We start from the raw sequence: 57,671 nt of genomic DNA, 5'->3' as shown, positions 1-57,671 counted from the left end.
TAACATGAACTCAAAAACTAATAAGTAAACATTATGATTAACTGTACAGTCTTAAACATCACTCAGATTATTGTAATCCTAATTCTGCTGACTGTTCTGCTCATACAGAATTGTGGAAAAAAAAGACGCAACAAACTTCTTAAAGGGATTGACATGACCATTCTTGAAATTTCAATTCCGGGATGTGAAAGTTTCTGTTTTTACATCCACCCGGATAGAGAAACTGCCGCAAAATGCGAAATCGGATGCGAATATCCTTTGAATATAATGATGACTGATACTACAGATAGTCTATCGATATTCTGCAATGATAGAGTCTATATTCTGAACACGGAATCTGAAAACTGCAGCATACGGATCACAGACAAGCAGATAATGCCTTCTGGAGATCCCATGCTCCTAGGCGTACTCATAGATCAAACCAATATTAACCAATAAAAGAAATCCATGAAAAAAACAGTAATTAATCGAAATGGAATTGCCTACTTTCTGATGTTACTCATGGTGGTCCTTGCAGCTTGTGAGAACGATAGCAGAACAGATTCTGGTGACATCATTAAAGTCGGAGACAGATGCCCCCGATTTCAAGTCACTGATTTCAACCTGGTAGCACATGATATGCCTGACAAGGAAAAGCCGTCGTTGATATTTTTTTTCAGCACAGATTGCAGCGATTGCCAGAAACAATTTCCCGTTATCCAAAAATTGTTTGACAAATATGGCAATGACGTACATTTTATCGGTATATCGAGATGTGAGTCATCCGCTGTAATCGAATCTTATATAAGGAAACACAAATACACATTCCCTATTGCGCACAACGGTCAAAATATTGTATATGGGATGTTCGCCAGACAGTATATTCCCCGAGTTTATATTGTCAAGAACAATATAGTTAACTATACGACCAATGACATAGATCCCCTGACTTTTGGAACCGGGGATTGCCTGCTAGAAGCCCTTACCAAATAAATTATTGCATTATATGGAGAAAGCGATAGCTATATTGATTGGCAACGAAAACGGAGAACTCTCACTAAGAGACTTTCTAGCGAAAGTACCCGAAACAATCAGAATGAGGATCAAACCGTCTTTACTACGTGACAAGGGGGTCTCCCCTATCGGCTCGCACGCCATTATACCGGTAAGGTTACTGTCCACCCATAAAGGACTGACATCTAACACGACTGTGATTACAGTTGAGAAATTCACCGGTATCGACAGTGAAGGTAAAGCTTTGTTGGGAGGAATAGCCGACACAAGGGAAAAAGCAATCGAACTGCTCTCTGCACGGTTCGGGCAGCCGGACAATGCCACGGCATACAGCTACTATGTATCACAGGGGTTCGGCTACCGCCAGATAGAGGAGCAGAAAATAAAAGAAAAAAAATATGCTTCGGAACAAGAACGGATGGAGAAGAACTTCTATGTTTCACTGATTCTGCCCAAGGACGGCCCTGGCTATGTGGAACACTGGATTACTTGTAAAAGAAGAGCGAATAATATGATCATGAGGGGACAGATTAACGGTACAGTCTACTCGATCAAGAACGGACTTAAGAAACTGAGAGAGCATAACCGGAAATTTAAGGGCGAAGAATCGTCTGCTAATAGCAACATTGAATAACTTATAAAAATCATGATGGACATTCTAACTATCATCGCAAACATTTTGATCTTCTTATCAGGACTGATTACATTTGCATGCTTTGGCTGTTTTTTCAAACTGATAAACAAGGTTAAGACCGATCCTGTAAAACTGCCAGTCAAAGTCTATTATATAATGGCTATCATCCTGTATATCACGGCTGTTTTGGCAATATGGGCAGCACATACACTAAAAGAGGAATCGATCAGCCCTTTCTCAACTCTCATAGCGTTGATTATATGCACTGTCACCGCTTTTAACTTGTTGGACATTATGGGAAAGAACCAACTGCTCAGCTGGAAATGGTTCGCATTGCTATTGTTGGACTTCGCTGTCATGGCAATGCTTTCCTATATGCAGTTGAAAGCATAATAAATTTAAGCCACAAGAATCATGGTTCTGCTAATTCTGGCCATATTGTTTGCCATAGCGTCTGCCATCGGTTACATACGTGACCGGAACGACGAAGCACGCGAAAAGAGGTGGACAAGCACACTGCATCCTCTTTTTGCAGCCATATCCTTCTCCTTTCTCGCGCTGTTCGCACTATGGTGCATCTTCTTCAATGAGGATGCGGTGAAAAGAGACCACTACTCACTGAAACAGGACACCTGGGACAAGCCGGACTATGTACGGATTGAGGGTATACCCTCTGTTTCTGAGGACAAGCAGGAGAATCCGAAACTACCGAACGCATACCGGAAACGGACAACCTGCCATCCGCTATCCCTTTACAAGATACCCGGCGACAGCATTGTCTGGCTGAAACTGCGGAAACAGGGAAGAAAAGGGCTACGGAAAGCATACCGCTTCGCAATGGCCACAAAAATGGATACGCTGGTGGTTGAAGCGTATTCCAACCAGGTGAGATTCATTAAGGACAAGCGGCCATACATCCAGATGACGCGGATATGGAGAATCAACGAGAGCCTGTTGTCTAACCGCAAACCGGAACTGGACAGTGTGTCCTATCTGATATCATTGCCACTGGACATCTGCTGGCTGGAATTTGACGAGAAAGAATAAAGTAAGAAACGATTAAAACAGAATAAAGATGAAAGTAGTAATTGCTGAGAAGTTATCATAACTCGTGATAATTTCTCGGCAAGAAGATTGACGAGCGGAACATGATCAAACTCATGACAGACGGCAAGACCAAGACAATAAATGGACTGAAATCCAAATCAGGCAAAAAGTTCGACTGTGCGCTCAAGCTCTCACCGGAATTCAAGGTGGTTCTGGACTTGCCAGACCAGGGGCCGTCGGAGACATTCAGTACTCCCTGTCCAAAATGCAAAGGAGAGAATACCCTGCATGTCAATGACGTTAAACTGTGGTGTTCAACTTGCGACTTTGTGGTATGGAAGGAGAAGAGCAAGTACGTGCTGACAAACGATGAATTGCAGGCTCTCTGCCAAAATGGAAAGACTGCCGAGATTTCCGACTTCGTATCAAAGAAAGGGACAACATACAAAGCGTTTGTCGTATTGGATAAGGACTGTAAAGCGGTCATGGAATTATCCAAAAGAGAACTGGCACCTCTCCCTTATGCCTGTCCCAAATGTCATTCACAGGGTACGGTCAATATTGACGGCGGTTTCATCGCCAGTGTTGCCGAGGGATGCGGTTGGAAGGTATGGAAAGAACCGTTCCAGCATGCCCTGACCGATGAAGAACTGGAACAGCTTTTCACTAATGGGAAGACTGAGGTGATAAAAGGATTGAAGGGAAAGAAGAATACATTCGACAGTGCGTTGACATGGAGTGAAGATTTTAGTATAACTTTCGTAAGATCGGAATCTTCGTCCACACCCGTCGCTAAGGCATGTCCCAAATGCGGGCAGGAAGAAACCCTTAACCGCTCCGGAAGAAAAATAGAATGCCCGTGCGGGTTCAGCCTGTGGACCGAGATAAACGGACACCCACTGACAGATGACGAGATAAACTGCCTGCTTGACAAGAAACAGACACGCCTGATTAGCGGATTCAAGAAGAAAAGCGGTGGAACATTCTCGGCCTATCTCAAATTGAGTCCGGCCTGTGACAAAGTGGAATATGTGTTTGAGAACAAGAAGTGATTGGAAATGAATTTGTTTGAATATATATAACTAATGCGAATCAGCAGTTGGCTTTCTGATTCAAAAATTAAAAATTAACAAATGTAAGTAGAGCAATAGCCAACTTTCCAAAGGTATGTACCAACAGCCCTTTGGTAGCTCTTACTTTAGATGCTCTTTGAATTTCTGTTTTTTCATTCAGCCAGTTGAAAAAGGATTCGATAGGTTGTCTGACTTTAGAAACGGCTTGCGAGAAAAGGTCTCTTGCAGCTTTCTCCCTCTGTTTGAGAACTTCCGGTTCCCCTTTAATCTCTTTATGCGGAGTAAGCACTTTAACCGGATTGTTCTCATTAAAGAAAGAGAAATCGCTGTAAATCTTGTCTGCAAGCACCGTCTTTCCGGATAGGTATGGCACGCATTCGCTTTTGAATACGGTCAGGTCGTTGTCCGAAGCCGGTGTCAGAGTTATCATTTCCGGAAAAGGTAAGGTTCCCTCCCTACGCTGTCCTACCATATGCAGTTTCATGCCATAGTAGTACATGTTCTTAGTGGAGCAATACCCTTTTGATGTTATCTCCGTAGCTACTTTCCCCTCTCGGTTTTTCCCTTTACAGGTCACTATCGGCATAGAATCGACAATGGATATAATGGAGTCGCAATCCTTGGGCTTGAATGATTGTATCATGGTTTCCACCAGCACCTTAAATGTTTCTGAAAGCATATTTAGGCGTACGCAAAACGTTTGATAAGACGGCAATTTTGGAAACCATGATGACAGATACTCCTTAGCGAAGGTATGTATCTCCTTGATGTTGAAGTATCTCTGGCAGTACCCGCAGAACAGATAGATGGTAAGAACCTCCTCATCCGTAAACTCAGGATTGGAATTGTTACTGAATCTCTGGCAGTGGAAACGCAGAGAAGACTTATGGACATCACAGATATACATATACAAACCTATTAGTATTAACTTTTTCTCCTTGGGAATCATAATTAGAAAAATGAGTGGTTTTATTCTTCTAATTTACTGATTTTCAAGGAGATTACAAAATAAAATAATGAGATAATTAACTGAATTACAAACTTTTAAATCAAGAATCTGAAGATGTTTTCAACTGCTGATTCGCATTATATACAAAAAACGAGTAGCTCCTAATTTATCATTACCAACTTTTCCATAAGATGCACGTAACTTTAAATTAGTAATGAAATCATTGTCCTTCAGAAATGCTTCGTTGCTGGCCACCCATCCAGCAGAAAAAGCAGGAAAGAAACCAAATCGTTTTCCCTTGGCAAACTGCTCGGATCCATTATACCCAACATTAACTTCAGCCAAATAACGTGAATCATAACTGTATGTAGCACGAGCTGATATTCCTAACATATTGTAAGGGAGATCTGCTGCATATTGTTGCCAATTATCACGTTGAATTAACGCCATACCTGTTACATCATGTAAACCAAATTGCCTAGCATAATTCAACGAATACTGCATATTTAAATAGTAATTGGTTTGTTGGCTTTTAGTAAGAGAAATTGCATCATTCGTATTCATACGGACTTTTGATACATAAGACTTTTCCTCAGAAGTTCTTGCAACAGTTACTCCATATGTATCATATTCACGAAAACCTTGCAAGGTAGTCATAGCTTTTGTGTCAAAAGAGATCATCAATTTTGTACTTAACCCTTTTGTTATAAAGTCCAGTCCCCAATCTGCAATAATAGAAGAATTTAAATTTGTTCTAGTTGCTTGCTGATAGCCTCTTCTACTTAATTCTCCATATGTATTTCGGTCTATACCTGCTTGATTTATAACTTGACCGGCAGGAACATTCGTCCCATCTGCCAATGTTTGTCCTGCAACCGTTAATGGACCTGGATCTGTTGGAGGTGTTGCCCAAATATAAGCTCGCATATTCGTAACCAACTCATCAACACTATTGTTAAACAACTTTGCTGTTTGAGGAGTATTCACCTTTTCCAAATAAGACGCAATATTCAATGAAAGCTTAAAATTAGACGCAACCTTATAATCCAAGTTCGTCCGGAAATTATATCTATTTGATTTATAACTTGGATCATATCCTAAATCCTTTTCAGACTCCGTTCGAAACTGTCCCCCTTGCCCCATATAGGCAACATTCATAAAGTAACTTAACTTCTTAGTTCCTCCACTTAAGTTCACATTCACACGTGTCTGAGGAGCCCACTTCTTGAAAAATTCATTATAAACATCCCTGTCAGGATAATAAACACGATCTTTTCCCGATCTATACATCTCAATCATATAATCGGTAAAAGGAAGATCACTTTCTGCATATCCATCATTTCTGAAGGCTTGATTTCTTAATTCAGCGAACTCCCAAGAATGAATACGATCGGCTTCAGCAGTAAATCGTTGTAAACTATAATCAGCAGAAATACTTAACTCTGATTTACCTTCTTCTCCACGTCGAGTCGTAATCATTATTACACCATTGGCACCACGTACACCAAAAACGGCTGTTGCTGAAGCGTCCTTCAAAATAGAAACAGATGCAATCTCGTTAGGATCCATTGTTGATATATTATCACGCGGTACACCATCTATTAATATTAAAGGATTCGACCCATTTACCGTACCAGCTCCACGCAAATATAAAGTAAACGCAGCAAGAAAAAGCAAGGTTGATGATAATACAGCAAAAATGCAGTCTATTAAGCAGTTAGGTGTTTAACTCATAATACTGCATAAGCTGAAAAAGGAGGTCCGCTAAAAGCTGCGAAAGACTTCAGTTCCCATATCGTTACTGATATAACAGGAACAAGAAACGGCACAACGGGTTCTATTTCAGTAATTTGCACAGTTTTTCATACCTGAGGACAACTCGCTTGATATTAACTTTGTAACGATCAAAAAAGTATGAAAACGAGTATGAGCAGATCGACCTTCAAAATCCTCTTCTACGTGAAGAAGGGCAGCGAGAGAGCCAACGGCTATCTCCCCCTGATGTGCCGTCTTACGGTGGACGGCGAAATCAAGCAGTTCAGCTGCAAGCTGGACGTGCCCCCGAAACTTTGGGACGTGAAAACGGCACGTGCCACGGGCAAGAGCGCCGAGGCGCAGAAAATCAATGCGGCGGTTGACCGGATACGTGTGGACTTGAACCGCCGTTACCAGGAACTGATGCAGTCCGACGGTTATGTCACCGCCGCCAGGCTGAGGGACGCCTGCCTCGGGCTGGGCGTGAAACGCGAGACGCTGCTGAAGCTCTTCGAGCAGCACAACGGGGAGTTCATCAAGAAAGTGGGACACAGCCGCGTGCAGGGAACATACAACCGCTACCGTACCATATACAGGCACCTTTGCGAGTTCGTCCCGAAAGTATACCGCCGTGACGACATTCCCCTGAAGGAACTCAACCTGACGTTCATCAACAACTTCGAGTATTTCCTGCGTACGGAGAAGAAATGCCGCACCAATACCGTATGGGGTTACATGATCGGGCTCAAGCACGTCATCTCCATCGCCCGCAACAGCGGTGCGCTTCCCTTCAACCCCTTCGCTGGGTACATCAACTCCCCCGAGAGCGTTGACCGGGGCTACCTGACGGAGCGTGAGATACAGACGCTGATGGAGGCCCCGGTGAAAAGCGGGACCTGCGAACTGGTACGCGACCTCTTCATCTTCTCTGTGTTCACCGGACTGGCATACGCGGACGTGAAGGCGCTGACGACCGACCGGCTCCAGACCTTCTTCGACGGCAACCTCTGGATCATCACCCGCCGTCGCAAGACAAACACCGAGTCCAACATCCGCCTGCTGGACGTGCCCAAGCGCATCATAGAGAAGTACAAGGGGCTGTCCAAGGACGACCATGTATTTCCGGTACCGAGCAACGGCAGATGCAACACCATATTGAAGGAACTTGGCAGGCAGTGCGGTTTCAAGATACGGCTGACCTATCATGTGGCCCGGCATACGAACGCCACCACCGTGCTGCTCTCGCACGGTGTACCCATCGAGACCGTAAGCCGTCTTTTGGGGCATACGGATTTGAAAACCACCCAGATATATGCCCGGATAACCAACCAGAAGATCAGCAGCGACATGGAAATCCTGTCCCATAAGCTGGAAAAGATGGAGAAGGAGATATGCGATGCCATCTGAGGAAATGGTATTTACGAAACGGACGATTTTTCCCCTTCCTCATCAAAGTTCGTCCGTCCCTGCGGGACTCCGCATTTTCCCTTCGGTTTCCGGCAGAAAATTTCCGTACGGCGAAATTTTCTGCCGGAAAAACGCTCCGAAAGCGCAGGGACGGACGTAAGAGGGATTCAGAAGGCGAAAACTGCGACCGACGTAGTGCATGTGCGACAAGGAAAAGAACTGTCCGGGAGCCCCCTTTTCATGCCGTACCCCGGCATGAGACCGCTTTCCTCTCCGGCTGTGGTGAAGGCTCTCCTGCTCCCTCTGCATTGCATATGCGGGTTGTTTTGCCCATATCCACGTCCGCCGGTATTGCCTGCCCTTTCCTTAGGAGAAACGGCTTACCGCAACAGGCGGCGTGACACAAACTTTTCCGGATATGGAGGAACATTCCGGAAAAAAGAGTGGAAGACGGGCTATTATTTGGCTGTATAACAACAAAGTTGTATTTTTGCAAAAAATAATATCATGGCTATAACTATCAAGAACATTCCGGTTTTGGAGGGCGCTACGGCGGAAGATTTCGTACGCAGTGCAGACAAGAACGCCGCAAAGGTAACACCCCGGTTATCAGTGGAGGCAAAGAAACGGTTGAGAAAAGTATTGGAGAAATCCCGTTCATTCCGGTTCAATTAACAGCAATGGACGGTATTTCTTTATATGATGATTGTGTCATGCTTGCCTATAACAAGGAAGTACGGAGGAATTGCCTTCCTTTCACTTGTGGCGAGAATGACCTTGATGATTTTTTTCTCAATGATGCCGATCTGTATGCGGATGAACTCCTTGGGAAAACATATTGTTGGGTGACGACTGAAATCCCGCATCGTATTGTGGCCTTGTTTACCTTGTCCAATGACAGTATCAAGACCAGACTAATATCCCCCAATGATAAAAACAGGCTGCAACGCAATATTGTAAATCCTAAACGTGGACGCAGCTATCCGGCCGTGCTGATAGGAAGACTGGGGGTCAACCTGGAATATCAGGGTACATCAAGCCACGTAGGACGGCAACTGATGGCTTTCATAAAAGACTGGTTCCGTCATGAAGACAACAAGACAGGATGCCGTTTTATCGTGGTGGATGCATACAATGAGGAAAAGATTCTCAGGTATTATGAAAGAAACGGTTTCGTTCCACTCTATAAAACAGACGTGATAGAAAAGCAATATTATGATATTCCGCAAGATGAACCTTTGAAAACCCGTTTGCTGTATTTTGATTTGAAAAAGGACTGACATAATAATATATCAGTAAAATCCTTTAGGGTGACAACGGGTTCCAAAGACAGGCTGTCGCTACGATTACCTGCCATATGGTACCGGCCGTTTTCTTGATGGCGGGCGGTGGATTTCATGGGCAGCCAATCCGGAATGACAAGTAATGCCGCACCTGTGGCATAATAGAGCATTATTTTGAAGGCGGAGGCTTTGTCCGGTTCTTCTTTTTCCAAGGTTTTCCGTCGGATGTCTTCAAGTTTTCCACACTTGTTTTAGAATAGTCCGCATTATCAGCAGATTGCGAGTTTCAGTCTGCCGTTCCGATTCTCTTTATCGCATCGTAGCATGTCGTTGATATATTCCAAATACTTATCCATGAATAGGCGACTTATAATTTTGTCTCAGGCAAATATCGAGACACACTCCCGAATGAGGTCTTCCATGATTTTAAAAGACTCCGTATTTCGGAAGGAACAACGTACACATACAATTTCTCCGGAACGGCCGACCTTCCTGTCACCTCCCTGTAATCCTCCCAAAAATCAACACTGCCGTATAAACCGCATGAAAGCCCGGGCACGCTTCCTGTTTCCAATCCCATATCCGCACCTTCCGCAATATCACGTATTGCCGTTCTCATTCCACATCCTTGAATATTTCTCCAAACATACCGAAGACAGAAAAGCTGCATGGAATTTTAAATTCTCATAGGACAGACAATAGATAGAAGGAAGTAATCCGTCATCCTCATTTCTTGCGGCAAAAATAGTTGTTTTTCAGGCCGGTCCCGCAAGGCGGCCCTTCGGGCTGGTTGCTCGTGAAAAAATCTTCCTCACGCTTCGCGTGAGCGTATTTTTTCACGGCAAGCCTTGCCGGAGACCGCCGAAAAACAAACTGGATGAAGCACAAGAAATAAGAATGCCTACCCGTGTAGGCCATGTATAACTCAAAAAAATATAAGGCTATGGCAGACAAGAGCGCAGAAAAGGAAAGACTGTTCAACGAGTGGTTCACAAAATCCTATGACAGGTTGAGAGGGACGTTACGCCGGTACGGAATGCTGGACGAGGACAATTTCCATGACACCTACCTTTTCGTAAGAAGGCAGGTGCTGGTTCCCGGAAAGGACATAACGGACTATGACGCGTATTTCATCGGATGCTACAAAAAGGCGGCCCTGGTAAAGATTAAAAGGGAGAACCGGTATGCACACCCTGAAGATGATTTCTTCCTCCGATGTGGCGAGGAGGCAAAATTCCTTTCCGAGGACGACCTGAACGGGTGCGAGAGGCTGGTTAAGGACATACTGCGTTTCGTAAGGCAGAAGTTCTCCTACGAGGAGTACCGGATGTTCATGCTCCGGTTCTATGAGGCGCAATTCTCGTTCAAGGCACTGGCGGAATGCATGGGTATCTCGGCATCGGCCATATCGCAGAAAGTATGCAGGATAGTGGACGCGGTACGTACCCACAGCGGTTTCGCATGGAGAAGCCAGATGCTGGCGGTGGAAAGCTTCATGTATTGAAAAAAACGAAAACAGTTCAACCGATAAAAGAAAGACAATTATGGCACTGATAGTATACAACAGGGAAAACTCCCGTCCGCAGGAAGTCACATACAAGGGAAAGCGGACCATCAACCTTGACAGCAGGGGAACCGTCTATCTGTCAAAGACGATGTCAATCGAATTGGGAATCCTCGGCGGCGGACGGGTGAACTTCGCCCACGACGACGAGACGGATGACTGGTACATCTGCCGGGCCGACGACAGCGAGGGGTTCATCGTCTGGAAGGACAAAAGATGCGCAAGGTTCTCGGCGGGGTTTATCGTGCAGAGGCTCATGCGGCAGGCGAAGGTGGAGAGGAAGAGCGTGCAGTTCATGATGGCGAGGATGCCGGTAGAGATTGGCGGGGTGGCCTATTACAAGATACTGCTCTCGAATCCGATACTCAGATAAAGGCATGGACCGGAGGAGTCCGGCTGTATATGACATGACGGAAACAGGCGCATCTGACGGGACAGGAGCCCGGGGGATGTGCCTGTTTTTATGCGCCGCCATGTTTACGCACGGACATGCGGTTGTCACCGGCCGGCATAAGGTCACTCCGACAAGACCGGGAAGCGACATTGCCGGAGGATAATGATACCGGTACGGGATATGCCGCCATTACGGGAACGGACCGTTCCACCGGTACACGAACGCCCCGCCCCAATTTCAGAATAACATAATGACATAATAAAACAAGGGTCTTTTTTTATAACGGAATCCCCGTATCTTATTGCCATACCGGAAAAATGTTTCCATGTCCCGCCATGTTATGCCAATGCTGTCACCGGATCATAATTCGTAAAGGAAAACACTCTGTGTATAAATACTTTATGAGCAAATCAAAGTCGTTCATCCGGTGGAAAGAAAACGAAGGGGCGGTCGGTTGTCATACCGGTCGCCCCTTCGTTCACGATCCCGTACGGAACTTTCCTAAAGTTCCTCCGGCCTGGTTCTCGCCTCCCGGTAGCAACTGTCAAGCAGCTTCTCGATATCGGAAGAACGGTACAGTATCTTGCCGCCCAGCCGGGTGAAGGCAAGCAGGCCGCTGTCACGGTACTGTTGCAGGCTGCGGCGGCTCACTTTCAGCTTTTCAGCCAGTTCGCGGTCCGTATAGAAGTTCTCGCCCGCCATCGCCGGTGACCTGCCGGCAAAGAGACGCTCCATGGAAACGGAGAGACGTTCGACGGTGGAGAAGAACTCTCTTATATGCTCGCTGCTCTCACGGGTGAGCAGACGGTTATCGGTGTTCATCATAAATCTCATCTGTTTGTTGGTTTGACATTTACTTTTTCAGTTTCTCATATATCGGCCCCACCCCATGACATGGAGGGTGTGGGGGCATCCCTCCGACATGAACCGGCACTCTTTCGTACCGATACGGATATGGCATCCCTCCCCGTCCCCGTCTATCCTGTAGAGCGAGAAGCTTCCCCGCCCGTACTCCGCGTCAAGGCTGTAGGCCAGCAGGCGGTAGTCCCCGCTGGAATCCCTGAAGATGTAGAAATCGGGACTGCCGTCCAGACTTTCCCAGCCGCCTGCCAGACTGTCGGGAGAAAGTATCATCCTTTCGTTTCCCATGGCTTCTCAAATTGATTTTCCCATGCTTTCAGCCCGCTTGCGGCGCTCTTCCACTATTCGGACGATACTTTCCACATCCCCAGGCTTGTAATAAGTCTTGTGGCAGATCTGTGTATATGCCAGCGTGCCGTTGTCACGCAGGGTCTGCAGGGTTCTCGGGCTGACCTTCAGCAGCAGGCACACCTCCTGGTTGTCCAGCCATTTCTTCTCCTCCATGTCGCCGTACAGCCGGCAGAGGTTGTCCAGCCGGTCCGCGAACGTCCGGAAGGCTGAGAGCATCGCCTCGAAGGTCCTTGCCTCAATGTTCACTATTTCCATAATCAATGTAATTTCAGGTTTGACATCTGTTTCATTCTCTTTTCGGATCCGGATTCCGTGCCGCAATTTAGTGAATCCCGGCGTAACATCCTGAATTTCAAGACAGGATGACTACCTTTGACACCATATGCGTACTTGTTTCATCCGCAAAGTAAATGATTGTTCCCGGATATGGTTCCGGCCCTTCATCAGATGTCATTATATGTCATCAGATGTCATTGGAATCTGATTTTAACATTCATTTGCTTTCAGTAAGCAAGCGTTCAGATGTAATAGGCAAATTTAAAAACAGCATTTTTGGTAAAGTTGATTAATCACTTTTCAGTAAGCTAAGAAGTACTACGTTCAGATCCGTTCCCGGGGAATTTGGGAATTTCCGGTGCGTATATTTGTGAAGTCATCACCGTCAGACCGATCCAACAATATGAATAACACGGCAAACCCCGCCAATCGGACCCGTCCGTTTCACAGCACTTGTTATTATCGTTTTATTTGCTTCCGACAACCGGGCAAACGGGTAGACCGTGCCCACAGTATCAACCATCTAAAATCCATGTACAATGAAAAGTGAACCGACTGAAAAACCAAGAGGAAAGAAAACGGCGGCATCCGAAACCGCAGACAGAAAGAACGGTCGTAGTCCTAGCCCCGGCCACGACGGGTGGTGGGAAAGACTCATGATGGAACCCGGTCCGGGGGAATCCACCGGTACGGATGCGGAACCGGTGATTCCATCCGGGACTGATGCGGAGGAGGTGTCCGGGGAGGCGGGAAGAAAGGACACCCCGCCGGAACCGGAAGACCCCGTGAGAAGAAGGACGAGCGGCAGGCAGCGCAGGGCCTCGCTGGAGGAGTACCGGGAAACATACCTCACCGTCCCGAAGATCAGGAACCGCAAGACGGTGTTCGTCAGTGAGGATGTGAGGGACGAACTGGACGCCGTCGTCCGCAGGCTCGGCGGGCGTGGCATGAGCGTTTCCGGACTGCTGGAGAACCTTGCCAGGGAGCATCTTGCCGCCTACCGTGGGGACATCGAGCAGTGGAGAAAAATCTGACAGCCTGTAACCGGGCGTGGAGTGTACCCGATGTATGCACCGTCCCCTGTGTACCCGCTTCAATGTGGAAAATGCGGGGGGATTTTTCTGTGGGGGGAGCAAGGTTATGTTTCCGGATTCCCGAAAACCCTTGCTCCCCAGCGCCCGGCGGTTGCAGGGAGGGTAAATCCACTCCCGCCGGTCGCAGATTTTGGAATGAAAGAAGTACGGACGAAAAAGAAAAAACATATGACAAAGGATATGAATGAGATGAAGAAAAAACGCGGCCGTCCGGCACTGGGCAGGACGCGGAAGCTGACCAAGGGAGTGACAGTGAAGTTCTCCCCCGTCAGCTACGAGGCTCTCAGATTCAGGGCAGGGAAGTCCGGCCGGAGTCTGGCGGTTTATATCAGGGAGGCGGCACTGGCGGCCACCGTTACGGCAAGGCATACGCCTGAAGAGAATGCGCTGCTGCGCAGCCTGGCGGGAATGGCGAACAATCTGAACCAGCTGACAAAGCTCTCGCACCAGACAGGCTTTTACAGGACAAGGCTGCTGATAGACGGGCTGCTGGGAAAGCTGAAGCGGATCATGGACGATTACAGACCGAAAGGAGGATAGCCTCATGATAGGAAAGATCAAAAAAGGCCGCTCGTTCGGCGGCTGCATACGTTACGTGACACAGAAGGACGACGCAAAAATCATCGCCTCGGAAGGCGTGCTGCTGGGAACGGCGGAGGAGATGGCACACAGCTTCCGGTGGCAATGCCTGCTGAATCCGGACGTGGCGAAGCCGGTAGGGCACATCGCGCTCAGCTTCAAGCCGGAGGACGCGCCGAGGCTGACCGACGCGTTCATGGCAAGTCTGGCGGAGGAATACCTGAAGCTGATGGGGATACGGAACACGCAGTTCATCGTGGTGAGGCATCACGGGACGGACAACCCGCACTGCCACATCGTCTTCAACCGGGTGGACTTCGACGGGAAGGTGATTTCCGACAGCAACGATTTTAGGCGCAACGAGAGGGTGACGAAAATGCTCAAGGACAAGTATTCACTCACCTATTCCGAAGGCAAACAGTCCGTTAAAACGGAAAAGCTGCACGCTTCTGAAAGGGTGAAATACGAGATATATCGTGCGGTTAAGGAAGCTTTGAGGAGTGCAAATACATGGAAAGAATTTCAAAATAAGCTCTTAAAAATGGGCGTGGAAATGGAATTCAAGTATAAGGGAAACACTAATGAAGTGCAGGGCATCCGCTTTATCAAGGATAACCAGTCATTCAAGGGGAGTGAGATTGACCGCAGTTTCAGCTGGTCAAGGCTGGATGCGGCATTGGACCATAACCATGTCACGTCCCTGGAAAATGACGTTTCCCAAAAGCAACCGTACCATGAACAAAGTCATGGTTCTATTATTGATAACCTGGTCGAAGTCACCGGTACGGGCGGCGTGTTCATGCCGTCGGTGGCACCGACGGAGGACGAGAAAGAGGCGGAACGCCTGCGGAGAAAGAAGAAGCGCAGGAAAGGAAGGAGTTTGTGAACCATATGTATAACGAAAAAACTTTGAAAGATGAAACAGGAAAATTATTTGGAAGGCATCTATGGATGCCTTGAAAGGATCGAGAAGAAAGTGGAGGCACTGCCCGTGGAAGGCACAAGCCCCATAGTTGAAAACCGGACCATTTCCCCGGAAGGGATTGCGGAACTGAAAATCCGTCTGGAACGCCAGCAATCCGCAGTGGAGAAAATCGGCTCAGAAATTGCAACGGTACATAGCCATATTGTCCGTTTGTCGGAAGGTAGGCCGTTGTCTGCCGAAACGTTTGCCGGGGAAATGGAAAGGACAAGGGACTGCCTGCGACAGGACAGCCAGGCCATATGGGAGGCAATGAAACGGCTGGACGAGAAAATGGTCCGGCAGAGAAAGGAACCGGAGCGCAGACTGGTGACCTACCGTCTGGAAAGCGCATCCAAGGCAGTGGTAACGACAGCTTCAGCACTGTTTTTGGCACTGATCATTTCCGTCTGGACCAACTGCAACCAGTTCCGCAAGAATCGGCTTTTGAAGGATGCCGATTTGAAATACCGAGCCATCAGGATCTGTCTGCCGGGGGATGATCCAGACATCGCCTTCCTTGAGAAGCATTTTACCATCGAGCGAGACGAGGAAAAGATCCGGCGTGTGGAAAAGCTGGTGACCGCTTTTGAGGACTCGGTCAGGAATCGCATCCGTAATCATGAAATGGCGGCCTACAAGGACAGTCTGGCGCACCGGCTGTTCAGGGAGGCACAGGAAATCAGAAAGCAACTGGACAATCCAAATTTAAAATGACTGTACAATGGCAACAATCAGAACCAAATTCAGACCCTCTTCCGTGGAAGGCAGGGAAGGGACGCTTTATTTCCAGATTATTCATGGAAGGGTGGCACGTCAGATCAACACCGGTTACAAGATTTTCCCGTCGGAATGGGACGAACATGCATCGGAAATCATACTGTCGGTATCCGATGATGCCAGAAGAAGCCTTCTGCTTGCGTTAAAGGAGCGGATGAAAAAAGACGTTCGCCGTCTGGAAAGTATCATCGCCGGACTGGAACGGTCCGGTGGTACCTATCCTGCCGACAGGGTTGTGGAATTTTTTCACAACCCGCCTCCTGCTGACAGCTATAATTTCATGGCCTTCGGAAAGAGGCTAGTAGAGGAACTGGAGCGTGTCGGCAAGAAGCGCACCGCTGAAAGGTATACCACCGTACTGAACAGCTTCACGCGCTTTTGGGGTAGGGACGGCGACATCCCGCTGGAGGATATCGGTTCTACCCTCATGCTGGAATACGAGGCATGGCTGAAGGATAAGGGAATATGTCCGAACAGCACCTCCTATTATATGCGGAACCTGCGTGCCGTCTACAACCGTGCGGTGGACAAGGAACTGACGATACAGCGCAGCCCTTTCAAACATGTCTACACCGGGATAGACAAGACCGTAAAACGTGCTGTTCCGTTGAAAGTGATCCGCATGATACGCGATCTGGACCTTCGCATTTCTCCGGGCATGGAATACGCCAGGGACATGTTCATGCTGAGCTTTTATACCCGTGGCATGTCGTTCGTTGACATTGCCTACCTGAAAAAAGCTGATCTGAAGAGCGGTGTGCTAACCTACCGCAGGCAGAAAACCGGACGGCGTCTGTCCATTAAATGGGAGAAACCCATGCAGGAGATACTGGACAGGTATGGCCATAATGACAGCCCCTACCTTTTTCCGGTCATCAAAGATACGGCTAAGGATGCCGTGCGGCAGTACAGGAGCACAGCGCATTTCATCAACGGGAAACTCAAAGAACTTGGGAAACGGCTCGGGCTCGGCATGCCGCTCACGATGTATGTAGCGCGCCATGCCTGGGCGAGTATTGCCAGAAGCAAAAATGTCCCGCTGGCAACCATCAGCGAGGCGATGGGACATGATTCGGAGAACACGACCAAAATCTACCTCGCCTCACTGGACACCTCACAGGTAGACAAAGCAAATGACATCATACTTAAATCTTTATAACGGGAACAAATGCGACACGCAGAATACTGAATAAAAGGCTATACCAATCCTGCTTCTCTTTTTAAGAGAAATATTAGACATTGCAAAGATAGGTAAAATATAGGAAAATATCCACCTGTATGATAAAAAACAGTTTTCTTCGAAAGAAAATGTTTCAAATTCCGGTTTAATTGTCAAACAAATCCTTGTCAGGTTCCATATATAGCATCTGATTATCAGAACTATCCCTTTCCGGTATTTCTCTTAAAAAGAAAAGTACCAGAAAAGATCCATGAACTGTCAATATAGCGGCAGGATACCGTTGGAGATATTCTTATTGACAATTTAAAACCGGATGTTTTTAAAAAAGGATTTTTGAAGGCGTTTTGTAATACAATAAAAATTGTTGAGCATATGGCTCGTTTTCTTGGCAAGAGAAATATTACAATGCGCAAAATTACGTAAAATATTGAAAAAACAATAGAAAACGGGTGATAAAATTAACCAAAACATTCATACAGAGTGTATTTGCTTAACATATGTTGGATAAGTACCATAATGCCGTTCCGTATTTCTATCTGTTCGTCAACCAGTTACGTAAAATATGATCCCCGGATATTTCTCTTGCCAAGAGAAGTAGTGACGGAAGCCCCGGAAATGAGGTCTGTACACTTTGTCAAAAGTATGGAACTAACAATGGATATTATGAGAAAAGGGAACGTAATCCATTGTAATACATGCCAATATGTAGGTTGGCATGAACTAGGGTTATATCCACACCTATAAAATGTTTCGGAATATGAGTACGAGTCTTTTTACAGCGGAGGAAAAAAGGCAGGTCCGATGGTTCGTCATGCGCGCCTACAAGAATGAGAAAATGGCAGAGGACAGGCTGAAAGACAAGGAATATGGTTTGGAATATTTTATCCCGAAACATTATGCCGTAAGAACTTATCATGGAGTGAAGTCAAAAAAGTTGGTGCCGGTTATACCGAGTCTGCTTTTCGTCCACGCCAGCCATTCGCAGATCACTGAATTCAAGAAACGATACAATTTCTTGCAATTCGCCATGTGGGAAAAGAGCACGGGGGCGGAATATATTACCGTACCGGATGACCAGATGGACAGCTTCATCAAGATAGCTTCTCATTATGAGGAGGACACTGTTTATTATAGGCCCGAAGAGATAGACTTGAAAAGAGGAATGCGTGTATGTATCCACGGTGGCAAGTTCGATAACGTGAAGGGCATGTTTGTGCGGGTGCAGGGCAAGAGAAACCGTAGGGTGGTTGTCCTATTGGAGGGTGTCATGGCCGTTTCCGCTGAGGTGCACCCCGATCTGATTGAAGTTCTTTCCTAAAACCGCTGGCTTTTACGGGACTTCGCAAAAATTACGATAAAAATTAATTGAAATTACAAATTAGAAATAATATAAACTGTACAGATATAAATATGAAGAATCGATTTTTGATTTATCTCTTTGCGATAGTGTTGTTTACATCCTGTCACACTTCGAAGGAGATTCTTTACTTTCAAGACATTGCTGTGAATCAGCCTGAAGCGATTGTGGGTGCAAGAGACATCACCGTGCAGCCCAAGGACCAAATTTCCATCATGGTATCCAGTAAAGACCCGCAGTTGGCAGCGTTGTTCAACCTGACACGTGTCCAGTATCGGGCAGGAACTACCGATTTACGTAGTAGCAACAATAATGGTGAAATATCCGGTTACACGCTCGATGACAAGGGAAACATAGACTTTCCGGTCATTGGTACGCTTCATATTGCCGGTATGACCAAAAGCCAGATTGCCGCCCTTATCAAGAAACGGCTGATGGAAGAGGACTTGGTGAAAGATCCGGTAGTGACCGTAGAGTTCATGAATCTCTATTTCTCCGTGTTAGGTGAGGTAAAAACCCCCGGCAAGTACAACATAACCAAAGACCAGATCACTTTGCTTGAAGCCATCAGCATGGCGGGCGACTTGACCATTACCGGTAAACGTGATGCTATCTTTGTCATCCGCGAGGAAAACGGTGAGCGTGTCACCCACTGGGTAGATCTTCGTAGTAAGGACATTTTTAAATCTCCGGTCTACTATTTGAAGCAAAACGATGTGATTTATGTGCAGCCCAATAAGATGCGTGCCGGTCAGAGCACCATCAACGAGAATAACGTGAAGTCCGTATCGCTATGGATCAGCGTCGCTTCATTCCTCACTTCGTTGGGTGTGCTAATATTCAAGTAACCATCAGAAAAGGAATCACTTTATATTTTTATAATATGACAGAAAAGAAAACAACCGCCAGCAAGCCTGCTGACGACTTCATACGCATACAAGACCTGTGGGGGATTTTCATGCCCCGGTGGCACTGGTTTGCCCTCTCCCTGTTCGTAACCCTGGCGACAGCCGCCTTGTACCTGCTGGGCACCCCGAACATTTACACCCGTACCGCTGCCATTTTGGTGAAAGATGATTCCAAGGGAGGAACATCCACCAATGCGGTCAGTGAATTTTCTGACTTGGGTATCTTCAAGTCGAATACCAATATCAACAATGAGTTGCTCACCCTGAAATCGCCCACGCTGATGACCGAGGTGGTACAGCGGTTGGGATTAAACGAGACCTATACTGTCCGCAAAGGACTGAAAGATGTGGAATTATACAAAAGTTCGCCTTTAGCAGTCACCTATCGCCACTTGGATGAAACTCCTGTCGGTTTTACAATAGATATTTCATCCAAAGAAACGTTTGTCATATCCGACATGGAAGTAAACGGGAAAGCGTTTGGGGAAGAGTTCTCCGGAAAGATGGGCGATTCCATCCGTACTGAAATAGGCACACTTGTCATCAATTTCACAAAATATTGGAACGATTCATTCGTGGGCACTTCCATACGTTATAGAAAAGGTAATGTGTGTGCCGTCACCGATTATTATACAGCCGCTTTGCATGCGGAATTGGGAAACGAGGATGCCACCATTATCAATCTGAGTATCAACGATGCCTCCATTCAGAAGGCTGAAGACATTCTGAACACCCTGATTGAAATGTACAACGAGAAATGGATTCAGGACAAGAACCAGATCGCCGTCAGTACTTCGCAGTTCATCGGTGACCGTCTGAGCGTGATCGAAAACGAGCTGGGCAATGTAGATGAGAACATCGCCGGTTACAAGAGTGAGCACCTGCTGCCGGATGTGCAGGCGGCATCCAGCCTCTACCTGTCCCAATCCGCCGAGAACAAGAAGGAGTTGCTGGCACTCAACAGCCAGCTTTCCACCGCACAGTATATCCGGAAAGAGTTGAACAACAAGAAACTCAGCCAGCTGTTACCCACCAACTCCGGTATCGCTAATGTCAATATCGAGAGCCAGATCGGTGAATATAACACGATCGTGCTCGAACGTAACCGCCTGATCGCCAACAGTAGCGAGAAGAACCCTTTGGCAAAAGACATGGCTAACTCACTGCAAAGCATGCAGCGTACCATCATTCAGTCGGTGGACAACCTGATTGTTTCGCTCAATACCCAAATACGCAACATCCGCCAACAGGAAGCCACGACCACCAGCCAACTGGCTTCCAACCCGAACCAGGCGAAATATCTGCTTTCTGTGGAACGCCAGCAGAAGGTGAAGGAGGAACTGTATCTTTATCTGCTCCAGAAACGTGAGGAGAACGAGCTTTCACAGGCTTTCACCGCCTACAATACACGTGTGATTACCGCTCCGAGAGGCAGCATGCTTCCCACAGCCCCCCGAAAGATGAATATCCTTTTGGTGGCATTCGCCATCGGTCTGCTTGTTCCGGCGGTGATTATTTTCATGAAGGAAAATATGAATACCAAGGTGCGCGGGCGAAAGGATCTGGAAAACCTAAGCATTCCGTTCATCGGTGAGATCCCCCAATATCTCAGTGCTAAGAAGAAATTGGGATTCGATAAACACACACAGTCTGTCATGAAAGCCATCGTGGTGAAGGAAGGCAACCGTAACATTATCAATGAAGCGTTCCGCGTGTTACGTTCCAATATTGACTTTATGGCAGGCAAGGACAGCGGTCAGAACGTGTTCATGCTTACCTCGTTTAATCCTGGCAGCGGCAAGTCGTTCCTTGCCATGAACATTGCCATGAGCTTTGCCATCAAGAAAAAGAGAATATTGGTGATAGACGGTGACCTGCGTCACGGCTCCACCTCCTCCTACGTGGATTCCCCGAAGACTGGTTTAAGTGATTATCTGGGCAACCGTGTCAGTGACTGGAAGGAGATTATCGTGAAGGATGAAAAATACGACAACCTGCATATCATTCCTATCGGTACTGTTCCCCCAAACCCGACGGAACTGTTGGAGGACGGCAAGCTGGCCACTTTGATAGAGGTGCTTCGCAGCGAGTATGACTATATCTTTATTGACTGTCCGCCTATCGATATCGTGGCCGATGCGCAGATCATCGAGAAACTGGCTGACCGCACCGTCTTTGTAGTCCGCAGCGGTTTATTGGACCGTAGCATGCTGCCCGAACTAGAAAATATTTATCAGGAGAAACGTTTCAAGAACCTCAGCGTGATACTGAACGGTACAGAAAGTGCCGGAGGCCGCTATGGCTATAGATATGGCTATCGCAACGGCTACTCCTCCTACTATGGAAATAAAGGAAAAATGGGGGGGGGGGTAAATGGGTGGTCATCAAGTGATTGATTTTGCATGTTATCGTTCTCATAAGAACTTTTAATTTTCACACTCAACTATCATGTGGCCCTTTCGTAAGACAATAACCTTCGCCCGGAGCGGTATCCTGAAAGGAATGACCGACTGTCACAGCCATCTCCTTCCGGGAGTGGATGACGGGGTGGGAACATTGGATGAATCACTCCGAATTCTAGATATGATGGAAAAGCAGGGAGTCAGAAAGCTGTGGCTCACGCCGCACATTATGGAGGACATCCCTAATGAAACTGTGACCTTGCAGGAAAAGTTCCAAGAATTGAAACGGAGTTATAACGGCACACTGGAACTTGCCTTGGCTGCGGAATACATGATGGACAATCTCTTTGAGGAGCGGTTGGAAAAAGATGACCTGCTGCCCCTAGAGGAGGGGAAACGTTACCTGTTGGTGGAAACCTCCTATTTCAATCCACCAATGGAACTGCTCTCTGTCCTGCAACGCATCCAAAAGAAAGGTTATTACCCGTTGCTGGCACATTCGGAACGGTATGAATATATGCAGAAGAAGGATTATCAGGCCTTGAAGGACGAGCATGTCTCCTTCCAGCTCAATTTGCCCTCGTTGGCCGGAATGTACGGAAAACATGTGCAGGAAAAGGCCGAAGCCCTGCTGAAAGCCGGAATGTACGACCGTACCGGTTGTGACATCCATGCCATAGGCTGTTACAAGACATTGGTCGCTTCGGCAGTAAAATCGGAAGTCATTGGAATCTTACAGAAACAAAGTGATCAATGATTGCAAATTTTGCATTGACGAGACTTGTAATCCGAAAGGATGACCGCTGGAACAGGAACGTACTGCGCATCTTGAAACAAGGTGAACAATATCAGTTCAATGGCTATGGTGATGAGTGCGGGTCGCTTGAAAGGGATTTCTTTGCTGCGGGGGTGACAATAAGTGCCATTGTCGGCAAGAATGGAAGTGGCAAAAGTTCTTTGTTGGACTTGACATACCGTATGTTCAATAATTTGGGTTACTGCCTGAAACGTAGTTTGAAACATAAACCCACAGAACCGCACCTGGGTTTTGTTCCCGACCTGTATGCCGACCTTGATTTTGTGGTGACAGACCCCAAAACGGATGTAAAGACGTATTGCTGCATCCATAACTATGGAGATACAGTGGCGTTTGAATACGGAAAGGAAAAGTTCAAGTTCCCTCCTATACGTGGCAAAGCGGATAACGAGGACGAGTTTGCCGGTTATGAGCCGCTTGAAAGCCTTACCCGGAAAGAACTGGGCAAACTGTCCCACTGTTTGTTCTATACTATTGTCATTAATTATTCCATGCAAGCGTTCCTACCGGATGAATACACGTCAGACGGCACGCTCTGGTTACAGGATAATGAACCGATATTAGCCATGAAAAGCACTTGGATAGACGAGATGTTTCATAAGAACGACGGCTATATGACTCCCATCGTGCTGAATCCCTATCGCAACCACGGGACTATAGATATGGGAAATATTGATGAGCTGATAGATACTTACGCCCTTTCTCTTCTGATATTCTATAAGAACCGCAAAAGACAAAAGGAGTTTATGCCGGGATATACTACCGGAAGGATTGAGTTCAGCCGCAATGATGGTAAACTGATAGACAAATGCAGGCAATTCACGGGGGCAGCCGACCGGCAACAGTTCATGAACTTGTTTTGTGATGCGGTAAAAGATCCTATGCACTATGCCTCCCAAATTGTCCGTGCCTATGGATTTGATACAGACCGGGCAAATGGAATGACGGCTGAATTGTACCTCTACCTGGTCTATAAGACATTCGCCATTGCTGCAAAATATGCCGATTATGAGGTATACAGTGAGATAGGTCGTGTGAGAAATTGTGTCAAGCCGATTGGTGATGCCGATTTTGAGAAGGTCTGTAGCAGTATCAGGGATTTAGTCAAATTAATTTTGTCCGATCCGTCACACATAACATTCAAAATCAGACAGACGTGTTATCTGCTCTGTTGTCTGGAACTGGTGAACAGAAATTCTCATTTGGGAAAAATGCTACAGTGTGAACGCTTTACCATAGATGATTATGTATTGCTTACCTCGGTGATATGGAAACAAGTATCTCAGGAAAGGCAGTCGGTTATGATGAATGGAAAAGCGCAATATCTGGAAAGGATTATCCAGACTTTGCCTCCGCCCCTGTTTAACGCAAACATTGTCCTGAAAAATAAAAACGGTGTGGAAGTGGATTTCCATCATCTGAGTTCCGGAGAGAGGCAGTTCATGCATACACTGTGCACAATGGTTTATCACATCAACAATATCCGCACCATCAAATCAACGACCCGCTTACGTTACCGTAAAATAAACATCGTGCTGGATGAGGCCGAACTCTGTTTTCACCCGGAAATGCAGCGGCGATTTGTTGATGCTTTGATAAAATACTTGTCCGTCACGGGACTGACCTGGTACTGTGCTTTCCATATACTGATTGTCACCCATTCGCCCTTCATCCTGAGTGACATTCCACAATGCAATATCCTGTATTTGGAAGAAGGAAGACAGATAAACGGAGAAAATGCCATCACGGTGAATCCTTTCGGGGCGAACGTGAATGACGTACTGGCTCAAAGTTTCTTTTTGGACAGGGGATTTGTGGGTGAATTCGCTAAAAAGAAAATAGAGGGCATCGTGAGCTATCTGAAGTCAGACAAACTCGTGAAAGACGGTTGGAATATGGATAAGGCGGAACGGTTTATCCATCGGATAATCGGCGAACCCATCATAAGAAAAATGCTGGAGGATATGCTGCATGAGAAAAATATACGTCGATGATAAGGTACGGGCGGCAGCAGATGATTATGCCGCCAATGTGTTCAAGAATCGAAGAGCGGATTTCCAGCAGCCGTTGGACCTGCTGAAAAAATTTCGGGATAATATACTGTCTACGCAAGATACAACCCAAGGCAAAGTTTTGCTGGCATACGTTGACCGTATCCTTGCCGTACATTCTGATCTGCTCCACGCTGAACCGAAACAGATGAACATGCTCATCCATGAGTTCAACACCATACTTCAGGTGAAAGGAAAAACGGAGAAGGACAAGAATGCGCAGACGGAGTCGCTGATGAAAACCAGGATTCAGTACCAAAAGAGCCCCAAAAAGAGCGAAACACATCTTTTTTACGAATGGATAGTTGAGGCTATGCGCTATGATGATGTGTCTTCCCAAATCATCCCCTATCTGAACAGGATCAACATCCGCACGTGTGTGTATTGCAATGCCCAATATGCGGTAACTGCAAGGAAGGTAGGGAAACGGAGTATCCGTTATGAAGCGTTTTTTGAGCTGGATCATTTCTATCCAAAATCGATTTATCCTTTCCTGTGTACGAATTTCTATAACTTGCAGCCAAGTTGCAGTTCATGCAACAAGCATAAGGAACAAAATCCGAGTTTGTTCAATCTATACACCAACGATATCAATGAAACATTGAATCCGTTTCAATTCAGCATACCACATGACAAAGTCGTACTTGAATATTTGAAGAGCAATACAGCGGAAGCCCTGGAGATCTGCTTTGACGCGCCCGGAAACAATCTTTTGAGAGAAAATCATGAAAAGTGTTTCCACATTACTCCACTGTATTCCGCATTCAAGGATGTGGCGGAAGAAATTATCTGGAAACGCAAGGCATGGGATAAGAGCTATATGAAGATGATGGAAAATCAATACGATGGGATGACCATAACTCCTTCCCTTCAGAAACGTATCATTTTTGGTTTTCTGGAGAATGAAACGGACATTCATCTACGTCCGTTGACTAAATTGCAACAAGACTTGTACAATCAACAGGATTTGGTGTAATCTTTAATCTTAGAATAAAAGACACTGATATTTTTATATCCAATGTTGTTATGCATGGTTTCACTATGGCTCATGCCATAACAGCTATGGCTTTGGTCCAGACAGTGGTCGGATACGAAGCTGCATTAACAACATTGACGATAATCACGATTGTTCCTCTATCAAAGATTCTGTTGTCCTTCGTGTGAGGAGTGGAACTTCTTCGTCATGCCCCACAAGTATGTCTTAGGTGAAATAGAATAGATGCGATTAGGAAACCTCTTGATTATTAGTCAAATGTATAGTGCTTTGTGCTTACGATAAATTATAAACAATATACTTTTATGAATGTTCATCTTATAAGGGAAAACGAAAATCAAAATGATGGTTCTTATATCCACTTGTATCGGAATAAACAGATCGGTGCATGGTGTGCATACGGTTATTCCGCATACGGTTTACGTCTTTTTGATAAACAACAAGGCTACATGAATTTTCGTAGTTACTCAGACTGTCTTCAGATGCCGTGTACGGTTACATCCGGAGAATCCCTTGTTTCATTGTTGCAAGGTTCTGTTGAGGTAAGTTCACAAACTGAGACCTATATAAAGTTAAAAATGGCAGATACAATAAATTTTAATGCTTATCAGAAGTGGTTGCATAAGCTGAAAAAGGACGACCCGAATGATGATGCAATAATTGTCACCACACATGTCAGCCAATATGTGCCACGGGACAGTTTCATTCCCGATGGAATGTCTGCATTTGCGCGCAATGTAAAGCGTATCGGTGATTTTATCCTGTCATTGATTGCATTGATCATTTTTTCTCCGTTATTCCTGTTTTGCTATATTGCCATTCGCAGGGAAGATGGAGGAAGTGTCATTTTCAAGCAAGAACGTATCGGTAGATTCGGGCGCCCGTTCTACATATACAAATTCCGCTCCATGCGTCTGGATGCCGAGAAGTTCGGACCGCAGCTTAGTCATACCGGGGGTGAAAATGATTCCCGATTGACTAAGACCGGTCGTTTCATCCGGGCGCACCATTTGGATGAATTACCCCAACTCTACAATGTTCTGCGTGGCGATATGGCATTCATCGGTCCACGTCCGGAGCGAAAGTTTTATATCGACCAGATACTTGAACACGACAAGCGATATACTTATCTTTACCAAATCCGTCCGGGCGTAACATCATATGCCACACTATATAACAGCTATACGGATACGATGGAGAAGATGCTCCGACGTTTGGAATATGACCTTTATTATTTAGGACATCGCTCATGGTGGTTCGACTTTAAAATTCTGTTGAACACATTCTGTTCAATTGTACTCGGAAAGAAATTTTAAAAGATTAATAACTTATATAACAGATTGATAATGAAAGCTTGTTTTATGGGCTTGGGGTATATCGGATTGCCCACAGCCGTTATCGCCGCCAAGCACGGCATTCAGATTACAGGAGTTGATATTAACCCCCAGGTAGTGGATATGACGAATGCAGGACATCTGCATATCATTGAGCCGGGTATGGAGGAGATGTTGCAGGAGGTGGTGAATGCCGGCTCGTTGAAAGCTTCCATAAAGCCGGAGGTGAGCGATGCTTATTTTATGGTAGTTCCCACCCCGTTCAAAGGAAATCATGAACCGGACGTTAGTTATGTGGAAGCCGCTACACGTGCCGTATTGCCATTATTAAAGGAAGGCGACCTTTATGTCATCGAGTCCACTTCACCCGTAGGCACCACCGAAGCGATGGCCCGCCTCATTTTCAGTGAACGTCCTGAATTGGAAGATAGGATTTATGTGGCTTATTGTCCCGAACGTGTATTGCCGGGCAATGTGATTTACGAACTGATACATAACGACCGGGTCATAGGCGGTTTAAATCCTGAATCTACCGATAAGGCCATTGGATTTTATTCTCAATTCGTGCAGGGAACACTTCATAGAACCAACTGTCGTACTGCTGAAATGTGCAAACTGACGGAGAATTCCAGTCGGGATGTACAAATAGCCTTTGCGAATGAACTTTCCTTGATTTGTGACAAGGCCGGTATCAATGTGTGGGAACTTATCAATCTTGCCAACAAACATCCGCGGGTTAGCATCTTGCAGCCTGGTTGTGGCGTGGGAGGTCATTGTATAGCTATTGACCCTTATTTTATCACTGCTGATTTTCCAGCAGAGAGTAAATTGATTGCCGATGCCCGTGAAATTAACAACTATAAGAGTTTTTGGTGCGCAGAAAAAGTGAAAAATGCCATGCTGGAATTTGAACTGAAACATCATCGGAAACCTTGCGTTGCCATGATGGGGTTGGCTTTCAAACCGAATATCGACGATTTGCGTGAGAGTCCTGCAAAATATATTACCACGAAAGTGATGCAGAGTTGCAATAATGCCAATATCCTGGTTGTGGAACCCAATGTAAAGGAGCACCATGTGTTCAAGTTAACAGATTACAAAGAAGCCTACGACAAGGCGGACATCGTGGTATTCCTTACAGCACACACTCCGTTCAAAGAATTAGAATGGCGAGAGGATAAGGTGATATTGGACTTTTGTGGAATATTCAAAAAATAGTGAATATATGAATATTTTAGAACTGACAGGTATGAAATCGACTAAATACGGCGGAGTAGAATCCTACTTCGCTGAATTGGTCAAGATATGCCGTGTTGATAAATTTATTTTTGTATACGAGTCGATGCCAATCAGTGAAAACTATGTAAATGACATCAATAAGTGGGGGGGTAATACTTTGTAAACAAAGCATTTCCACATTTCAATATTTCAAATTTGTGATAGGTGTCATCAAACGTGAGAAAATAGACATTGTTCATTTTCATTTTGGAAGTTATCTTATTGCACCATTCTTGCGAATTCTGTTTCCCCGGATTCGGATTATTTCAACCCGCCATAGTGAAATCTTTGTTTCCAACAAACTTAAAAAATTATATCTGAAGTTCTGTTTTTTTCCTTTTGAAAGATTCCTTTGTGTCAGTTGTGGCGTAAAGAAAGAAATGATTGAAGGCGTAGGTTTTTCTTCAAAGAGTGAAGTCCTATACTTGGGAGTCCGGAAAAAAAAGATTGTCAACCCAAATCTGAAAAAAACATTGGACATACCAAAGGGGGTAGTCGTGTTGACTACAATCGGATTCAATATTCGTATCAAGGGATTCGATATACTTGTCAAAAGTATTCAGAGTCTGATGGACTCCAACAGACTTAAAAACGATATAATAGTGCTTGTCATCGGAATTAGCGAAAATTCTGAAGACAGTAATAGCTTGAGGCAATTGATTGCCGAGGCCGGATTGAATAGAAAGATTATGTCTTTGGGAATACGAAATGACATTAATGATATTTTGAATATTTCTGATATTTACTTGCAGCCTTCCCGTACAGAAGGACTTTCTCTTAGTATTATGGAGGCCCTAAACTATTCGTTGCCTGTTATTGGTACACGAGTTGGGGGCATTCCTGAAATCGTACATGAGGGAGAAAACGGATATCTTTTTGAAAAAGAGAATGTTGAAGAGCTTTCTGACAGGATTGAGATACTTGTTAATAATCGTGAAGTCCGAGAAATGATGGGTAGAAAATCAAAAGTAATATCCAGTCGGTTCACGCTTGCAGACGGTGTGGAAAAGTTAGCTTCGATATACCATCAGACCAATTGATTTGCCGCTGACACTCTATTGTCATTCAGGTTGCAATTGAGATTAAAAAATGTAGGATAGTTATAAATGCAGTCATCAAACAAACGCATAGCACGCAATACGTTAATGCTTTATATACGGACATTCGTAATGATGCCCGTATCTCTATATACTTCCAGGATTATATTGGAAGTGTTGGGAGAGAACGATTTTGGAGTATACAATGTTGTTGGCGGCTTTATCGCACTTCTGTCTTTTATTAATTCCGCAATGACAAAGGCCACCCAACGTTTTCTGAACGTGGAATTGGGAAAAGGCAATCACGACAGAGTCTCGAGGGTTTATTCCATGAGCCTTCTGATACATTTTGCAATAGCGGTATTTATCGGCTTCGTATTGGAAACAGTGGGGCTCTACTTCTTTGAAACAAAATTGAATATTCCTCCGGAAACACAAGATGCAGCACGGGTTGTGTACCATATTTCTGTAGTGACCGCTTGTCTTCATTTTATCAGGATTCCTGATGAGTCGAGCATTATTGCATATGAGAGGATGTCTTTTTTCGCTTATGTCAGCATCATTGAGGTAATGGCAAAATTGGGAACAGTATTTCTCCTTTTTTGGGCTGAAGACAATCGTCTGGTGTTGTACGCCGTTGCCCTTATGACCGTTGGGATATTGTTGAATATCATTTATGCCATTTATTGCAAGCGTAATTTCACGACTTGCAGATTCCGGTTCTATTTTGACATAAAGCTGCTGAAAGAAATGCTTTTCTTTTCTTCATGGAGCCTTTTCGGCGGTATAGCCCATGTCGCATCCATACAAGGCATATCAATACTTTTGAATATTTTTTTCACGGTTGCTGTCAATGCGGCAATGGGGGTAGCCTCGCAAGTGTTCAGTGCTGTCAATACTTTGGTTACAAACTTTCAGAAAGCGGTGCAGCCACAGATTGTCCAGTCCTATTTTTCAGGGGATAAATCCAGATTTCTGGAACTTGTTTTCCGCTCGTCAAAATTGTCGTATTTCCTGCTCTTTTTCGTCGCTTATCCGTTGATTTTGATTTGTCGGCCTGTCGTTGAGTTATGGCTTGTCTGTGTCCCTCAATATACAGTACAGTTCATTCAGCTTTATCTCATCTTCCTGCTTATTGATGCATTATCCGGAAGTCTTTGGGTGTCATCTGAAACAATAGGCAATATAGCCAAGTATCAGTTTACCGTTTCTTCGATGATAATTATGAATATTCCGATTATATATGTATTGTTCAAGTTCGGTTGCAGTCCCGTCTATGCGGTGATTGTCAGAATTGCCATCAATTTCATTACTCACTGTTACAGAATATTCTATCTCAAACACAAAGTGAATTTCCCGGTTAGGAGGTATGTCGTGGAAGTGATGTTTAGGTGTCTTTGGGTGTCGGTCTGCATCATTCCGGTCCCATTCTTTTTGCATAAATTTCTAACCTCAAGTTGGGGTAGTCATATACTTGTCGTATTGACCAGCCTTATCATTTCCGGACTTGTTATCTATAAATTCGGGCTTGATGCTAAAGAAAGAGGGTTCGTAATCAGTACGGTAACAAATAAATTCATGTTCTTAAAAAAACAATAAAATGTAGGGAATAAAGGTGGTGGCAACAGTATACAATACACTCCGTTGCGATTTGTATCCTTTTAAACAGCAGCTTGTTACGGGGCTTTTGGAATTCCTTAATTTGGTCAAATTGCAATGTTTGTTACCAGCGGTTCGTTTCATGCGCTCGTTTTTTCATATGCCGTTCTTTGCTGTCAATGGAGATAAGGACAACTGCATGATTACTTTTCTCGATAATATCGGTTTGCAGAAACGTACTATCAGTGAAACAGATAAAGAGGAAAAATACAAAGAAGTTCTTTGGGCAGATTATAGTGCTGCGGATGTATTTCTTGCAGAAGAAAGGAAGAGGAACTTAAACTTTTGAAATAATGGAAAGGGACATTCGTATAGACATACTTAAAGGCATCGGCATAATCCTTGTCGTTTGGGGACATGCCACCGCAATCCTTATAAAGGAAATTTGCATTTTCCATATGCCTTTGTTTTTCTTTTTGGCCGGTATGTTTTATCATCCCAAACAAGGATTTATTCAATCAAGAGCAAAACGGTTGCTTATTCCCTTTGGGGAATATTCTCTGATATTCGCTGTATTTTATTTTAGCATGGGGTTGCAGGGAATACCGCTTGATAAACTGAGCATCCATCATATCGCCGCATTTGATGGTCCGTTGTGGTTCTTGGTCGCTCTTTTTTATATATGTGTCATATATTATTTTTTGGACAAAACCGTTAAGAAACAAAACGTTATTCTTATCGTTTCTTTTGTAATTGGGCTGGCTGTCGCATATTCCAAGATCAATTTGCCGTTTTATATCGGGCAGGGGCTGTTCTCTTTGCCATTCTATGCTGTCGGCAAATGGATGAACGACAAAGGGCTGACACAAGCAGAGGGGGCAATTAAAAAAGCAACCGTTATTGCTATAGCCGGATATATCATAGCCATAGCGTTCTGCCGTTTGGCACATTATCAATTTGATATTTCGCAACTGAAATTTTCCAGTTTCCCGTTTATATTCTATGCCGGAGCTTTCTGTGCCATATATCTTTTGTTGAATTTCAAGCCTTTCAACAAGATAACAACTACAAACAGAATATTGGCATCTTTGGGAGCTAATTCACTCACGATAATGGCTATACATGCTCCTTTTCTGTGGTTGTTCAGGGATTTTATCAGAACAAACAGTAGCTTTTATAACACAAAACTGGGGGGGTAATTTCAAACTTAATCACTTTTGTTATCTTCATAACATTGAGTTATTTAATTGCCCTTGGAATAGAACAATTAAAAAAACTGACAGCTAAAAATCATGGATAATCCGAAAGTATCAATCATTGTACCGATTTATAGAGTAGAGGAATATATTGAGCGGTGCGCTGAATCGTTGTTCGCCCAAACGTTTGATGACATTGAATACATCTTTGTGGATGATTGTTCTCCAGACAAGTCGGTGGAGATCTTGCAGAGAACTCTGGAAAAATATCCGCATCGAAAGAGGCTGACACGAATTGAGAGGTTGTCGTCGAACAGCGGCCTGCCCGCTGTTCGACGACAAGGGATTCAATTGGCCTCTGGTGATTACACGGTTCATTGCGATAGCGATGACTGGATGGATGTGCATGCCATAAAGGAACTATATGCTTTTGCCCTATCCGGCCATTACGATATGGTCTTTTATGATTTCTATCGTAGCGATGGTGTTTCTACATATGCTTCCGCCCCGCGCAAGGTTTCTACCAATAATAAAGACTTCCTGATGTCATCATTGCTTTGCGGGCGGTTGATGGGGAGCTTGTGTGGCGCTTTGATCAAACGTAGTCTTTACGATGGGATAACATTTCCAAGGCAAAATATGAACGAGGATCTGGCGACGATAATCCAATTGGTTTGGAATAGCCGGAATGTAGGATACTTGATGAAACCATTTTATTACTATTTTTTTAATCCTGCGTCAATTACAAGTTATGGCAGTGCTGAGATCCAGATTAATAAACTCAATCAGCGTAAGGAGAATCTTGATCTGATTTTCACCTTTCTTCGCTCCAAAGGTATTTATGAAAAGTATACAGACGAGATAAATGCGCTGAAAGTTGGTTCAAGAATGTATCTTGATAGATATATGCTGATGCCGCGAATCCGTCGGATTTGGCACAATACATATCCGGAAATCAACAGTATTACAGTCATTCGTCACAGCAGGATGCGTACTCTCAGTAAAATCGAGTATTTCGGTTCTTTGCTTGGTGTATATCCCATATTCAAATACATTAAAAATATATGGAAAGACTTAAGGAAATAGATATTATCAGGACGTTCGTAATCATTCTGCTCGTGCTCTATCATGCTCTTGCGCCCTATTGCGGTGGTTGGGATATGCCTTCCTATGCCCAACCCAATGAAGGATTTTACTGGGGAGGAAAACTGGCATACAGTGGAATGCTGGAGACTTTTGTCCTGATTTCCGGGTATGTATTCGCCTTTTCGCTCCAAAAGAAAGTCATTTCTTTCCGATTATTACTAGCCGGTAAGCTGAAACGGCTGTTTGTGCCGTGTATGTGTTGGGGCATTATCATGACATTGATATTCTTTGGTCCGTCAAAACTTCTTAATCTGGAACATTTTTGGAAAATTATTGGGGGATACGGACATCTTTGGTTTCTTCCGATGCTCTTTTGGTGCTTTTTAATGGAATATGGCATACAGCACTGTCTCAAGGGACGTAACTTGATGTTAGTACTCATGATTATTGCTATTCTGCCTTGGCCGGGAATTCCGTTCCGTTTTAATCAATCGCTTTATTATCTGCTTTTTTTCCATCTTGGTGGAATTTTCTTTAGAAATCGTGAGCGGCTGAGAACTGTCAATTGGTCAACAATATGCATTTTATCGGCTGTTTATATGGGGTTATTCTTTGCGGTAACATTGGTTTTGGGAATGGACGGGATGCGTCCGGAACTGGCATCGGACTTGAAAGTAAAAGTTTTAATCCTGTTTGTCCACCATACTCTTAAAATGGTAAGCTATGGATTAGTCACAATTATCTATGTCGCTGTATTTATAAAACTGGAAGACAGATGCAATGGAAAACTATACACTGTATGCCGAAGTATCGCAATGAATTCGATGGGAATATATGTGATGCAAGAAATAGTTCTGAGACTTATCTATTATAGAATGGGGGGGGTATTTTTGTATACCAAAGAGTTAACTCCGTTGGTCGCCTTCGTGGGCACTTTCATCGTCTGCTATGTATCAAGTGTGATTATAGCCGGATGCAAATACACCAAATTTCTGTGTTAGTATGAATGTGTCCTATTTTATTTACCTAATAAATTACAACGATGAAATATCATTACGAGGCAGTTCCGGTACTGTTCAATATACTTCTGTTTTTTCTTATGCTGTATCCGTTTCCGAATGTGTATAGATATGGCTGTGAATTTAGAAAACGATATACAGACATCTTGGATTATGCAGTATACGGTGTCCTGCTGATACTGTTTTGCACTTTCGGCTATGCGGACAACGATTTCTATCACTACGAGGGGCTTTTCAAACGTATCTGTTCAACCGGATTAAACGTGCATCTTGAACCCGTTTACTATTGGTTGATACGGAATGTCACTTCAAACTATCTGGTATGGCGGTTTATAGTGTGGAGCGGAACGGTGATTTTGTCGTTATGGACAATAAAACGGCTCAAACTTGATGTGAGGATAGGATTGCTGATATTTGTGCTGTTTTATATCAACATTATTTCAGTAATGCGCGGAAATTTGGGAATTGCCATACTGTTTTTTGGCTTTTCATTCATTATCAGGCCCTCTCATAATAGGTTATTGTCATTCCTATTCGGTTGTTTGTTGATTTTCTGTTCATTCTTCTTTCACAAAAGTATGTTGTTTTCGATTGCTGCACTTTCGGTAACACCTTTTTATCTGAATAGGAAAACGGTAAAAATCAGTCTTGTCATATTCCCTTTCCTGACCGTTGTGACTACTTTACTGCTGGATTATATTATTATGAACGGACTCATCGGTTTTGATATAGCAGACATGAATATAGGGAGCTCGATGACGGGATATGCGAGCGGCACAATGCGGCAGTCGAATATTTTTGGTAAACTGAACCAAATGATAACCTATATGCCGGTATACGCATCTTTGGCTCTTATGACTAAGAAGATAGTTTTTGAAGAAATTGATGTTCCACGGTATATAAAGGCATTGTTCATCTATTGGTATGCAATAACTTATATTGCCAGTCTGTTTTTCTTCCAAGAAACTTCGGTATGGCTCTTTATACGTTTCATAATGATGAGCTATTTTCCTCTTTGTATTGTTGTGGGGTATTATTATTCTAATTTCAAGATGACACGCGAGAAAAGAATCTTGATGCTTTTGGCAATCCTTCCTATCTGTTATAAACTTTTCTATGCCTTCTATAAGAGGTTGGTATGGGAAGGGTACGTCTTTTTCTGACATGTTTCGTTAGTTTACACGTATTAGGATCACAATAAAAAAATTAAAAAACAATCTGAATGAAAATCTTAGAAATAATTCCTCAACTTAGCAGTGGCGGCGGAGAGCGGTTTGTGGTTGACTTGTGCAATGAGCTGTCGAAAGAACATGATGTGACATTGATGGTTTTGCACTCACTTGACAAGGTGGATTTCTATTTGAAAGAGGTATCGAATAATGTAAGGGTGGTATCGATGAACAAACGGATGGGACTTGACATCGGTTTGTTATTTAGAGTATATAGATATATCCGTAGAGAAAAGCCTGATGTGGTGCACACGCATTTGCGTGCTATTATGTATATTTCTTTCGCAATCATGCGAAAGAATGGCGTTATGTACTGTCATACAGTACATTCCGCTGCTGATAAAGAAGCCGGAGGCTCCTTTATCAGCAGCGGAATGCGGAAGTTCTGTTTTCATCGTGGGTGGATTACACCCATCACCATTTCCGCCGAATCACTACATAGCTTCCGAAAATATTATGGAATGGATGCTCCTATGATTTTCAATGGGCGCAATGTGGATGCTGGTATGCTTGTTTCAGACGAGGTCAAGGAACAATTTAAACAGTATAGACATACAAATAAGACGCGAGTACTGATAAGTCTCGCACGTATCGACCCTGTGAAACGACAAACTCTCTTGGCACGTGTGGTAATGCGGTTAAAACGGGAAGGATACGACCTCATTGTATTGTTTATCGGAGGTGAACGTGATGCACAGATGACCGCGGAATTGCGTTCGTACAACGATGAAGCAATACAATTACTTGGAGAACTGCACAATCCGCTTGAATACCTTAAAATGGGAGATGCTTATGCACTTTGTTCCTCGTATGAGGGGATGCCTATTTCGTTGATAGAGGCTATTGGTGTTGGCTGTATACCGGTATGCACACCTGTGGGCGGTATAGTAGATGTGGTACACAACGGTGAAAACGGTTTTCTGAGTGACGGTATCGGTGAAGAATCTTATTACAAAACGGTAAAGAGATTTCTATCCCTCACCGATGTACAGCTTAAAGACATGAAGCAAAAAGCTCTTGCCACTTATGGTCCATTCAGTATGTACGAATGTGCTTGCAACTATGTAAAACTTTTCGAGAAAGGAATAAAGAAATGAAAATAGCATATATAGTAGAGCCACGCAAGGTGATAGGTGGTGGTGTCAGAGCCGCCATAAATCTTGTAAAGGCAATGAAACAATATTATGAAGAAGATGCCATGGTGTTTGGAGTAAATCGCGGTACAATAAAAGATAAAGACGTTGAGCTCATCGAAGTGGACACCTTGAACCCAATGAGTATGGCTTATTGGAAAGCGTTAAAACAATTCTTAAAGTCATATCATCCTGATGTAGTACATTGTTTAGGACTTTACTCAGCTTTAGTGTTGGTGATGCAAAGACAGTTCTATGGTCTTAACTTCAAAATTGTCTGTACTGTACATCGTGTAACAATGAATATGCGTTTTAGATCCATGCTAAAAGTGATTACACCGTATATTGCAAAGCATGTTGATTTTACTACTTTTCTTACCCGGTATCAAAAAAAACATTACTTTGAAAATGTGGGATTTCGTCCAATGAAACATATCATAGTCCCTAATGTGATTTTTGTGGATAAACATAGTGAGAATGAAACAGTAGCCAAAAGAAAAGAATTGGAAACAAAGGTTGGTACAAATTTGCTTACTTGCTTTGTCGGACGTATTGTTCCAAGCAAAAACATTGAGGATACGATTCGATTAGTGGGGATTTTAAATCGCAGAGGAGTTAAATTAGGGTGTATTCTCGTAGGTGGCTATGAACAATCATATTATGAGCGGCTTGACCAGTTGGCTAAGGCAGAAGGAGTAAGAAATCGTATACATTTTGAAGGATATGTCAACAATCCCACCCTATACAATGCGGCTTGTACTACTACAACCTTTACTACATACAGCGAAGCGTTGCCAAATCTTATGGTAGAGACATTTGCATTGGGTAAGGTGTTATTCTCCTCAGATATCCCTCAAATGGTGGATTTGATAGATGATGGACGAAACGGGTATACCAATTCATTAGCGGATTTGGAGGGAATGGCTGATCGAATGGAAGAAATATATCAGAATGAAGTTCTCCGCAAATCAATAGGTAAACAAGCTCTTGCTACTTATGAAGAAATATATAATCCACGTAAAGTCGCAGCAAAATATCATGATATATATGAATCCTGTTAAAACTGTTAGTCTTGTATATGGTTATTCAGCACGTAATGCCGGTGATTTTGCTATAACACTTGGAGCGATAGACGTGCTACTCTCGTTTGGAATAAAAGTAAAACTTTTTTCTCGATACTCCCGAAGTAATTTGGATTATCACCAAGCTTTAGAAACTCTTAACCAGCGTTATAGCAATCACATAGAGGTTTTTGAATCTCCTTTTACGCTTGACAGAACCGATAGCATGATAAAAACACTGAAAAACTATACGGAAGGTCTTTTTACCATAATGGGAATAATACGTAAAAGAGGGTTTCGCCGACAATTACTTGATAGCGACATGATTATTTTTAATGGTGGAAATTTGTTCAGGTGTAATTCTATTATTGATTTTACTCGCTTATTGGCATTGATGTATCCATTACAAGTCGCACAGAAGAATGGTAAAAAAGTAATCATATTTCCGCAATCAGCATCTACTCTCAATAAGATAGGTAAATTATTATTATTTCCCATACTACGTAAGGCGCAGGTTGTGATGTTTAGAGAGAAACTTTCATATAAGAATCTCGAACACTTTATGCCAGCTGGCAATTTCTTTCAGACTATCGACTTGGCGTTTTTTATCAACAAGCAAAAAGCAAAGTCTATACTCTCTATTAATTGTGATAAACCGAATATTGCTATAACATTACGTTTTCATACGGTGGGTGATATTACTCATCTTCCTGATAGTGAGATAGCATATTGTCTTGACGAACTCGGTAAAGTAGTAGATAAACTGGGTGTAACGCATAATGTAATAGTAGTTGTACAGACAGAGAAAGATTATGAAACGTCACAAGCGTTTGCAATAAAGCATGGAGTAAAGTTGATAAAATCCCATAATGTGCTTGAACTGATAGAGGTATACAGAAATGTGGATTTACTCTTAGGTATGCGTTTACATTCCATTATCCTTGCGCTATCGGTCGGGACACCTTGCTTGGGCTTGTTTTACAAGCAATGGGGACTTAAAAACCCGGGAATGATGAGCTGTTTTAATATGCCGTATAAATTCTGGGAAGACAGACCCACAGCTGAGGATATAGAGCAAAATGTACAAACGTTAATTCAAAACAAGCAAATCCATACGAATACAATACTTGAAATAGTAAAAAAGGAAGAACATATGTTGAAAAGTAAAATTTCTGAAATAGTTCAGATACCATACGGAGGGGGGGGTAAAATTTCATACATAAACGGGCGATCAGCCGCTTAGTTTCATTATGTAATCTAAATTTAAAGCGTAATGAAACGGAAAAAATTACTCGTTGTAGGCTCAATTCCCGATGAGAGCAACTTATTGAATTATGGAGGTGCGACGGTGTTGATGAAAAACTATCTTGACTATCTTGCCTCTCAGTCTGAATATGAATATAGGTTTGTACAAAACAACCGGTATTCAAATCTTCGCACTCGCCAGCGTAGTATGTGGCGCAATTATTCATACTTTTTCCCGGCATTTTTGTGGAGACTGTTTGGGTGTGATATTGTAATGTTCAATTTTTCTGATCATGGTACAATTTATTATTTCCCATTATTGAGCAAAATAGCTCGTTTGGCACACAAAAAAGTCGTACTACGTAAATTCGGAGGTTCATTTGAGTTCTACATAAAGAAAATTGGTCAAACCCAATTACAACGGGCACTTGATGCTATCAGACAAACAGACTTGATATTCTTTGAAACCCAACAGGGTATTACGCACCTACAACAGTTAATAGGAAAGAGTGACAATATACATTGGTTCCCTAATGTGCGTAAAGCTTCAACAATACGAAAGAACCCCTCAGACTTTCATGGCAGATGTGTTTTCATGTCGCATATCAACAAAGAAAAAGGGATAGAAGATCTTATAGCGGTATCCAAACTGTTACCTTCGAATTATACCCTTGATATATATGGTGAGATAAAAGAGGATAAATATCGCAATATCAACTTCAACGAAAGCGGAATAACATACCATGGTGTTGTCTCTTCCGAACAGGTTTTAAAAACTTTAGTAGAATATGATTTACTGCTATTACCTTCTTATCGCGAGGGCTACCCGGGCATTATCATCGAAGCTATGTCTGTAGGCATTCCTTGCGTATCAACCTATGCAGGTGGAATACCTGAAATCGTAGAAGACGGTTACAATGGTCGTTTAGTAATTCCCGGTGATGTAGATGCGATAAAACAAGCTATCTTATCGATTAACGCAACAAACTATTCTCAATATTCAGAGAATGCCTTGAAGAAATTTGAAGAAGAGTTTGAATCTGATAAGACGAATAAACGCATACTTGAAATTATAATGCACTAAATCAAATGGCTAATAATATTCTTATTGTCAATACAATTAAACATCTTCGGTTAAAACAAATCTATTATCAATTATATTATAGACTATTTTCTCATAAGTTGATGGAATATAATGTTCCCCGGCAATCTTCATTGCGGATGGTCTCAGTTATCGCAAAGTGGTATTGTTACAATGTACCCAAGACATTTACATTCCTAAATCTTATAGGGGATTTTAAGTCATGGAATGATGTTAGTCATGGGATGCTTTGGGCATACAATCTGAATTATATGGATTGGTTGTTGCAACCTGACATGACTTTTGAACAAGGTTCAGAATGGGTTGAACGGTTTATAACTGATTTGCCAACAAACAGGATCGGTCTTGATCCTTATCCTATCGCACTGCGAAGCATCAACTGGATCAAGTTTATCGGCAGGCATCATAAAAAAGTGGAGAGCAATCGGTTGCAACGGTGGAACGATTCCCTTTATGCGCAATGTAAATTGCTCGAACGGAAACTGGAATACCAACTGCTTGGCAACCATCTTTTAGAAGATGCTTACGCTTTGTTTATCGCTTCAATTTATTTTTCCGATAAAAAAATGTATGACAAGGCATCCTGTCTGTTGTATAAAGAGCTTGATGAACAGATTTTGCCTGATGGCTCACATTACGAGCAATCACCGATGTATCACTGCATTTTGCTCGATAGGTTATTGGATTGCTATAATGCCTCGATTAATAGAGGTCATGAGAAAATGTGTGAGCTTTTGAAACTGTATGTGGTAAGGATGTTGGGGCATTTGGAGAGCATCGTGTGGAAAGACGATACGATTCCCTTACTTAATGATTCGGCATATGGGATAGCACCGACAGTTTCCGAATTGAGAGCATACGCCAAAAGATTGAAGTTGGAATGGACCCCTTTGCCTATGAAAGAATGTGGCTATAGGAAGCTTTGTTCAACACATTTAGAGGCAGTTGTGGATGTGGGTAATATTACTGCGACCTATCAGCCGGGGCATAGTCATGCCGATACGTTTAATTATGAATTGCGAATTGATTGCAGACCGTTTGTTGTTGATACAGGTATTTCTACCTACAACAAGACTGCAAGAAGGCAGTACGAACGAAGTACGTCAGCTCATAACACCGTAACTGTCGGCAACAAGGATTCTAGCGAGGTGTGGGGAGGTTTCCGTATGGGTAAAAGAGCTAAAGTAAGAGTACTATCCGATACCGAAAATGAAATTATGGCAGAGCACGATGGTTTTAAAGGATGTATACATCAACGGAAATTCACTATTAACGATGATGTGTTTACAATAAATGATAAGATTGTCGGCAATAATATGACAGAATGTATCAGCTATATTCATTTCGCACCCGATATTGAGGTCCTTGCCATATCGTCAACTGAAATAAGAACCAACAGGGCTAATATCGCTGTATCTGGTGCAAATTCCATAGAAATTATAAACGATTTTGTATCAGTAGAATACAATCGCCTAGAACCTTCTAAGACGATAAAAATAGTATTTTGCAGAAATTTAACGTATCAAATATTTCAGGCATAAAATATGAAGATTTTAATTGTGTCGTTCTACTATTCTCCCGAGCTTGGGGCTGCTCCTTCCCGTATAACCAATATGGCTGAAGGGCTGAAAAGTCAGGGAGCGGAAGTGGATGTGTTAACTTGTTTGCCGAATTACCCTCAAGGACAAATATTCGAGGGTTATAGAGGCCGTTTGTCAAAAAAAGAAAAGATTAATGGCATAAACGTGTATAGATATTGGACTTATGCAACCGTGTCCAAGAATCCTTTTAAGCGAGCGGTAAGTATGATGTCATTTGCGACCATGTTATGGTTGTTTGCTTTTAAGATAAAGAAGATCCAGGGTTACGATAGGGTGATCATCCAAAGCCCTCCACTACCAGTGGCTGGTTCGGCCATCACGCTTTTCAAAAAAATATTCGGGCGCAAGACTCTTGTGAACATATCCGATTTATGGCCACTTTCTGCTGTTGAGCTTGGAGCAATGCGTGAAGGTGGGAAGATATATGATATTTTCGCGTGGATTGAACGTTATATTTATCGCAATGCAGACGGTATTTTCGGTCAGTCTGAAGAGATAATCCGGCATGTGAATCAATTTCCTTCGACAAAAAACAAGTTTGTATACCGTAATTTGCAGCAATATGCGGTTGCTGCTCAACCCAAAAGGAAGCACACGCCCTTTCGCATTGTATATGCCGGACTATTAGGTGTGGCACAAGATATATATTCAATTATCGAGAATATTCCGTTTCAGTCTATTGGCGCTGAGTTCCACTTGTATGGTGGTGGAAATCAGGCAGAAAAGATAAAAGAATATATAAATAAACATCCCGGTTGTTTCGTGTATTATCATGGATATGTAAAGAAAGAACAAATCGCCGAAGAGTTGTCAAGATACGATGCGTCAATTGTTCCACTTACCGTAGCAATCAAAGGAGCAGTGCCATCCAAAATATATGATCTCATACCTATTGGCATACCTATACTGTTTTGTGGAGGTGGAGAAGGGGCTGAGATCGTATCGAAATATTATTTTGGAATGGTTTCAAAGCCACATGATTTCAAACAATTACACAATAATATTATTGAGTTGATTAACCTTCCTGACGAAGAATACAGCACAATATCGAAGAACTGCCTGGATATGGCAAAAAATGAATTCGATTTTAACAAACAGATATATCGCTGTTACGATTTTATAAAATCAATCTGATGTAAAAATATAATTCAATGAAGAAAGTAATGTTGGTCTTCGGCACCCGTCCGGAGGCAATCAAGATGGCTCCGCTGGTGAAAGAATTCCAGAAACAGCCAGAACGGGTGGAAACTGTAGTATGTGTGACCGGACAACACCGGGAAATGCTGGACCAGGTATTGGATATATTCGATATTTGTCCAGATTATGACTTGAACATTATGAAGCAGGGACAAGACTTATATGACGTGACGTCCCGTGTATTGACAGGTATGCGTGATGTACTGAAAGAGGCAAGGCCGGATGTAGTGCTGGTGCACGGTGACACGACCACTTCTACTGCCGCTGCTCTGTCGGCCTTCTACCAACAGATTCCGGTAGCACACATAGAGGCAGGATTACGTACACATAACATCTATAGCCCATGGCCGGAGGAGATGAATCGACTTTTGACCGGACGACTGGCGACCTACCATTTCTCGCCTACGCCACTGAGTCGTAGCAATCTGATACGGGAAGGTATTGACGATCGGAATGTCATCGTGACCGGGAATACGGTAATTGATGCGCTTTATTGGGTAGTGGATAAAATTAAGAGCGACAAGGCGTTGGATTGTGAATTGGTAGGGATACTGGCAAAAGCCGGATATGACGTGAGCCGTTTGAATGGTGGTAAGAAGCTGGTGCTGATTACGGGACATCGTCGTGAAAACTTCGGTGACGGATTCATCCATATGTGTACTGCTATCAAAGACTTGACAAAAAAATACCCGGAGGTGGACTTCGTTTATCCGATGCACTTGAATCCAAATGTGCGCAAACCGATACATGACGTATTTGGAGAGGAATTATCCGATTTTGGGAACATGTTCTTCATTGAACCTTTAGAATATCTGAGTTTTGTCTATTTAATGGAAAAATCCACTATAGTATTAACCGATAGCGGTGGCATACAAGAGGAAGCTCCAGGACTGGGTAAGCCGGTATTGGTGATGCGCGACACAACGGAACGTCCGGAAGCATTGGATGCAGGAACGGTAAAACTGGTAGGTACGGATTATAACAGAATAGTAAATGAAGTATCTGTTTTGATTGACGATAAAGTCGCCTATGAAAAAATGAGCAAGGCAGTGAACCCTTATGGAGACGGGCTTGCTTGTGGACGTATTGTGAACGCATTGCTGTACAGAATATAAAAAGATGTGAGATTAAACCTGAAAATCAGACTATTAATATTTTTTAAGGTGATGATGATTCTGCTTTATAAGCGGAAAACGAGGAAGATGCAGATTCGTCCGGTTTCTAATTTCAAACGGGTGTATAACATTCAAGGATTACTATATGTTGTCACCACTAACTTCGGAAGAGAACGGGCATGAGAGGCATTTTGACCGCAACCGTCTGCAATATGATTCTGGATTTTAGTGTGAAGAAAAGGGGAATGGTAAATGAAAAAATTCCTGCGTATGGGTGTTCCTTTTGGGAACTTTTATTGTTTGGACTTTCTCCTATTTCTGGGTAGCATATACTAGTATGAGTGAATTTATCCATATTTCCAGTGCTGATATAAATAATGCTGGGAAAATACTCAGATTGGTGAGCGTTTTTAAGAAAAAATCACCCTACCCAAGTTTTGATTATAAGGGAAACTCCTCTATATAAATCAGCTGTAAAAGTAACAAGGATGCCTACTGTTGTTGTCCGTTTTGAACCTAATAAGAAAAATCCCGAGCGTGGTACAATTTATTACCGTATCTACAAAGGGCACAACCGGCGTATGGAGTTTTCTTCCCGTCTTCACTTGTCAGCTTCTTCCTGGGATGAAACAGCAAGGACAATCCGGGATGATTATCCTGAGTCCTGTCGTTTCCGTGTCCAAATTGAGGCGGATCTTCGGCTTTTGAACCGGATTATAACAGAAGATATTACCGGTCGACTGACAATGGGTGATATGATAGCCCTCTTTAAACAGCAAAGGACAATAATCAAATGAACTTTTTGACTTGTAAGTAAATAGGATGGTATCGTCTTTAACAGATTGCTATCTCCGTCTAGGCTTCCAGGTAACAGAATCCGAAGAGGGACTACGGATAGGCTTCAAGCCGGGAATGGCACATGCTATCGTGAAGGAGATTTGGAACGAGCAGCCTTTGACCCGTTCGGATGTTGAAAGGTTTTATGAAAAGCTTTCTTCACTGAACAAAGGATATCGAAATCTCTATTTCAGGATCGTGGCGCACGGTGGATTCCTGCCGGAGGCATTGGACTTTGAATTGCACGGGCTGACCGTTTCGGATGAAAGCTATATTGAAAGCCTCTTGTCCGGAAGACATGTGGAGCTTTATCCGCATAACGAAGCGGCTTACAGGGCGATCATGCGGGGATTCAAACAACACCGTATCGGTACGGTCGTGCAGGCTACCGGAACAGGGAAATCCTATTTGCTGGCACGCTATATCGCAGATCATGCAAAGGAAAATATATTGGTCTTTGCTCCGAACATCACGATTCTGGATGAGATCCGGAAAGCCGTCGGATTCTCCATTCCGCAAGTGACGTACCGGACATTCCAGTCACTGATTCGTAACCGGGAGGACAATGGGTTGTTACGGGCAGATCATATTCTTATTGATGAATTCCATCATTTCGGGGCGGAAATTTGGGGAAGTGCCTTGCAGGAAGTGATAGAAAACAATCCCTGTGCCTATGTCCTGGGAACGTCGGCAACGCCAATCCGTCCGGAGGGAATGATCGATACGGTGGATCTTTATTTCGAAGGAAATTTGTTTTATGAGCTTACCTTGCCGCAGGCTTGGTATTACAATATCTTACCGGTTCCGGTTCTGGTACAGAGTGTTTACGGGCTGGACAACGAACTGGACCGGCTGCAAAGAAAGCTGGAACGCAGCGGTTGTTCAAAAGGACGAAAAGAAAAGGTACAGAAGAAACTGGATCTGGCACGTGTGGATTTCAAAGAGGCTTTGGGGGCACCGGAAGTCATCCGGAAGTTCCTGCCGACAAGCGTACGCAAGCTGCTGGTATTCTGTCGCGATCTCACCGATTTGAAGCAGATGGTGCCAGAAGTATGCGGATGGCTCATGCGAGCGGGACGTGCCATTACTCCGTTCGAGATCCATCATGCCCAAGGTGAACGGCAGAACGGCCGGATACTGGATGCTTTCCGAGAAGAATCAGACCGGCTGCACGTATTGTTTTCCGTCAACATGCTGATAGAAGGACTGCATGTGGAAGGTGTGGATGCTGTCTTATTCCTTAGACGGACAGAATCATATATCGTTACCTTGCAGCAATTGGGCCGTTGTCTAAATGCCGAGGCTGGAAAACGGCCGGTCGTCTTGGATTTTGTCAACAATCTTTCAGGAAAATCGGTTTATGATGTGATGGCTCCCCACTTGGAGCGTCTATCTCTCCTTCCGTCACCCAAAGGATTCGAAGGAAACACCTCTTTTTTGACGACGGGTTTCCTATCAGACATACGGCTGCGCATAGAAGAGATATTGGCAGAACTGGAGCCCTGGCAGATTATGTATGAGAGGCTGATTGAATTCCGTCGGGAAGAAAACGACTGGCCATCAATTACGGAAGGGAAACTCGGTTTGTGGTGCAACACCCAACGCATTGCCTATAAACGGGGAAAATTGCAGGAGGAACGCCGCCGTCAGCTAGAATTGATCGGCTTCGAATGGAACCAGCTCGACTCCAAATGGATGAAAGAATACCGTGCGTTGAAAGTCTTCTTTGATACCTGCGGACGCTGGCCCAAACGTGAAGACGGCCCGCTTGCAACTTGGTGTTATACCCAACGGGAAAGGCGGAAGAATGGACGCTTGAGCAAAGAGCGCATCCGGGCTTTGGATGAGATCGGCTTTGTTTGGAATCAAGACCTTCAAAGGGAATGGATGAAGAATTACGAGGAGTTGAAGTCTTTTGTCGGAAAATATCAGCGTTTCCCTAAATCGACGGAGGGGAATCTGGGTGGATGGTGTCATACACAACGAAAAATGCACAAACTGGGGGAATTATCCCATGATCGCTGGCTTCTGTTGGATAAAATAGGATTTGTTTGGTCAGCGGAACAAGTCTGGCAAGGCAACTTTGAGCAGTTGCGCCTGTTCCATAACCGCCAAGGGCGATGGCCAGGTTGCCGTGAAGGAGCATTGGGACGTTGGTGTACCATCCAAAGACGGGATTACCGCAAGGGAAACATGTCAGATGAGCGAATAGTACAATTGGAGCGGATCGGTTTCCCTCTGAGCTGACAGGAAACATCTTTGAAACCATTGGGTTACGAAATATATTCCCAAATGTTATTTGCAGGAAATAGTATAGTGATAACCTGTGTAAGCAGATATAGAGTCTAATTTTATGAATAAATACGCATAAAATCAGAATTCAGATATGTACATAACTGATAGGAATTCTAGACACTTTTAAAAGATGTTATTGCCAAATTTCGTAGACATGGAAATGAAATTGTCACTGCATATAAATGACGATTTACAAAAGACGGTTATTACCAATGTCATGACTCTTGTCTGTCATAATAATGTAAGGAGCATTATTATGAACATCTTTTGACTTTCCTTTGAATGAAGCCAGTTTGAATATATAGGGTATGGCTACAATTTAAATAATCTTTATGCCCCACTCGGAATACTTGATTTGGGTAATTTTAAATATAATTGTCGGTTCTGCAATCACTAGTAGAAGCAATATACAGGAATTCTGAATATGCCTTTTTCGGTAACTGCAAATTGATTATACAATCCCCCCCATACACATACACTTAATTCCTCAACCTCTCTCTTGAATTTTTCCAATCCTTTCCCAAACTTTTTTTTTATTTTTTCCTTCAAATTTTTTCCCTAATCTAAAAAATGTCTATCTTTGTCCATAGAAGAGTTCCTCATAAGTATGAGGTTGTAAAATACTGAAATTAGCACAATCTCCAAATCGTTACCTTAGACTTTTCAAAACTTTCATAAGCGTTTGTCTTTCAAATCAATCCATCAATTAGATAAGAATTTAAAGTAACATCATCACCACCAGGACGTCCCGAAGTCTGCATAGCTGTCAAACCGGGCATACGTCCAGCCAACGCTGTTGATAAATTTGCAGCTGAACTCTGTTTTAATTCTTTTGTTTGAATGGCAGCAACAGCACCCGTTACTGATACTTTCTTCTGTGATCCATAACCTACAACTACAACTTCTTCTAGGGTCTTAGAGTCTTCTTCCATAACTATGGATATATTCTTCTTATTTCCGACTTTGACTGTCTGCGTAACATATCCAATATAAGAAACATGCAATACAGATTGAGGAGTTACTTTAATAGAAAATTTGCCATCAATGTCTGTAATCGTACCATTTGTGGCATTTTCCATAATATTTACACCAACTAAAGGGAAACCTTGGATATCTAATACAACTCCCGTTAGCTGTACAGTTTGCTGATGTACTCTAGTCTTTTCCTGTATAGTGAAAGTATCACTAGAATAAATATGCATAGGAGCCATCAACAATAAGGAAATCATGACTAATGATTTTCCTCCTACAGTTTTAAATCTGACTATTTTCATAAATATTAGCTTCGTTAAATAGAACAAGCTTAAGGACAAAGTTATTATACTTTCAAATGAATAAAAATAGACTCCAGTTATACCCTTAAAAAGGGTATAACCTTCTAAGGAACTTACAACCATTTATTTCTCACATAAATAAATTGAATCACAAATTTCAATAATTGCCTCAAATTAATACCATTAACATCTCTAAATTAGACATTATTATTAAGTAGAATAGGAGATCTACATAGTATCAATAATTCAACAACAAATCTAAAGAATCCCACTCTCAATTTTAATCGACTGAACAAATTGATCAAATCGATTATAATTGGGTTCTTACTGGTTACATTTGTTCTTTTCTTCATGATATATGATATTAATTCGATATAGACAAAGTAACCTATTATCCATTTATAACTTATTTTAAATTTGATTTTTTATGTTTCAAAATTGACAACACTTTAGTAATTTTATACTCAAACATAAGCATTCGGTAAACTACGTTGTAAATTTGGAGAATTAGTTCCGAATCAGTGCTATTCGTAGTCGATTCGAAATTAATAGTATCTATATTCGGAACAAGCCCAATTGAATTTTACCCAATTACGAGAGAGAAACTCTGTCATATCCTTTTCGTCTCTTTCGTAATATGGGACTTTTCTTAAAAAGATAAGTGTTCTGTAGCCAGTTTTCAAACTCAAGAATCATCGGAAAAGCTTCGCTGATACGTTTTTCCTTGCGTTCTTCTGCCGTGAGTCCGGTTTCATCGGCATCAGAATTTACTAATATAATGTATCGCCTGTGTGGCCAGAACCCTGTTCTCCTCCAAGGCATCCCGCATCTTCTTCTGATGTGTGCCTAGCAGCCGACCAGGGTGATTCCTTTAATCTGCTCAAACTTCCATATCGGATTTTCTTATCACTTTGTGACGGACGGTTTTCAGGATATATGCTTTTGCCGAAACGCGTTCCAAATGGGAACTTTCTTCCTTCCCGATTTCAATGAAATCATTCTTTAGCCTGCTTCTGCGTCAGTTGTCACTTCTGGATAAAGATTGATAACTTCTACTGGCAAAGAGGATATACCAAGGGAGTTGCGGACCAACTTCTCCTTAACTTTTATGTTTTTGGTGATTTCTTCCTCGTTCTTGCGAACTTCTTCCTCTATCCGGAATATTTCCATGGAAGACATTTCTTCCTTTAAGAACAAAAGAAGCTGATTAGGACCAAGTGGAAAACTCTTTTCATTTATCCGACCTAAGACCTTCTTTCTAAGCCAATACAAGGATTGCTCCAAAGAAGCAACCCTGTTAATGAGCATCGCTTTATCATGGCGAAGTATCTCAATCTCTTCCAATAAGGCTTTTCTGTTCTTCCATAAGCATCTGTATCTCTTTATTTCACATTGTAAATATACAAAATACAATGATATACAGAAGCTTTCAGGCTAAAAAGTCAGTACTATTTTCGAAGTTTTTGAAGGCTCTCAAATCACGGACTTCATGAAACTTTTGCGCATAGCGGTTGGGCAGTTATACAACAGATAGCGCATACTGTCATTAAGACTGAACATAGCTGCATGCTTGGATGATTGAAAACTGTTCCTTTTCGTTTATCTCATCGCAGATACGTATGACACATCCGGCTAGTGTGCGTATTTCTATCTCCTTCAACCCCACTGGTGAGTCCGTAGTGATACTTCCGACCGCTTGTACTGGCAAATAAAGAAACCAGAACAAACGAACCACCGTGTGGAAGTTCGAAAAACTCATCCCGGGCCGTTTTACCTGATGATTGTTCTGCGGCATAACGAGACTTGCTGTCATAAAATAGCCATGAAGGAATGTTTAGTTACTTCAGTCTAGACTTAATAAGTCATTTTATGCTCTTTGCTGTAGTTCATTATCTCTGCTACTTCTTCTCATGTCATCATAAATCTTATTTTTGGCACAAAAATAATGACGAAAGTTTGATGAAAAAATACGTGATCCACCGAATGCTTACGGACAATCCAGTTCCTATACATTATAATATATACAGATCCGGCCCGTCTAGAACGTTGCTTACGAAATCTATTGGAAAATGCACTGAAATACTCGGACGACGATGTTAAAATCACGGTCGTTTTATCTGAACATGACAATCATCTTTCTATCGCCATCCAGGACACCGGTTGGGGAATACCGCAAAAAGCACAGAAAAAACTGGGTAAACAGTTCTATCGTGTTCAAATCGAGGGGAAAAAAGTTCATCCCGACCATGGTCTGGGACTTTGCAGTGTGAAACAGTTAGTAAAAGAAATGGACGGATCGGTTACGTTCCGGAGTACGGAAGGATTCGGTTCCATTTTTATTATAACTTTACCTTGAAAGCTCCAGCACCACTATTTTTCGGGTAGATACAAAAAACCTTATCTGAGTTTTTTCTATTTCAAATAAGATTCCGGGGGATCATCAGCATGAAGGTTGACTTCATCGTCATGATGACCGTCTTTATAGCGACAAAGTCCTTTTTATCAGAAAAATACGAAAATTTGCAGCAATCCATAAAGAATGTAAAACATTATTGAATAAACAATATTATACAATAAGTATATCCCGATTCTGAACTTTTGTTACGGAATGCCCAATTCACAAGTGCCTCTTTTTCCTATAAAAGGCATTTACAATTGAGCATTCCAAACATTCATCAAAAATCAATCTATTCCATAAGCATTGATTTCAGCCAACGACGAATTACTTGCACGATAACTATCAGTAATTTTTATCTTAAAATAGCGTCCCTTTGTCGGTGTGATGCTGAAGATTTGCTCTTCGAGTACCTTCTGCGCTTCAAATGCACCGACTGCTGTCCAATTGAGCTTATCTGAACTGACAAAAAATTCACCACCCTTCACATCCCGGTAGCTATCATGCTGCCTTTCAGTCAAGCTGATGTTGGTCAAAGTTGTTTCCTTCTTCATATCCACAACGATTTCATGCGGAAGTGGAATCGATCCGCCACTCCATTGTGAATGCCAGAAAGTCGATAATTGCCCATCCAGCAAACATGTCGCCACACCGTTTCCGGCACCTTCTCCGGTCCGTTCTTCCGTATTGGCTTGTATACTCCAGCCCGCACGATCCAACTTGATTCCGACAACCCGAACTACCAACGGGTAGACGGCGTTTTCAGCAATATTGAACAGCGAAACATTATCCAAACGAATAGGTAACATATATTCTCCCGGAGTCAATCCGTTGCCGTTGAGCGTCACCGCCAAATCGGTCGTGCTCGTCCCCGTAGGCAAGGTGACAACATCTTCGAATGAATAGTTCCCTTCCGGAAACAGCTTATAAGCTGTGCCGTTCTCTGCGTTATAAGCTGTAACATATCCGGGATCTACGACAAACTGACATTCTACATCCCAATTGTTGTCCGTATCCAAACCGAAACCGACTTCAACTGACTCCGTGTTGAATCCATATGTGTAAGACAATGGCTGAATGTCGGTATCCGTGAACCCCATAGCCGGGGTCAACACATCTGTTATCCGGATAAACAATTCACTTTTATCGGCATTGACCGAGTCCTTCTCGCTCGTCAGGTAAAGCGGAAGCACATAAGTCGCTTCCGGATTCGCCTCCATCGCCGCACCGATCAAATCTGTCGACAACGAAAGCGTAACGACTTTACTACGTTCCTCCGACGCAAAATCCAATCGATCGGTGTCCATCGAATAAGAACCTGAAGGGATTATCCGATAGTCCGCGCCATAAAGTACATCGACTTCCTCTTGCGAGTGAACGGCTATTTCCCCGCTTGCCGTCAATGACGGATCACTACCACCCTTATAAACAGAGAAAGCATAAGTATTAAGCTCTCCCGTATTGTAAAGAGTGAGCTCCTGCGTACCGGATTTATTAATATAAAGCACTTTGTGGTATTCTTCCGGCACTAAGTTTTCCAATTCATATTTCGACTCGTCACAAGCTGTCAACAAAAGAACAGCCAGACATGCAATTCCTATATAATTCACTTTCATACAATTCGTTTTTTAGATTAATAACCAGGAGCTTGCACCAACTGAGGATCACTGTACAATTCACTATTCTTGATCGGAACCAAATACTGTCTGACGTTCCATTGGATCGGCTGGTCAATTGGCACGATTTGATTGAACTCCTCAAATGAAGGATTGACAGTCATTCCATTCAGCCCTTTAAATTCGGAGGGCTGCATTACTTGGTCGGCAATACGCCAGCGACGGACGTCATAATATCGGTGACCTTCGGCATGCAGTTCGATTGCCCGTTCATTACGTACCCATTCCATCAGTGACATGGTCGAAAGATCAGCTGTAGTCAACTTACGTACACCGGCCCGTTCCCGAATAACATTCAGGTTCTCTAACGCTTCATCTGTACGATCTAATGCTGCATAACATTCAGCCAAATTCAAATACAATTCCGCCATACGAATCAGAATGATCCGGAACTTGTCACCTGAAGTGGATCCGGAAGACAGATATACCCCGTTCGGCACGATGAATTTCTTATTCAAGAAACCGGTACCTGTTGCATTACGCGAATTAGAAAGTGAATAACCATTCGTATTGGAATTCTTCAAGTTCAGCCATAATGGGTTATTGTTGTTGATTAACGGCATATACTCGCAACCGTCATAGGCAATCCACGCATAGTAACGCGGTTCACGACCAACATTAAACTTGACAATATCATTCTTAATTTCCTCGCTATCCAATTGATCTTTCGACAACTCCGGACTGGAAGCTCCCTCATAGTAACGTGTCAGCCACTCGCTTTGCAAATAGAAATCCGGATCTTTAGCAGGAGGAAGACCGTTTTCCGTATAGAAACGGTTTACAGCCGCCCAAGTAGGTGCAGTCCCATGATAGCCTCCGGCCCACGAACCGTCACTCTTTTTGACAAGTCGGTTCGGAAGCCGCGATTTCGTGACACCGGCATCAATGCCATTCGCATCAAGATTGATAGCCCAAATGATTTCCTTGTTATTGAACCCTTCGTGCGCCGTAATCATATATTGAAACATCTGAACTCGCTTTTTGAACGATTGGTTTTCCTCCGTATCCTCTTCTTTCCCCGGAATGAATGGAAGCGGTACTTTATCAATAGCTGCCTTTGCTTCAGAAGCTTCAAGATCAAACAATTTATATCCGGCAGCTTCAGCAGCTGTTAACGCCTCCTTGCAAGCCGTCAAAGCACGTTCCCACTTGGCAGGGTCATATTTATTGCTAACCAACTCCATTCCATAGCCCGGCGTCTCATAATTGGTGTTCCGCCAGTTCGGATAAACAAATGAACCGTTCCAAAGAGGAGAAGCAGCATAGAGCAGCACACGAGCTTTCAAACTTTTGCAGATAGTGGCATCTGCACGGCTTAAATTTTCAGTGGTCTGTGTGGCCGGTAAAACTTCGGCTGCCGCATCCAATTTTCCTACAATCCAATCTACACAATAATCAAAATGCGAACGCCCCGGAATTTCGGACGGAAGGATGTTTTGATCTACTTTTGTTTCGATGATAGGACAAGGCCCATAGTTTTGCAATACTTTGAAATGATAATATGCTTCGAGAAACCAGCATTCGGCACGGTATTGTGCCTTCTCCTCCTCTGTCACACCTGCCGGGTTCAAACGATCCAACTGTTCCAAAAAGTAGTGGACATATCCAATGTAGTTATACAAATTCTCCCAGTCACCGATATCATCGGCCGCTGAAACGGTTCCGTACAGCATTTTCTGCATATTCCAGTCCCAGTCTTTCGGCTCGACATATTCATCGGTGGCCAACGAAGCATCTCCACTCCTCTCTCGCCAGAAAGTATATAGCGAGGTGCCTGAGTAAGCGGTAAAAAGGAAACCTAAAGTTGCTGACTCGTCCTTCATTGTGTCATCGAAATCCGGTTGTGCCGGTGGTATGACATCCAAATAGTTGCAAGAAGGGAATGCCAACAGACCGGCCGACAAGGCAATCTTTATATATTGTCTGATATTTTTTTTCAGTTTCATCTCGTTATTCTATTAGTTAATTAAACATTAGAAAGTAAATTGCACCCCCAGATTAAAAGTCCGCTGCAACGGATAAGCGTTCCAAGCCAATTCCGGATCCCACAACTTGAAGGGACTGAATACGGCCAAGTTATCACCGCTGAAATAAACGCGGCACATCGGGAAGGTATAACCCAATTCCAACGTTTTGAAACGAAGGAAATTGCCGTTACGCATCCAATAAGAACTCGGTTGGATATTACCCGCGATGTCAGTATTTGAAGTTCCTAAACGCGGGTAGAGTGCATCCGGATTAGGATTGTCGACCGACCAATGGCTCTCGGCAATCCACGACATCAAATTGCGTGGCAAAGATTCCTCCGGACCACCATCGCCACCGGAAGACAAAAATGGAGCAAAGCCGGAATTGATCATAATTTTACGTTTGGCCGAACCATTGAAGAAGACTCCGAAGTCGAATTTCTTCCAACGAACGTTCAACCCTAACCCATATTGGATACGCGGCATATCCCCGTAAGACGAAAGCATTACCTTATCCTCGGATGTGATCGCACCATCACCATCGATATCGCGATATTTAATATCACCAGGCATCGGCTTCGAACCTAACTGTGTTTGATCAGGCCAATTATTTATCTCTTCTTGACTGCTGAAAAGCCCTTCTGCCACATAACCGGTCAATCGATTCAACGGTTTGTTAGTTTCCGTTTGCCATACATAGGGATAATTCGGTTCGTCAGAAAACTTGTATTCGTTTCGATTATAGGTGAAGTTACCACGGAAGTCGACTTGCCAGTCTTTTCCAAATTGTTTTTTCCAATTGACACTGACTTCGAAACCGGTATTCAACACTTCGCCGATATTGCTCCAAGGCGTACTGCCCCAATAACCGAGTAGCTTTCCGAAGCTGGCACGTTTCATCAAGATACGGTCGCGGTAGTCACGGAAATAATCGAATGTAATGTTCACTTGGTTAAAAAGCGAAGCGTCAAGTCCGATATCCAACTTTTTCACATGTTCCCATCCTGCATTTTGTACGGCAAGAATATTGAAACCATGCCCCTGACGATTTAACCATTGCCCGGGAAGTCCCGAATGCCAAGAGGCACCGCTCCCAATAGCTACTTGATTTTGGTAAAGAAAATGTTGTGCACCACTGTTGAACTGGTCACTACCAACCAAACCGTATGATCCCCTAATCTTGAAATAATCCACATAATCGGCGATCGGCTCCCAAAACTGCTCCCCGCTTAATACCCAACCGAGAGACGCGGCCGGGAAGAACTCAAAACGATCCTCCTTTGCCAACCGTTCGGAACCATTGTAACCGAAATTGAACTCTACCAAGTAGCGGTTGTCATAATCATAAGTGGCTCGTCCTGAATAACCCTGGTTACGATTGGGCAAGACTCCATTACGATACTCTCTCATCATATACATGAACATGGCAGTCATATTATGCTTGCCAAACGAACGTTTCCAATCCAAACGGGCATCCAAATAGAATGTTTGATCGGCCTCTTTAGTGATGTCAGACTGGCTGATATAATCCGTACCAGTTTGCAAAAGTCGCAAAGCATAGGTATCATTTTCGGGATCGTAACTATCGGGCTGTACCTGATAGTAATAAGGAGATAGCGAACGGGTATAATAAGAGTTTGACCAATTTTTAAAGTTCACTAAAACCTTTGCGCTTAAACCTTTTGTGACAAATCCCAAGTCTTGCGAGATATCCAAAGAGGTATTCAGCGTATTGAAGTTGTCTTCCCTGAACGATCCCATCATGTATTGGTAAGGGTTTTCTCCGTAAGCCCCAGCTTTAATTTCGGCATTACCATAATAAATATGATCTTCTTCGCCAGGGAAATAAGCGGGGAAAGAGACAGGATTGGCATACATCACCTTTTTGTAGATATCAGTAGTCTTATTATTCGGTCCCTTTTGGCTACCGATTTGCGCCATCATACGAAGATTGACAGTCGTCGTATTCGTCAACTTATAACTGATGTTATTTTGAAAATTGTACTCCCAATGGTTAATGTTCGGATTGAAAGCTGAATTGTCCGCAGCATTGAGCAAACCTGTATCATGGTTTGCCTGCAAACTCATATAATAAGTAACACGCGACGCACCACCCGATACGTTCACATTAGCACGTTGATTATAATTTCCACTACGGAAAATCATGTCATACCAATCTACATTCGGATAGACATACGGATTGATACCACTTTCTGTCGCCGCAATGATCTCATCCGAATAACGTGGTGTAATTACTGTCGCGCTACGCGCCTGCTGCGCCTCGTTATAGGTGCGCATGAATGTCGGTCCATCAGCAAACTCCGGTGTATTCATCGGCTGGAAATAAGAAGCCTCGACCGACACGTTGACCGTTGCTTTTGTATTTTCCTTCCCATGTTTGGTTGTAACAAGCATGACGCCATTCGCACCACGGTTACCATAGATTGCCGTCGCCGAAGCATCCTTCAAAACCGAAAAACTTTCGATACTTTCTGCCGGAATACGGTTCAAGTCCCCAGACGATATTTCCACGCCATCCAACAAAATCAATGGAGTTGCCACACCACCAAACGTATTGATGCCACGGATATAGAACGCAGAAGTAGAACCCGGCTCACCACTGCTGTTCGTAGAAATGACACCAGCCAGTTTACCAGCCAGTGAGCTGGTCAATGAAGATGTCGGAGCTTTCAGCTGTATACCTTCTGTAGCTGTAATCGCGCCGGTAATAGATACTTTCTTCTGAGTACCGGCACCAACAACAACGACTTCGTCCAAAACTTTATTATTCCCCTCCATCTTAACGTTCAAGACGCCTAAATCACCCACTTCGATCGTTTGTGTCTTATAACCGATATAAGAGATTTCGATTTCATCTTTACCTGTTACTTCAATGGAAAACTTTCCGTCAAGATCAGTCACTGTACCTTGAGTAGTACCTTTAATGATAACATTTACACCGATCAGTGTTTCACCGGTAGAGGCATCCGTAACAGTACCGACTAACGTACGTTTAACAGGCGACTTACTTTGTTGGATTTCAGGGACGGGCAATCTATCTCCCGCATCAGCAACGGCATCCGGAGGACAAGCCCCCAACAAACCAGTACAAAGCAATAAAGCAATTGCAGGTCTCCGCTTTTTTCTAATTGAGATTAAATTCATAAGTTAACATTTTTATTTTATAATAAAAAAAATAGCCTAAAGATCCTAAAACACAAAGACTTATAATTTTACACGATTATACATTCTTTATATTTACATTAAGTTCTGCAAGAACTGCGG

General features: G+C 43.3%; 55 protein-coding genes and 1 pseudogene (1 of these 56 running past the window's edge). 45 read left to right on the top strand and 11 right to left on the bottom strand.

The window, feature by feature from the left end; all coding sequences use genetic code 11:
- The 6 genes from BQ9893_RS07300 to BQ9893_RS07270 form a co-directional block, all read left to right on the top strand.
- Positions 1-3, top strand: the end of a protein-coding gene (locus BQ9893_RS07300) for a DUF4494 domain-containing protein (RefSeq protein WP_075966077.1). The gene continues 453 nt to the left of window position 1, outside the view; the window shows 3 of its 456 coding nt (coding positions 454-456); its start codon lies beyond the left edge, outside the window; it ends in the stop codon at positions 1-3.
- Between the two features lie 444 nt (positions 4-447).
- Positions 448-972 (top strand): TlpA family protein disulfide reductase, encoded by a 525-nt coding sequence (locus tag BQ9893_RS07290; protein WP_075965497.1) that lies wholly within the window; start codon positions 448-450, stop codon positions 970-972.
- A 13-nt stretch (positions 973-985) separates the two neighbouring features.
- Positions 986-1,627, top strand: a complete 642-nt coding sequence (locus BQ9893_RS07285; RefSeq protein ID WP_139322574.1) for a hypothetical protein — start codon at positions 986-988, stop codon at positions 1,625-1,627.
- Between the two features lie 12 nt (positions 1,628-1,639).
- Positions 1,640-2,020, top strand: a complete 381-nt coding sequence (locus BQ9893_RS07280) for a hypothetical protein (protein ID WP_075965495.1) — start codon at positions 1,640-1,642, stop codon at positions 2,018-2,020.
- A gap of 21 nt (positions 2,021-2,041) precedes the next feature.
- Entirely contained in the window at positions 2,042-2,674 is a 633-nt protein-coding gene (locus tag BQ9893_RS07275; RefSeq protein WP_075965494.1) for a hypothetical protein, read from the top strand.
- 86 nt (positions 2,675-2,760) lie between these two features.
- A complete protein-coding gene (locus BQ9893_RS07270; protein ID WP_227226149.1) occupies positions 2,761-3,726 on the top strand; it encodes a topoisomerase C-terminal repeat-containing protein in 966 nt (321 codons plus the stop codon).
- Between the two features lie 67 nt (positions 3,727-3,793).
- Here the strand turns inward: BQ9893_RS07270 and BQ9893_RS07265 are convergent, their stop codons facing one another.
- Complete coding sequence (locus BQ9893_RS07265; protein ID WP_244155011.1) at positions 3,794-4,426, bottom strand: transposase; 633 nt, start codon at positions 4,424-4,426, stop codon at positions 3,794-3,796.
- Between the two features lie 390 nt (positions 4,427-4,816).
- On the bottom strand, positions 4,817-6,343 hold the full coding sequence (locus BQ9893_RS07260; protein WP_244155114.1) for a SusC/RagA family TonB-linked outer membrane protein: 1,527 nt from the start codon (positions 6,341-6,343) through the stop codon (positions 4,817-4,819).
- Between the two features lie 267 nt (positions 6,344-6,610).
- Here BQ9893_RS07260 and BQ9893_RS07255 point away from each other — a divergent pair, with 267 nt between their 5' ends.
- The 4 genes and pseudogenes from BQ9893_RS07255 (at position 6,611) to BQ9893_RS07245 (ending at position 9,138) form a co-directional block, all read left to right on the top strand.
- The gene (locus BQ9893_RS07255; protein WP_075965492.1) at positions 6,611-7,858 is read left to right on the top strand and encodes a site-specific integrase; all 1,248 of its coding nucleotides are present in this window, start codon (positions 6,611-6,613) and stop codon (positions 7,856-7,858) included.
- A pseudogene (locus tag BQ9893_RS21340) lies at positions 7,848-8,332 on the top strand (hypothetical protein). Before BQ9893_RS07255 ends, BQ9893_RS21340 begins: the two are co-directional and overlap by 11 nt.
- Positions 8,333-8,365: 33 nt before the next feature.
- Complete coding sequence (locus BQ9893_RS21630; protein WP_007853006.1) at positions 8,366-8,533, top strand: hypothetical protein; 168 nt, start codon at positions 8,366-8,368, stop codon at positions 8,531-8,533.
- A 5-nt stretch (positions 8,534-8,538) separates the two neighbouring features.
- On the top strand, positions 8,539-9,138 hold the full coding sequence (locus tag BQ9893_RS07245) for a GNAT family N-acetyltransferase (protein WP_004295313.1): 600 nt from the start codon (positions 8,539-8,541) through the stop codon (positions 9,136-9,138).
- 370 nt (positions 9,139-9,508) lie between these two features.
- Here BQ9893_RS07245 and BQ9893_RS21625 read toward each other — a convergent pair whose 3' ends face one another.
- A complete protein-coding gene (locus BQ9893_RS21625) occupies positions 9,509-9,760 on the bottom strand; it encodes a hypothetical protein (protein ID WP_229508730.1) in 252 nt (83 codons plus the stop codon).
- 324 nt (positions 9,761-10,084) lie between these two features.
- Here BQ9893_RS21625 and BQ9893_RS07230 point away from each other — a divergent pair, with 324 nt between their 5' ends.
- The 3 genes from BQ9893_RS07230 to BQ9893_RS21615 are packed head-to-tail and all read left to right on the top strand — an operon-like array spanning position 10,085 to position 11,262.
- The gene (locus tag BQ9893_RS07230; RefSeq protein ID WP_075965491.1) at positions 10,085-10,645 is read left to right on the top strand and encodes a sigma-70 RNA polymerase sigma factor region 4 domain-containing protein; all 561 of its coding nucleotides are present in this window, start codon (positions 10,085-10,087) and stop codon (positions 10,643-10,645) included.
- Positions 10,646-10,685: 40 nt separating this feature from the next.
- Positions 10,686-11,078, top strand: coding sequence for a hypothetical protein (locus tag BQ9893_RS21620; RefSeq protein WP_004295310.1), 393 nt, complete (start codon positions 10,686-10,688; stop codon positions 11,076-11,078).
- A 4-nt stretch (positions 11,079-11,082) separates the two neighbouring features.
- Positions 11,083-11,262: a hypothetical protein gene (locus tag BQ9893_RS21615; protein WP_075965490.1), complete on the top strand. Its 180-nt coding sequence runs from the start codon at positions 11,083-11,085 to the stop codon at positions 11,260-11,262.
- Between the two features lie 338 nt (positions 11,263-11,600).
- On the opposite strand, the gene BQ9893_RS07205 is transcribed toward BQ9893_RS21615, so the two are convergent.
- Positions 11,601-11,924, bottom strand: coding sequence for a helix-turn-helix domain-containing protein (locus BQ9893_RS07205; protein WP_007853013.1), 324 nt, complete (start codon positions 11,922-11,924; stop codon positions 11,601-11,603).
- 78 nt (positions 11,925-12,002) lie between these two features.
- On the opposite strand from BQ9893_RS07205, the gene BQ9893_RS07200 reads away from it, so the two are divergent.
- Entirely contained in the window at positions 12,003-12,263 is a 261-nt protein-coding gene (locus BQ9893_RS07200; protein ID WP_208610805.1) for a hypothetical protein, read from the top strand.
- Here BQ9893_RS07200 and BQ9893_RS07195 read toward each other — a convergent pair.
- Positions 12,255-12,566, bottom strand: coding sequence for a helix-turn-helix domain-containing protein (locus BQ9893_RS07195; protein ID WP_075965486.1), 312 nt, complete (start codon positions 12,564-12,566; stop codon positions 12,255-12,257). The two genes, BQ9893_RS07200 and BQ9893_RS07195, sit on opposite strands and share 9 nt — an antisense overlap.
- A gap of 560 nt (positions 12,567-13,126) precedes the next feature.
- On the opposite strand from BQ9893_RS07195, the gene BQ9893_RS07190 reads away from it, so the two are divergent.
- From BQ9893_RS07190 to BQ9893_RS07035, 30 genes are all read left to right on the top strand, one after another.
- Positions 13,127-13,621: a DUF3408 domain-containing protein gene (locus tag BQ9893_RS07190; protein ID WP_075965485.1), complete on the top strand. Its 495-nt coding sequence runs from the start codon at positions 13,127-13,129 to the stop codon at positions 13,619-13,621.
- A 228-nt stretch (positions 13,622-13,849) separates the two neighbouring features.
- Positions 13,850-14,221: a plasmid mobilization protein gene (locus BQ9893_RS07185; protein ID WP_153188998.1), complete on the top strand. Its 372-nt coding sequence runs from the start codon at positions 13,850-13,852 to the stop codon at positions 14,219-14,221.
- Positions 14,222-14,225: 4 nt separating this feature from the next.
- A complete protein-coding gene (locus BQ9893_RS07180) occupies positions 14,226-15,146 on the top strand; it encodes a relaxase/mobilization nuclease domain-containing protein (RefSeq protein WP_075965484.1) in 921 nt (306 codons plus the stop codon).
- A gap of 30 nt (positions 15,147-15,176) precedes the next feature.
- Positions 15,177-15,938 (top strand): hypothetical protein, encoded by a 762-nt coding sequence (locus BQ9893_RS07175; RefSeq protein ID WP_075965483.1) that lies wholly within the window; start codon positions 15,177-15,179, stop codon positions 15,936-15,938.
- Positions 15,939-15,945: 7 nt separating this feature from the next.
- Positions 15,946-17,160, top strand: a complete 1,215-nt coding sequence (locus tag BQ9893_RS07170) for a tyrosine-type recombinase/integrase (RefSeq protein ID WP_075965482.1) — start codon at positions 15,946-15,948, stop codon at positions 17,158-17,160.
- 778 nt (positions 17,161-17,938) lie between these two features.
- Positions 17,939-18,499 carry a UpxY family transcription antiterminator gene (locus BQ9893_RS07155; RefSeq protein WP_005649028.1) on the top strand — a complete coding sequence of 187 codons (561 nt, stop codon included), beginning with the start codon at positions 17,939-17,941 and terminating at the stop codon, positions 18,497-18,499.
- Positions 18,500-18,591: 92 nt separating this feature from the next.
- Positions 18,592-19,386, top strand: coding sequence for a polysaccharide biosynthesis/export family protein (locus tag BQ9893_RS07150; RefSeq protein WP_075965480.1), 795 nt, complete (start codon positions 18,592-18,594; stop codon positions 19,384-19,386).
- A 35-nt stretch (positions 19,387-19,421) separates the two neighbouring features.
- Positions 19,422-21,842: a GumC family protein gene (locus BQ9893_RS07145; RefSeq protein WP_075965479.1), complete on the top strand. Its 2,421-nt coding sequence runs from the start codon at positions 19,422-19,424 to the stop codon at positions 21,840-21,842.
- 52 nt (positions 21,843-21,894) lie between these two features.
- Entirely contained in the window at positions 21,895-22,605 is a 711-nt protein-coding gene (locus BQ9893_RS07140; protein ID WP_075965478.1) for a tyrosine-protein phosphatase, read from the top strand.
- Entirely contained in the window at positions 22,602-24,659 is a 2,058-nt protein-coding gene (locus BQ9893_RS21090) for an AAA family ATPase (RefSeq protein ID WP_081415399.1), read from the top strand. Before BQ9893_RS07140 ends, BQ9893_RS21090 begins: the two co-directional genes overlap by 4 nt.
- The gene (locus BQ9893_RS07125) at positions 24,637-25,692 is read left to right on the top strand and encodes an HNH endonuclease (protein ID WP_075965477.1); all 1,056 of its coding nucleotides are present in this window, start codon (positions 24,637-24,639) and stop codon (positions 25,690-25,692) included. The genes BQ9893_RS21090 and BQ9893_RS07125 overlap by 23 nt, the downstream gene beginning before the upstream one ends.
- Before the next feature lie 734 nt (positions 25,693-26,426).
- On the top strand, positions 26,427-27,026 hold the full coding sequence (locus tag BQ9893_RS21880; protein WP_087880678.1) for a sugar transferase: 600 nt from the start codon (positions 26,427-26,429) through the stop codon (positions 27,024-27,026).
- Between the two features lie 30 nt (positions 27,027-27,056).
- A complete protein-coding gene (gene wecC, locus BQ9893_RS07115; protein WP_075965475.1) occupies positions 27,057-28,262 on the top strand; it encodes a UDP-N-acetyl-D-mannosamine dehydrogenase in 1,206 nt (401 codons plus the stop codon).
- A 7-nt stretch (positions 28,263-28,269) separates the two neighbouring features.
- Positions 28,270-28,446 (top strand): hypothetical protein, encoded by a 177-nt coding sequence (locus BQ9893_RS21605; RefSeq protein WP_167369852.1) that lies wholly within the window; start codon positions 28,270-28,272, stop codon positions 28,444-28,446.
- 34 nt (positions 28,447-28,480) lie between these two features.
- Positions 28,481-29,362 carry a glycosyltransferase family 4 protein gene (locus BQ9893_RS07110; RefSeq protein ID WP_244155088.1) on the top strand — a complete coding sequence of 294 codons (882 nt, stop codon included), beginning with the start codon at positions 28,481-28,483 and terminating at the stop codon, positions 29,360-29,362.
- Between the two features lie 129 nt (positions 29,363-29,491).
- Positions 29,492-30,958 carry an MATE family efflux transporter gene (locus BQ9893_RS07105; protein WP_244058336.1) on the top strand — a complete coding sequence of 489 codons (1,467 nt, stop codon included), beginning with the start codon at positions 29,492-29,494 and terminating at the stop codon, positions 30,956-30,958.
- Positions 30,959-30,974: 16 nt separating this feature from the next.
- Positions 30,975-31,307, top strand: a complete 333-nt coding sequence (locus BQ9893_RS07100) for a hypothetical protein (protein ID WP_075965472.1) — start codon at positions 30,975-30,977, stop codon at positions 31,305-31,307.
- A 4-nt stretch (positions 31,308-31,311) separates the two neighbouring features.
- Positions 31,312-32,157, top strand: coding sequence for an acyltransferase family protein (locus BQ9893_RS07095; protein WP_234243936.1), 846 nt, complete (start codon positions 31,312-31,314; stop codon positions 32,155-32,157).
- A gap of 93 nt (positions 32,158-32,250) precedes the next feature.
- Positions 32,251-33,240, top strand: a complete 990-nt coding sequence (locus BQ9893_RS07090; protein ID WP_075965471.1) for a glycosyltransferase family 2 protein — start codon at positions 32,251-32,253, stop codon at positions 33,238-33,240.
- A complete protein-coding gene (locus tag BQ9893_RS07085; RefSeq protein ID WP_075965470.1) occupies positions 33,219-34,241 on the top strand; it encodes an acyltransferase family protein in 1,023 nt (340 codons plus the stop codon). Before BQ9893_RS07090 ends, BQ9893_RS07085 begins: the two co-directional genes overlap by 22 nt.
- 41 nt (positions 34,242-34,282) lie before the next feature.
- Positions 34,283-35,422 (top strand): EpsG family protein, encoded by a 1,140-nt coding sequence (locus tag BQ9893_RS07080; RefSeq protein WP_005634536.1) that lies wholly within the window; start codon positions 34,283-34,285, stop codon positions 35,420-35,422.
- 59 nt (positions 35,423-35,481) lie between these two features.
- Positions 35,482-36,585 carry a glycosyltransferase gene (locus tag BQ9893_RS07075; protein WP_075965469.1) on the top strand — a complete coding sequence of 368 codons (1,104 nt, stop codon included), beginning with the start codon at positions 35,482-35,484 and terminating at the stop codon, positions 36,583-36,585.
- Positions 36,582-37,682: a glycosyltransferase family 4 protein gene (locus BQ9893_RS07070; RefSeq protein WP_075965468.1), complete on the top strand. Its 1,101-nt coding sequence runs from the start codon at positions 36,582-36,584 to the stop codon at positions 37,680-37,682. The genes BQ9893_RS07075 and BQ9893_RS07070 overlap by 4 nt, the downstream gene beginning before the upstream one ends.
- Positions 37,669-38,925 (top strand): polysaccharide pyruvyl transferase family protein, encoded by a 1,257-nt coding sequence (locus BQ9893_RS07065; RefSeq protein ID WP_167369851.1) that lies wholly within the window; start codon positions 37,669-37,671, stop codon positions 38,923-38,925. Before BQ9893_RS07070 ends, BQ9893_RS07065 begins: the two co-directional genes overlap by 14 nt.
- A 30-nt stretch (positions 38,926-38,955) precedes the next feature.
- Complete coding sequence (locus BQ9893_RS07060) at positions 38,956-40,011, top strand: glycosyltransferase family 4 protein (RefSeq protein ID WP_075965466.1); 1,056 nt, start codon at positions 38,956-38,958, stop codon at positions 40,009-40,011.
- A 5-nt stretch (positions 40,012-40,016) separates the two neighbouring features.
- Entirely contained in the window at positions 40,017-41,570 is a 1,554-nt protein-coding gene (locus BQ9893_RS07055; protein ID WP_005634533.1) for a heparinase II/III family protein, read from the top strand.
- 3 nt (positions 41,571-41,573) lie between these two features.
- Positions 41,574-42,764, top strand: a complete 1,191-nt coding sequence (locus tag BQ9893_RS07050; protein WP_075965465.1) for a glycosyltransferase family 4 protein — start codon at positions 41,574-41,576, stop codon at positions 42,762-42,764.
- 17 nt (positions 42,765-42,781) lie between these two features.
- Positions 42,782-43,942, top strand: coding sequence for a non-hydrolyzing UDP-N-acetylglucosamine 2-epimerase (gene wecB / locus BQ9893_RS07045; protein ID WP_075965464.1), 1,161 nt, complete (start codon positions 42,782-42,784; stop codon positions 43,940-43,942).
- A 488-nt stretch (positions 43,943-44,430) separates the two neighbouring features.
- Positions 44,431-44,739: an Arm DNA-binding domain-containing protein gene (locus tag BQ9893_RS07040; protein ID WP_005649007.1), complete on the top strand. Its 309-nt coding sequence runs from the start codon at positions 44,431-44,433 to the stop codon at positions 44,737-44,739.
- Positions 44,740-44,764: 25 nt separating this feature from the next.
- The gene (locus BQ9893_RS07035; protein ID WP_075965463.1) at positions 44,765-47,026 is read left to right on the top strand and encodes a Helicase associated domain protein; all 2,262 of its coding nucleotides are present in this window, start codon (positions 44,765-44,767) and stop codon (positions 47,024-47,026) included.
- A gap of 737 nt (positions 47,027-47,763) precedes the next feature.
- Here BQ9893_RS07035 and BQ9893_RS07030 read toward each other — a convergent pair.
- From BQ9893_RS07030 to BQ9893_RS22030, 3 genes are all read right to left on the bottom strand, one after another.
- Complete coding sequence (locus tag BQ9893_RS07030; RefSeq protein ID WP_139322573.1) at positions 47,764-48,348, bottom strand: carboxypeptidase-like regulatory domain-containing protein; 585 nt, start codon at positions 48,346-48,348, stop codon at positions 47,764-47,766.
- Positions 48,349-49,350: 1,002 nt separating this feature from the next.
- On the bottom strand, positions 49,351-49,692 hold the full coding sequence (locus BQ9893_RS07020) for a hypothetical protein (protein ID WP_075965461.1): 342 nt from the start codon (positions 49,690-49,692) through the stop codon (positions 49,351-49,353).
- A gap of 202 nt (positions 49,693-49,894) precedes the next feature.
- Positions 49,895-50,107: a hypothetical protein gene (locus tag BQ9893_RS22030; RefSeq protein ID WP_227226343.1), complete on the bottom strand. Its 213-nt coding sequence runs from the start codon at positions 50,105-50,107 to the stop codon at positions 49,895-49,897.
- A gap of 237 nt (positions 50,108-50,344) precedes the next feature.
- Here BQ9893_RS22030 and BQ9893_RS07010 point away from each other — a divergent pair, with 237 nt between their 5' ends.
- Positions 50,345-50,704, top strand: coding sequence for a sensor histidine kinase (locus tag BQ9893_RS07010; protein WP_081415396.1), 360 nt, complete (start codon positions 50,345-50,347; stop codon positions 50,702-50,704).
- A gap of 326 nt (positions 50,705-51,030) precedes the next feature.
- Here the strand turns inward: BQ9893_RS07010 and BQ9893_RS07005 are convergent, their stop codons facing one another.
- From BQ9893_RS07005 to BQ9893_RS06995, 3 genes are read right to left on the bottom strand one after another with little or no spacing between them, the layout of a single operon-like run.
- Complete coding sequence (locus BQ9893_RS07005; RefSeq protein ID WP_075965460.1) at positions 51,031-52,359, bottom strand: BT_3987 domain-containing protein; 1,329 nt, start codon at positions 52,357-52,359, stop codon at positions 51,031-51,033.
- A 17-nt stretch (positions 52,360-52,376) separates the two neighbouring features.
- Positions 52,377-54,365: a RagB/SusD family nutrient uptake outer membrane protein gene (locus tag BQ9893_RS07000; RefSeq protein ID WP_075965459.1), complete on the bottom strand. Its 1,989-nt coding sequence runs from the start codon at positions 54,363-54,365 to the stop codon at positions 52,377-52,379.
- Between the two features lie 27 nt (positions 54,366-54,392).
- Positions 54,393-57,551 (bottom strand): SusC/RagA family TonB-linked outer membrane protein, encoded by a 3,159-nt coding sequence (locus BQ9893_RS06995; RefSeq protein ID WP_075965458.1) that lies wholly within the window; start codon positions 57,549-57,551, stop codon positions 54,393-54,395.
- Between the last annotated feature and the right edge of the window lie 120 nt (positions 57,552-57,671).

It is taken from the genome of Parabacteroides massiliensis (assembly GCF_900155425.1).
Classification (GTDB): domain Bacteria; phylum Bacteroidota; class Bacteroidia; order Bacteroidales; family Tannerellaceae; genus Parabacteroides; species Parabacteroides massiliensis.
The sequence above is the reverse complement of the archived record's forward strand: the minus strand, read 5'-3'. Positions and strand labels throughout refer to the sequence as shown.

Excerpts from the sequence above, each read along its gene's own strand:
- BQ9893_RS07290 (WP_075965497.1), top strand. The coding sequence starts at position 448 with ATGAAAAAAACAGTAATTAATCGAAATGGAATTGCCTACTTTCTGATG.
- BQ9893_RS07285 (WP_139322574.1), top strand. The coding sequence starts at position 986 with ATGGAGAAAGCGATAGCTATATTGATTGGCAACGAAAACGGAGAACTC.
- BQ9893_RS07280 (WP_075965495.1), top strand. The coding sequence starts at position 1,640 with ATGATGGACATTCTAACTATCATCGCAAACATTTTGATCTTCTTATCA.
- BQ9893_RS07275 (WP_075965494.1), top strand. The coding sequence starts at position 2,042 with ATGGTTCTGCTAATTCTGGCCATATTGTTTGCCATAGCGTCTGCCATC.
- BQ9893_RS07265 (WP_244155011.1), bottom strand. The coding sequence starts at position 4,426 with ATGCTTTCAGAAACATTTAAGGTGCTGGTGGAAACCATGATACAATCA.
- BQ9893_RS07255 (WP_075965492.1), top strand. The coding sequence starts at position 6,611 with ATGAAAACGAGTATGAGCAGATCGACCTTCAAAATCCTCTTCTACGTG.
- BQ9893_RS21630 (WP_007853006.1), top strand. The coding sequence starts at position 8,366 with ATGGCTATAACTATCAAGAACATTCCGGTTTTGGAGGGCGCTACGGCG.
- BQ9893_RS07245 (WP_004295313.1), top strand. The coding sequence starts at position 8,539 with ATGGACGGTATTTCTTTATATGATGATTGTGTCATGCTTGCCTATAAC.
- BQ9893_RS21625 (WP_229508730.1), bottom strand. The coding sequence starts at position 9,760 with ATGAGAACGGCAATACGTGATATTGCGGAAGGTGCGGATATGGGATTG.
- BQ9893_RS07230 (WP_075965491.1), top strand. The coding sequence starts at position 10,085 with ATGGCAGACAAGAGCGCAGAAAAGGAAAGACTGTTCAACGAGTGGTTC.
- BQ9893_RS21620 (WP_004295310.1), top strand. The coding sequence starts at position 10,686 with ATGGCACTGATAGTATACAACAGGGAAAACTCCCGTCCGCAGGAAGTC.
- BQ9893_RS21615 (WP_075965490.1), top strand. The coding sequence starts at position 11,083 with ATGGACCGGAGGAGTCCGGCTGTATATGACATGACGGAAACAGGCGCA.
- BQ9893_RS07205 (WP_007853013.1), bottom strand. The coding sequence starts at position 11,924 with ATGATGAACACCGATAACCGTCTGCTCACCCGTGAGAGCAGCGAGCAT.
- BQ9893_RS07195 (WP_075965486.1), bottom strand. The coding sequence starts at position 12,566 with ATGGAAATAGTGAACATTGAGGCAAGGACCTTCGAGGCGATGCTCTCA.
- BQ9893_RS07190 (WP_075965485.1), top strand. The coding sequence starts at position 13,127 with ATGAAAAGTGAACCGACTGAAAAACCAAGAGGAAAGAAAACGGCGGCA.
- BQ9893_RS07185 (WP_153188998.1), top strand. The coding sequence starts at position 13,850 with ATGACAAAGGATATGAATGAGATGAAGAAAAAACGCGGCCGTCCGGCA.
- BQ9893_RS07180 (WP_075965484.1), top strand. The coding sequence starts at position 14,226 with ATGATAGGAAAGATCAAAAAAGGCCGCTCGTTCGGCGGCTGCATACGT.
- BQ9893_RS07175 (WP_075965483.1), top strand. The coding sequence starts at position 15,177 with ATGAAACAGGAAAATTATTTGGAAGGCATCTATGGATGCCTTGAAAGG.
- BQ9893_RS07170 (WP_075965482.1), top strand. The coding sequence starts at position 15,946 with ATGGCAACAATCAGAACCAAATTCAGACCCTCTTCCGTGGAAGGCAGG.
- BQ9893_RS07155 (WP_005649028.1), top strand. The coding sequence starts at position 17,939 with ATGAGTACGAGTCTTTTTACAGCGGAGGAAAAAAGGCAGGTCCGATGG.
- BQ9893_RS07150 (WP_075965480.1), top strand. The coding sequence starts at position 18,592 with ATGAAGAATCGATTTTTGATTTATCTCTTTGCGATAGTGTTGTTTACA.
- BQ9893_RS07145 (WP_075965479.1), top strand. The coding sequence starts at position 19,422 with ATGACAGAAAAGAAAACAACCGCCAGCAAGCCTGCTGACGACTTCATA.
- BQ9893_RS07140 (WP_075965478.1), top strand. The coding sequence starts at position 21,895 with ATGTGGCCCTTTCGTAAGACAATAACCTTCGCCCGGAGCGGTATCCTG.
- BQ9893_RS21090 (WP_081415399.1), top strand. The coding sequence starts at position 22,602 with ATGATTGCAAATTTTGCATTGACGAGACTTGTAATCCGAAAGGATGAC.
- BQ9893_RS07125 (WP_075965477.1), top strand. The coding sequence starts at position 24,637 with ATGAGAAAAATATACGTCGATGATAAGGTACGGGCGGCAGCAGATGAT.
- BQ9893_RS21880 (WP_087880678.1), top strand. The coding sequence starts at position 26,427 with ATGTCTGCATTTGCGCGCAATGTAAAGCGTATCGGTGATTTTATCCTG.
- wecC (WP_075965475.1), top strand. The coding sequence starts at position 27,057 with ATGAAAGCTTGTTTTATGGGCTTGGGGTATATCGGATTGCCCACAGCC.
- BQ9893_RS21605 (WP_167369852.1), top strand. The coding sequence starts at position 28,270 with ATGAATATTTTAGAACTGACAGGTATGAAATCGACTAAATACGGCGGA.
- BQ9893_RS07105 (WP_244058336.1), top strand. The coding sequence starts at position 29,492 with ATGATGCCCGTATCTCTATATACTTCCAGGATTATATTGGAAGTGTTG.
- BQ9893_RS07095 (WP_234243936.1), top strand. The coding sequence starts at position 31,312 with ATGGAAAGGGACATTCGTATAGACATACTTAAAGGCATCGGCATAATC.
- BQ9893_RS07090 (WP_075965471.1), top strand. The coding sequence starts at position 32,251 with ATGGATAATCCGAAAGTATCAATCATTGTACCGATTTATAGAGTAGAG.
- BQ9893_RS07085 (WP_075965470.1), top strand. The coding sequence starts at position 33,219 with ATGGAAAGACTTAAGGAAATAGATATTATCAGGACGTTCGTAATCATT.
- BQ9893_RS07080 (WP_005634536.1), top strand. The coding sequence starts at position 34,283 with ATGAAATATCATTACGAGGCAGTTCCGGTACTGTTCAATATACTTCTG.
- BQ9893_RS07075 (WP_075965469.1), top strand. The coding sequence starts at position 35,482 with ATGAAAATCTTAGAAATAATTCCTCAACTTAGCAGTGGCGGCGGAGAG.
- BQ9893_RS07070 (WP_075965468.1), top strand. The coding sequence starts at position 36,582 with ATGAAAATAGCATATATAGTAGAGCCACGCAAGGTGATAGGTGGTGGT.
- BQ9893_RS07065 (WP_167369851.1), top strand. The coding sequence starts at position 37,669 with ATGAATCCTGTTAAAACTGTTAGTCTTGTATATGGTTATTCAGCACGT.
- BQ9893_RS07060 (WP_075965466.1), top strand. The coding sequence starts at position 38,956 with ATGAAACGGAAAAAATTACTCGTTGTAGGCTCAATTCCCGATGAGAGC.
- BQ9893_RS07055 (WP_005634533.1), top strand. The coding sequence starts at position 40,017 with ATGGCTAATAATATTCTTATTGTCAATACAATTAAACATCTTCGGTTA.
- BQ9893_RS07050 (WP_075965465.1), top strand. The coding sequence starts at position 41,574 with ATGAAGATTTTAATTGTGTCGTTCTACTATTCTCCCGAGCTTGGGGCT.
- wecB (WP_075965464.1), top strand. The coding sequence starts at position 42,782 with ATGAAGAAAGTAATGTTGGTCTTCGGCACCCGTCCGGAGGCAATCAAG.
- BQ9893_RS07040 (WP_005649007.1), top strand. The coding sequence starts at position 44,431 with ATGCCTACTGTTGTTGTCCGTTTTGAACCTAATAAGAAAAATCCCGAG.
- BQ9893_RS07035 (WP_075965463.1), top strand. The coding sequence starts at position 44,765 with ATGGTATCGTCTTTAACAGATTGCTATCTCCGTCTAGGCTTCCAGGTA.
- BQ9893_RS07030 (WP_139322573.1), bottom strand. The coding sequence starts at position 48,348 with ATGAAAATAGTCAGATTTAAAACTGTAGGAGGAAAATCATTAGTCATG.
- BQ9893_RS22030 (WP_227226343.1), bottom strand. The coding sequence starts at position 50,107 with ATGAGTTTTTCGAACTTCCACACGGTGGTTCGTTTGTTCTGGTTTCTT.
- BQ9893_RS07005 (WP_075965460.1), bottom strand. The coding sequence starts at position 52,359 with ATGAAAGTGAATTATATAGGAATTGCATGTCTGGCTGTTCTTTTGTTG.
- BQ9893_RS07000 (WP_075965459.1), bottom strand. The coding sequence starts at position 54,365 with ATGAAACTGAAAAAAAATATCAGACAATATATAAAGATTGCCTTGTCG.
- BQ9893_RS06995 (WP_075965458.1), bottom strand. The coding sequence starts at position 57,551 with ATGAATTTAATCTCAATTAGAAAAAAGCGGAGACCTGCAATTGCTTTA.